Origin of the sequence: Paenibacillus marchantiae (assembly GCF_028771845.1) — a bacterium.
Lineage (GTDB): Bacteria > Bacillota > Bacilli > Paenibacillales > Paenibacillaceae > Paenibacillus > Paenibacillus marchantiae.
This window is the reverse complement of the sequence record NZ_CP118270.1, coordinates 3,517,960-3,575,630: the sequence shown is the minus strand read 5'-3', so window position 1 is coordinate 3,575,630 and position 57,671 is coordinate 3,517,960. Positions and strand designations below refer to the sequence as shown.

Genomic DNA, 57,671 nt, shown 5'->3' with positions numbered 1-57,671 from the left:
TCGATCATTAATCTGGAAGACTTCGAAGAAAACATGAAATATTTGCATGAAGAAGGCTACAACACAATTACACTGGAGCAGCTTGAACAATACGTGAACGGACAGATCTCCCTGCCCCAAAAATCTATTGTCATCACCTTTGATGATGGGTATCAGAACAATTATACTTTAGCCTACCCTGTGCTCAAAAAATATAATTTCCATGCTTCCCTGTTTGTAATCGGCAGCAAAATTCAGGATCAGCCTTCGGCTTTTGATCCAGCCAAAAAAACGTTTATCTCCAAACAGGAGATGCAGGCCGCTAAAGACGTCTTTGAGTTCAACAGCCATACCTATAATCTGCATCACAAGGGATATATGCGTTGCGGCGACAACGTGCCCGTCGGACTCGACACAAAACTGCTGAATAATGACGTCAAGCTAATGAAAGAAACTGGTATTGATACGCCGTATCTTGCCTACCCTTTCGGTTATACCAGCACGCAGATGATCTATCAACTGCAGCAAAACGGCTATCGTATGGCCTTTTCCGTACGTTCAGGCTTTGTTCGACCTGGGGATAATCCTATGAAGCTCCCACGATTAACGGTTACGACAGGAACCAATTTGGCTGCATTGCTCCATCCTGAATCAGACCAACAGGAAATCCTTCCTGTCGTAGAGATCAGTCATTAAGCTAGATTGAAACTTCCCCGCCTGGATAAAGAGTCGAGCTATACAGCCTTTTCGGCTGAAGCTGGGCTCTTTTTATGTCCAAAGAGGTTGGAGTGGTTACATCCCTCATTGAGCTGGAATAGATTACGGCTTCATGTGCATCATAGATGATGACCTGCTCCCTTCCGCTCTGACACAAGTCGGCATGTAAGGCATAGCCATCTTTTCCGAACGTTGCAACCGTTTGCATATTACCATTGATCAAAGATGGCAGGACACCCCCACCTCGGCGATAAGCCATGATATAGTCAAGCCCGCTGTCATCCCAGTTACGTACAGGCTCAATAATGGTTAACCATCCACGCGTTTTACGATCTTCTTTCCAAAGTTCCTTTCCGTCGCTATCCAGCATAAACATTCCATCCTTGCCATTCTCATCTCCACGAATAATCCGATCCAGGCCAGCAATCTGTAATCCTTGTCTTTCTCTATAAAATTTCCCCAGTGCAATATGCTGTGATTCAATCGAATCCTCATAACGCCATTTTTCATTACCGTACCGATCCATCATCACCGTGACACTGCCACCGATAACAATTTCAACCTCCCCGTCCTCGTCCACATCGCCAAACCATATACAGTCTGCGTGATCATCAAGATTCTGACAGGACCATAATAATGTTCCATCATGATCCAGCATGTCATACCCGGCCATCACTTCATCCTTGCCATCCCCATCGATATCGTAGACCCACGGAAAATGACCTATATTGCCTTCATGCTTCCATAGCAAATTGAAATCGTGATCTAATGCCCATAACGTCTTATACCGATCCTTCAGCAGGATATCCATCGTGTGTTGGTCACCAGTCAGGTTTGCAAGAATAAGACAGTCATGCGCTTGCTCTCCAGGCAAATCATGACGTTTCTTTATCTCTCCGGTTCTTCCGTCCAGAATAAGAAATTGTTTGTTCATTACACACAGCACTTCATTATTTCCGTCCCCATCCCAATCTACAATCTGAGCGGGATAGTCTGATCCTGGACCACCTGCATCCGGGTCCGGTGTTCCGACCTGCCACATTAATGTTCCATCCAGATCATATGCCGACAAACAGCATACCTGATGCGGAACGTAACGGTCGTCTATGCCCCCATCTGCCTGCACCAACAGCATCTCAAGCCTGCCATCTCCATTTAGATCTCCCAGAAGCATCTTGCAACGCTCTCCAGCTTCGCTAATATCCACTCTGCCAACTTCATAAGGCTGATGATTCATAATCTTCCTCCTCAGCATGTCGTCTTCATACGCTTCTAGCTCAGATCACCATAAAGAAATTTTTCAGTTTATACAACCCTATTTCGGAACATGCAAAAATGTTCAAAGCGGCAAAAGTGTTCAATACAGAAAAAGACCAACTTTCATATCACAAGGTTGGTCTTTCAAGATTTCAAATGAGATTATTTTACGAGCTCAAACGAGATAATATCAAATTACTCTGCATTCTTTTCACGATCGGAACGAAGCTTGTTTAACCAAACTCGTTCTTTGTCCGTCAAGTCCGCCGTCTCCAACATATCCGGTCTGCGTTCCAGCGTACGAAGCAAGGATTGCTCCCTGCGCCATGCCTCAATATTCAGATGATGTCCAGATAACAACATATCGGGCACCTTCATACCTCTAAATTCCGGAGGACGTGTGTAGTGCGGGTATTCGAGCAATCCGGTACTGAATGAATCCGTTACAGCACTTGTCTCATTACCCAGTACACCCGGAATAAGGCGCACAATACTGTCAATCGCCACCATCGCAGGCAGTTCGCCACCCGTCAGCACGTAATCACCAATCGACAATTCGTCCGTCACAAGAAATTCACGGATACGCTCATCGTAGCCTTCATAATGTCCACAAATAAAAATCAGATGATCTTCTTGTACAAGTTCTTCTGCTTTTTTCTGTGTGAACGTCTCACCTTGCGGGCACATTAGAATGATACGTGGCGGTTTCATCTTTGCTGCAGCTTCGCCCCGTTGTTCTAATACATCCTCAACAGCAGCAAAGATCGGATCTGGCTTCAATACCATACCTCCACCTCCGCCATAAGGTGCATCGTCAACTGTATTATGTTTATTGGTCGCAAAATTCCGAAAGTTTGTTGCTCCCAGAGATACAAGTCCTTTGGTTTGGGCTTTGCCCAGAATGCTGGTTCCGAACACGCCGTCAAACATTTCCGGGAATAGGGTTAATACATCCACTTTCATGTTACAGCAGCCCTTCCATCAGGTGAACCTTGACTTGCTTCTCTTTAACATCCACATCAAGAACAACATCATCAATAACCGGAAGCAGAATTTCTTTACCTGCAGGCGTTTTGACAACCCATACATCATTCGCTCCAGGAGTCAAAATCTCAGAGATGGTTCCAAGTGTTTCACCCTCTTCGGTGATGACAGAACACCCAACGATTTGATGGAAGTAGTATTCACCTTCCTCCAGCTCTGCCAGATTCTCTTTTAACACTTTGGCCATGCCGCCTTTAAACTTCTCTACTTCATTAATGTTGCCATACTCTTTCAGACGAAGAATATACATATTCTTATGCAAACGTGCAGATTCCACGTTAACCATAACTGGATGATTATCTGGTGTAAAGAAAAACAACTCTGCATTTTTCGCAAAACGCACTTCCGGAAAATCAGTTAAAGGCATGATTCTCACCTCGCCACGAATTCCATGCGTATTGACGATTTTACCTACATTCATAAACTCTGCCATACTTTCCTCCTACAATCCATTCATATTGGTACGTATATGTGATGATCTCCCGCAGCCGTTCTGGTTACGGATCGTTCTTCGCATCGCTGTTATCCTAACGCTTCTTGGGATCGATTCCGTACCCTTCACTACTTCCGCTGATAATCATACTTGACGAGCTTTTTCAATCCTATTATTTAAGTTTCAGCATGCACGAAAGGGGGCTAGGACATGCATCCTAACCCCCTTTCGTATATCTTTAAGATATGATATCAACGGTTACCCGTTTATCCATCTTAACTGCTGCTGATGTGACGACTGTACGAAGAGACTTTGCGATTCGCCCCTGTTTACCAATCACTTTCCCAACATCGTCAGGATGAACGGTTAACTCATAAACGACAAGCCGGTCTTTCTCAACCGTCCGAACCGCCACATCTTCCGGATGATCGACCAAAGCCTTAGCAATTATGCTTACTAATTCTTCCATAGAGGACCCTCCGAATCAGCACCTTATTTAGTCAATTTAGACTCGTGGAACTTCTTCATCACGCCCGCTTTGCTCAGCAAGTTGCGGACAGTGTCAGATGCTTGTGCACCGTTTTGAAGCCATTGCAATGCTTTATCTTCATCGATCTTAACAACAGCCGGTTGTTCAACCGGGTTGTAGTAACCGATCTCCTCGATAAAACGACCGTCACGTGGGGAACGGGAATCCGATACCACTACGCGGTAGAAAGGAGCTTTGTGAGCACCCATACGTTTCAGACGAATACGAACTGCCATTTGAAAATTCACCTCCTTCAATGAAATCTGTATATCGTTCAGCTGCTCCCAGAATCAACGGAAAGGAAACTTCATTCCTTTGCCCAAACCTTTGAGCTGCTTCATCGCTTTGTTCTTGCCGCCTTTAGGTCCCATCATATCCGAGAACTGTTTCATCATGCGGCGCATCTCATCAAACTGCTTGATCAGACGGTTTACTTCGGCCAGGGATGTTCCACTACCTGTAGCAATCCGCTTCCGGCGGCTATGGTTGATCATATCAGGGTTACGTTTCTCCTCGGTCGTCATGGAGTACACGATCGCTTCGATCCGGCCCATCTGTTTATCATCAACCTTCAGGTCCTTGGCTTGTTTCATCTTGCCCATACCAGGAATCATATCCATGATCTGATCAATTGGCCCCAGCTTTTTCACTTGATCCATTTGCTCCAGGAAATCTTCAAACGTGAATTCTGCATTACGCATCTTCCGTTCCATTTCCTTGGCTTTATCGGTATCAATGTTGGACTGTGCTTTCTCAATCAGAGAGAGCATATCACCCATACCAAGAATACGTGAAGCCATACGCTCCGGATGGAAAGGTTCCAGTGCATCAAGTTTCTCACCAAGGGAAGCAAACTTGATTGGGCAACCGGTGACTGCTTTAACGGAAAGCGCGGCACCACCACGAGTATCTCCGTCAAGCTTTGTCAGAACGACACCCGTCAGATTAAGCTGCTGGTTAAAGTGTTCTGCCACATTAACTGCATCCTGACCTGTCATGCTGTCTACGACAAGCAATACTTCATCGGGATTTACTACGCTGTGAATCTGACGAAGCTCTTCCATCAGTTCTTCATCGACATGCAGGCGTCCAGCTGTATCGATAATGACATAGTCATTGCCGTTGTCCTTGGCATGCTGCAGACCCTGACGTGCAATTTCTACAGGGCTTGTCTGATCTCCCAGTGTGAATACCGGCGCTTTGATCTGCTCGCCGAGCACTTGCAACTGCTTGATCGCTGCTGGACGATAAATATCTCCTGCAACAAGCAACGGTCTACTATTCTGCTTTTGCAGCATTTTAGCCAGTTTACCGGATGTAGTCGTTTTACCTGCACCCTGCAAACCAACCATCATCAGTACCGTAGGCGGTTTGTTCGCTTTAGCCAGCTTCGACTGGCTTCCACCCATCAAATCCGTCAGTTCCTTGTTTACGATGTCGATAATGACCATTCCTGGCGTGAAGCTCTCCATCACTTCTTTGCCAACAGCCTTCTCTTTCACCTTGGCGATGAATTCCTTGACCACTTTGAAGTTTACATCCGCTTCGAGCAATGCCAGACGTACCTCGCGCATAGCTTCGGCAACATCTTCATCTGACACCTTGCCTTTGCCGCGCAGCTTGCTGAACACATTCTGCAATCGGGTCGTTAATCCTTCAAATGCCATGATCCCACCTCCTTAAGCTGTAATACTGTTTTCAGGACCGATACGTTTCATTCAACTCTTACGAACTACTCTCTGAGTTGATGAATAATATCGTTTATTTGTTGGTTGTTATCAATGGAAACGCCTACGCGCTCCAATGCATTTTGCAAATCTTCAAGATTACGGTTGCGCCGTTCGTGCTTCTCCAGCAAGCCAAGCTTGCTTTCGTAATTTTCCAGCACTTGTTCGGCACGCTTGATATGCTCGTATACCGCCTGGCGGCTGATCTCGAACTCGGCTGCAATCTCGCCCAGCGAGAAATCATCATGAAAGTAATACTTTAGAAAAGTCTGCTGTTTCTCGGTAAGCAACCGTTCATAGAAAGCAAACAGCAAGTTAATCCGGTTTGTCTTCTCAAGCCGGTTTTCTTGACTCATAACGGGGCACTCCCTTCGTCAAGGAAAAACACTTTACACTCTTGCAACGTTCCTAATAATACCTAAAACAAATCAGGTTGTCAAGCAAAAATACTTGTCACAATAAAAACGTTCATTTTACACTCATTTTTCGTGCCTACAAGGTTGATCTTAGCCATTCATCTACAGTAGAATTCAGCCTGCTGTGTCATTTATATAGAACAAAAAAAACGAATGGGTCTCCACAGATGGAGCCGATTCGTTTTACGCTATCTACCGTGGCCTACCGAAGTGGTGTCAGGTACAGAAGTACCATAAAGAAATGAAGAATACTGCCTGCGAGCACAAAGAGATGCCAAATCGCATGGTGGTACGGAAATCCACGCCAAACATAAAAAAGCGTCCCCAGTGTATACATCAGACCTCCAGCAACCAGCAGCACAATTCCGCCTGTAGGGATGGCAGTCATAAGCGGTTGCCAGGCAATAACGATGAGCCAGCCCATCGCAATATAGAAAATCGTGGACATGAACAGAAACCTTTTCGTAAAAAACGCCTTAAAGATTACGCCGAATAATGCGACTCCCCAGATTATACCGAACAGGGTCCATCCAAGTGTGCCGCGAACAGCAATAAACAAAAGTGGAGTGTACGATCCCGCAATAAACAAATATATGGAAGAATGGTCGAAAATCTCAAATAAGTCTTTCACTTTTCCATCTTTCCATGCATGCACGAGTGTAGAGCTCGTATAGAGCAGCAGCATGGTGATCCCGTAGATCGTGAAACTGACCACATGCCAAGCCGTGCCTTTCATACTTGCAAATACAATCAATATCACCAGTGCAGCTACACTGAGTGCAGCGCCGATTCCATGTGTCACCGCATTGGCGACTTCTTCACGGCGAGAATAGGTATGAGTATTGGCCATTTTCAACCGTCCTTTCTAACCCTTTAGCATTGCCTGCTTTATTCCCATTATACACGTATTGCCAGTGACATTACACGTGACACTTATCACGTATATCACTGGCAATACGGTTAACGCTATCCTATTTATTAATGATTCTAGGAATTAGCTTCCTCTTCTTCAGCACTTTCAGCTGGCTGTTCTTGAATCAATCCGGCAAACAACGCATGTACGAATTGCTCCGAGTCGAATGGCTGCAGATCATCAATTTTCTCACCCAGTCCGACCAGCTTCACAGGCAGATCCAACTCCTGACGAATTGCAACAACAATACCACCTTTGGCGGTACCATCCAGCTTCGTCAGTACAAGTCCAGTTACCCCGCTCTTCTCTCCAAAGAGTTTGGCCTGATTCAGTGCATTCTGACCTGTAGTTGCATCCAGCACCATTAATACTTCATGAGGTGCTTCCGGAATTTCACGTTGAATGACACGATAGATTTTGTTGAGTTCGTCCATCAGATTGGATTTATTTTGCAGACGGCCTGCTGTATCACAGAGCAATACATCAGCACCCCGCTGCTTCGCAGCCTGTACAGCATCATACATTACAGCTGCAGGGTCAGAACCTGATTGTTGCTTGATGACTTCCACACCAGCACGTTGTCCCCATACTTCGAGTTGTTCGATCGCTCCGGCACGGAACGTATCACCTGCTGCCATGATGACCTTTTTACCCTGCTGTTTGAAGCGATGGGCCAGCTTACCAATCGTTGTTGTTTTACCAACACCATTAACACCAACAAACAAAATGACCGTAATGCCATCCGGATTCATTTTCAGTTCATTATTCTGCTCGCCACGAAGCAAACCCGTCAGTTTTTCGGACAATACAGGCTGTAGTTCAGCCGCATCCTCAATTTTACGTTTTTTGACCTCATCACGCAGATCTTCAATCAGTTTCATGACCGTATTGACACCTACGTCGGCTCCAATCAGAATCTCTTCCAACTCTTCATAGAATTCCTCGTCGATTTTTTTGCGACGGATAACGAGATCCGATACTTTCTCTACAAGGCCTTTACGCGTCTTTTCCAACCCGTCCTTGAACTGTTTGGTAACCGACTCCGTTTTGCTTGCAATGCTGTCTCTCAGCTTTTTAAAAAAACTCATAAAGCCCCTCCATCGTGTACATTTCTTAGTTTAAATGATATTAGATGAGTTCATGCGTGACAACCAACTCAAAGATTAGGCAATGACAGCTTCCTCATCTTCCAGTTTAACCGAAACGAGCTTGGATACTCCGCCCTCTTCCATCGTGACACCATACAGTACATCCGCTTCTTCCATTGTGCCTTTGCGGTGTGTAACAACGATGAATTGTGTTTGTTCCGAGAACTCACGCAAATACTGGGCAAAACGCACCACGTTAGCTTCATCCAGCGCCGCTTCTACTTCATCCAGTACGCAGAACGGTACCGGCTTAACATGCAGAATAGCGAATAAGAGTGCCATCGCGGTCAACGCTCGTTCCCCACCGGATAATAGCTGCAGGTTTTGCAGCTTTTTGCCTGGCGGCTGTGCGACGATATCAATGCCCGTATCGAGCAAACGCTCAGGGTCCATCAATACAAGATCCGCGCGCCCTCCGCCAAACAGCTTGGTGAAAACAGCCCCAAACTCCCGGCGAATCGCATCAAATGTTGCCTTGAATCGTTTGGCCATCTCGTCTTCCATCTCTCGAATAACCTGATACAACGTTGTTTTGGCTTCAACCAGGTCATTCTTCTGCGTGCTGAGGAACTCATACCGTTCGTTAACCCGCTGGAATTCCTCGATGGCTCCCAGATTGACGTCGCCAAGAGCTGCAATGCTGCGCTTCAGTTTCTGAACCTCAGCTTGTGTGCTCTCCACATCTTCTGGTACTGGATAACGCTCTTTGGCGAGTTCATAGCCGAGCTCATACTCATCCATCAGTTTGCGCAGAATATTTTCCAACTCAACATCAAGTCTGTTCACAGAAATTTCCGTTTGTCGCATCTGTTCCTCCACAGCTTTCAGCTGTGTGCGTTGTTCCTTCGTTTCACTCTCGGCAAGCTCAAGCTTCTTCGACAGCTCGCTTCGGGCAGCACGCTTGAAGTCCAGCTCCTGTGCAGATTCCGCTTTTTTCAGCTTGTATTGGTTAAGATCTTCAATCTGTTTAACACTCTCAGTCTCTGTTTTCTTCAGATCGGCTTCCATGGAGGCTAGCAACGTGCGATTTTGACGAAGATCCTTCACCAGTGAATCCACTTCGCGCTCCAGACGACGCAATTGCTCTTCGTTGGAGAATCGTTCCTGATCCAGTTTCCCCTCTCGGACTTTCAGATCAGTGAGTTGGGTCTGCAATTCCTCCTTCGCCGATTCATTCGCTTTACGCGCAAATTCTGCGGCATGAATGGCCCTATGAGTTGCCTTCTCTTCTTCCTCAAGCTGCTCCAGCTTCTTCACGGCGACATCGCGAGCTGTATCCATCTCTTTGATTTCTTCGGTAAAACCACTCTTCTCCTGCCCGGCTACAGCAACCTGTTCCAGCACGTGACGCAGTTCATGCTCAACCTGCTTCATTTCCATTGAAGCCTGCTGTTCTGCATTCCGGGTGTCGTCTCCAGACTGACGCAGCTCGTCCAGCTTGTCCTGGCACTGCTCCAGTTGAGTTTTTACATCATCCACACTGCGATGAAGTTTTACGATCTGATTTTCGGTATCCAAAATATCCTGGTCCAGCTGGTCCAGCTGCCGTTTGCGACTGAGCAGACTTACATTTTTCTTGTGCTGGCTACCACCAGTCATCGAACCACCCGCGTTAACCACATCGCCTTCCAGGGTTACGACCCGGAAACGATATTGGCAGCGAGCCGCGATCTTATTGGCATCCTCCAACTTCTCCGCAATAATGACATTTCCGAGTAAGCTTCCAATGATCGCAGCATAACGTTCTTCGTATTGTACGAGATCCGCACCAATTCCCACAAAACCATCCATGCCTTCGATCATCGAACGTTCACCCGCACCAATGGTACGTGCACGAATAACATCCAGCGGGAGGAACGTAGCTCTGCCCAATTGACGTTGTTTCAGAAAAGCGATCGCCTGTCTGGAAACCGATTCATTCTCCATGACGACATGCTGCAGGGAAGCGCCCATCGCTGTCTCTACCGCAAGTTCGATCTTCTCAGGCACTTTAACGAGCTCTGCAACGGCTCCATGAACCCCGTTCAGTGTACCTTTGCGTGATGCCTTAAGAACTTCTTTGACACCCAACATGAAACCGTCAAAATCATCCTGCATCTCTTTCATTGTATCGCGACGGGAGACCTGGGCTTCACGCTTCTGCTCCCATTTACGGACAGTTCCCCGGCTTTCTTCGAGCAGCTTCTGCAACGATTGGAGACGTTCACTTTCCGTAATATATCCACCGCGCAGATCACTGATTTCCTTGCCCAAACGAACAACTTTTTTCTCAATCTCCGTTTTGCGGGCTTCCAGCGTTTCCTTCTGGCCTTCCCACTTGCCGGATTCCTCTGTCGCGCGATTCATTCGCCGTTCCAGCGTTTCTTTCTGTTGGTCGGCGTAACGAATTTCATTTCGTGTCTGAGCCATCTGATTCATCAGTTCCAGCAAGTTGCCCTTAAGGCTTTCCTCCTGCTGTTGGCTAATGCCGCCAGTAACACCGATAAGTTTGGCCTCTTCTTCGGATAGGCGGTTTCTTACGTCACTCAATTCCAGTTCAAGCTTGGCAAACTTTTCGCGTAATGCAAGTAACTCGGCTTCACGCTCCCGATGTCTCTCTTCACTCGATGCAAGCGTCACTTTAAGCTGTTCCTGGTTCATCTGCAGATGACGCGAACGCTCCTTGAGCAGTTCTCCTAGCCCTTCGCTCTTCTCCGTTGCTTCACTGAATTGCAATAAGGCCGATTGCAGCTGTTCCGTCTCCGTCTCCAGCGTACGCAGTGCATTCCGGTCACTTTCCAGCTTGGCATCATGAGTGGAGACGATAGCCGCCAATCCTACTTCTTCCTGTTTCAACGATTCAAGCCGTTGGTTTGCTTTGCTCCAGGAAGCGTGAATTTGTTCAATCTGATACACATACATGGAGATTTCCTGTGATTTCAGCTGTCCACGCAATTCCTTATAATGGATTGCTTTCTCCGATTGTTCCTTTAACGGACCAATCTGGTCTTCTAGCTCGGTGACCAGGTCATGAATGCGCAATAAATTCTGTTCCGTCTCATCCAGTTTGCGAGTAGCATCCCGTTTGCGAGATTTATATTTAACAATACCTGATGCCTCTTCAAAGATCCCCCTGCGATCCTCTGAACGGGTACTCAGAATCTCTTCGATTCGCCCCTGTCCAATAATCGAATAAGCTTCCTTTCCGATCCCGGTATCCATAAACAATTCGGTAATATCCTTCAACCGACACGACTGCTTGTTGATAAAATATTCACTGTCTCCGCTGCGATGTACACGACGCGTTACCGTTACTTCGCCAAAATCCAGAGCAAGCGCATGATCTTCGTTATCCAGCGTCAACGAAACTTCACCATAGTTAACAGCCTTCCGTGCATCACTGCCGGCAAAAATGATATCTTCCATTTTGCCACCACGCAGTGATTTGGCGCTTTGTTCCCCAAGAACCCAGCGTATGCCGTCTGAAATGTTACTTTTGCCACTTCCGTTCGGGCCCACAACAGCGGTTATGCCACGAACGAATTCCATTTCCGTTTTGTCGGCGAATGACTTGAATCCACCCAGTTCAATCCGTTTCAAAAACATAGGGTTTCCCGTCACCTCCTCTTGCAAATTTCAAATGTTGCATTCAGCGCCTAGTTATCGAACAGGAAAAGAAAATCCTGATCCTCCTTACAAAAAAAAGAGCAAAAAGCAGTCCGGCCGATAAATTCCGCCAGGCGGACCCGCGGGCTGCTCTTTGCTCTTCGTTTGTCTATGCGCTTACGGTAAAGCTCAGGCTTCCGGAAGCTTCAGTCGATCCAGTGCTGCGGATGCAGCCTGTTGTTCGGCTTCCTTTTTGGAACGTCCTGTACCTCTGCCAAGCCGTTCTTGACCCATATGGACCTCGGAGACAAACTCCCGTTCATGGGCAGGGCCCCGTTCCTCAACAATACGGTATTCCAGAGCTCCCATATTGTGATGCTGAGTGAGTTCCTGCAATTCCGTTTTGTAATCGCTCATTTGCAATTTGCTGCCCAGAACGATCAACGGAAATACATGCTGATCCAGAAATGTCCGGACAGGCGCCAATCCCTGATCCAGATATAATGCACCGATGAAAGATTCAAACACATCCGCTAACAAAGCCGGTCTAGTTCGTCCTCCCGTCAGTTCCTCACCTTTACCAAGAAGTACATACTGCCCAAAACCCAACGCTTCAGCAAATTTGACGAGGGAAGGCTCGCAGACAATGGATGCCCGCAGCTTAGTTAATTCACCTTCCGGCCGGTTAGGAAACAAGTGATACAAGTATTCCGACACAGTCAGTTCCAGTACCGCATCGCCCAGAAACTCCAGACGCTCGTTATCCTGATGCTGACTGAACCGGTGTTCGTTTACATAAGAAGCATGGGTAAACGCTTGTTTTAAAAGCTGCCTGTTGTCAAATTTGATTTGAAGTTTGTGTTGTAACTGCTTCAGATCTTCACTCAAACGAACTAGCCCCTTATGCTTCAAATTTTTTGAGAATAATGGTGGCATTGTGACCGCCGAACCCAAATGAATTGGACATGGCAATGTTGACTTTAGTTTGACGTGGAACGTTTGGAACATAATCCAGATCACATTCCGGGTCCTGATTTTCCAGGTTGATTGTTGGAGCAAGCGTCTGATGTGTCAGCGACAATCCGCAGATTACAGCTTCCACGCCACCAGCAGCACCGAGCATATGACCTGTCATCGATTTGGTTGAACTCACAGCAAGCTTGTACGCATGATCGCCAAACGCTTTTTTGATCGCAAGCGTTTCGGATCTGTCACCTACAGGTGTTGATGTACCATGTGCATTGATATAGTCCACTTCTTCTGGTTCGATACCCGCATTACGCAGAGCCATCTTCATGCAACGAGCTGCTCCGTCCGGATCAGGCTCCGTCATGTGATGTGCATCGCCAGTGAGACCGTAACCAATTACTTCGCCATAAATACGAGCACCACGTTTTTGAGCATGTTCAAGGGATTCAAGGATCAGAACTCCCGCGCCCTCGCCCATAACAAACCCGTCACGTTCTGTATCAAAAGGACGGCTCGACTTAGCCGGATCATCATTACGTGTAGACATGGCACGCATTGCACAGAACCCAGCCAGACCAGTTGGTCTAATGGTTGCTTCCGCACCGCCACAAATCATTGCATCCGCATCACCGTTTGCAATCAGCTTGAAGGAATCTCCAATGGAGTGTGTTCCTGTAGCACATGCCGTTACCACGTTGATGTTAGGACCTTTCGCCCCGAGAGAAATCGACATCTGGCCAGAAGCCATGTTGGAGATCATCATCGGAATGAAAAATGGGCTTACGCGTTTAGGACCTTTTTGCAGCAATGCATTATGTTGGTCCTCCCAAGTACCCAATCCACCGATACCCGATCCGATCGACACACCAAAACGCTCTGCATCAATGTTCTCGTCAATTTTCAGACCACTGTCTTCAACGGCTTTGAAACCAGCTGCTACAGCGAACTGAACAAAACGGTCCATTTTACGTGCATCTTTGCGATCCATGTATTCTTCCGGGTTGAAATCCTTGATCTCGGCTGCAATTTGAGTGGTATATTCACTTACATCAAACGCCTCAATCTGAGAGATTCCGGACTTACCTGCCATTAAACTGCCCCAGAACGTTTCCAAATCTTTTCCGAGCGATGTCATTACGCCCATTCCGGTAATTACAACTCTTTGTTTCAAACCGACTCACCTCTATATCGACTGCATTACGCAATTATTTTGTGGGAATATCCGCAAGCAGACGTCTAGCCAAGCAGGACCCGGAGATCCGTTTGACCAGCGCCGCTTGCGGAATGAGAAAAACCAATGAATGATGAGAAGTCCCGCCTGTTCGAAAACAGGTGCGGGACTGAATTGACTTTAGGTATGAGATTGTATGTAGTTTACAACTTCACCTACGGTCGTGATTTTTTCTGCATCTTCATCAGAGATTTCCAAATCGAATTCATCTTCCAATTCCATGACCAATTCCACTACATCCAAAGAATCAGCACCCAAATCTTCTTTGAAAGATGCTTCAAGTGTAACTTCAGCTTCGTCTGCGCCCAAGCGGTCGACGACGATGCGTTTTACACGCTCCAATACATCGGACATCCGGTTCACCTCCTCCTTGGTATTATACGAGAATCGCAGGCAAAATGCCATAGAAGACATATGCGGCTCCCGGCCGGGGAACCCGGCCTTTTTCCGGCATTTCGGATCGTCCAGCGCCTGTTCCCCGACTATTGTTCAAGTCCGGGAAGAATTACATGTACATGCCACCATCAACATGCAGTGTCTGCCCTGTCATATAAGATGAAGCTTCTGAAGCCAGGAACGTGACAACACCGGCGATTTCATCCGGTTGGCCCAGACGGGACAACGGAATACCGTTCAACATGTTGTCCACGATCTCCTGGGACAATTCCTTCGTCATATCGGTCTCAATAAATCCTGGTGCAACGCAGTTAACTGTGATGCCGCGGGAGGCAAGCTCACGAGCAGATGCCTTCGTCAAACCGATGACCCCTGCCTTGGCAGCAACATAGTTTGCTTGTCCAGCATTTCCGAGCACACCCACAACAGAGGAGATATTGATAATTCTACCAGACCGTTGCTTCATCATTGGACGTGTAACCGCCTTAAGGCAGTTAAACACCCCTTTGAGGTTGGTTTCGATCACCTGATCAAATTCCTCTTCCTTCATACGCATGATCAGATTATCACGGGTAATTCCAGCATTGTTGACAAGAATATCAACGTTGCCCCATGCCTCAATGGTAGCTTTGACCATTTGTTCGGCTTCGTCCATCTGGCCCACATTCGCTTGAATCGTAATTGCCTGGACACCTTTGGCACGAATCGCTTCCGCTACTTCCTCAGCTGCCGCTTGACTGCCCGCATAATTCACGGCCACGTTGGCGCCAGCCTCGGCCAAAGCGAGTGCAATACTGCGCCCAATACCACGGGATGCACCGGTAACGAGCGCATTTTTGCCTTGTAATGGTTTAGACATAATCATTCCTCCTTTCCCCAAATCTAATCATGGTTAATCAAATTAGTGCAGCTGCCGTTGCTTCGAGCGTCTCAAGACTGTTTACATTGTACAGTTTAACGGTTTTATCTGTTTTTTTAATCAAACCTGTTAACACACTGCCAGAACCAATCTCGATAAAGGTATCTACACCTTGCTCAATAAGCCATGTCACACTGTCTTCCCATAAAACCGGAGAATAGACCTGAGCTGTCAATAAATCCTGAACCTTACCGTCCTCCACAGGTCTTGCAGTCACATTTGCAACTACAGGGACATCCCCAGGTGAGAACGAAACAGTTTTCAGTTTCTCAGCCAGCTTCTCTGCTGCATCCTTCATTAAGGAAGAATGGAACGGACCGCTTACTTCAAGTGTGATGGCACGTTTGCCGCCCGCTTCTTTGACCCGTTCAGCGACAGCAGATACCCCTTCCTTCACACCGGAAATCACGATTTGTCCCGGACAGTTGATGTTGGCAAGTTCAACCACATGACCACTTTCGGATACGTCCCGGCAAAGCACCCCCAGCGCTTCCCGATCCGCACCCAATACCGCAGCCATTGCACCCTGTCCACCAGGAACAGCCTGTTCCATATATTGACCGCGTGCCCGCACAATGCTTACCGCGTCCGCGAACGAAAGAACGCCCGCCGCGACCAGTGCACTGTATTCACCCAGACTGTGTCCGGCCGTATAATCAGGCTGAATTCCTTTTTCTTTAAAAGCCTCAAGCAATGCAATACTTGCTGTCAGCAGAGCCGGTTGTGTATTCGATGTCTGTTTCAACTCGGTCTCTGGTCCCTCAAAAACAAGATTGCTCAGCGCGAAACCTAGCGTTTCATCGGCTGTGCGAAAAATCTCTGTTGCCGCAGGCACAGACTCATACGCGTCCTTGGCCATGCCCACAGCCTGCGATCCCTGTCCGGGAAATACAAATGCTATTTTACCCATCCAATTCATCTCTCCCAGCTGTCTAGTTTACCAAACGAGTACTGATGCGCCCCACGTCAATCCGCCACCGAAACCAACCATGAGCACAGTATCTCCGGCTTTCATGCGGCCTTCTTCAGCAGCTTCTACCAGAGCAAGCGGAATGGAGGCTGCAGATGTGTTGGCGTATTTATCCACGTTGACTACAACTTTCTCTTCAGGAAGCTCAAGTCGCTGCATTGCAGATTGGATAATCCGGATATTGGCTTGGTGAGGAACAAACAGATCCACGTCCGTACGTTCCAGGCCAGCCTTGCGCAGAACTTCGATCGTCGCTGTACCCATCACCCGTACTGCAAATTTAAACACTTCACGGCCATTCATGTAAATATAATGTTTTTTGTTCTCAACCGTTTCTACGGATGCAGGCAGACGGGAACCTCCGCCCTCCATTTGAAGCAGGCTTCCGCCCGCACCTTCAGCTCCGAGATCGAATGATTTAAATCCACGGCCTTCCGGCACTTCACCAACGATAACCGCACCGGCGCCATCGCCAAACAGCACACAGGTATTACGGTCGGTATAGTCAGTAATGCGAGACAAGCAATCTGCACCAATAACAAGTGCATTGTTGTACATGCCGCTTTGGATAAAGCTCGTTGCTGTTGCCAGACCGTATACAAATCCGGAGCAGGCAGCAGACAAGTCAAATGCCGCAGCGCCCTTGGCACCAAGCTTATCTTGCAAAATACAAGCAGTAGAAGGGAATGAAGAATCCGGTGTAATAGTTGCCACAATAATCAGATCAAGATCGCTGCCAGTCATGCCAGCAGACTCAAGTGCTTTGATAGCTGCCTCGTATGCCAGATCTGAAGTCGCCTGATCCGGTGCAGCGATGTGACGCTCCTTGATTCCTGTACGACTGACGATCCACTCATCATTCGTATCTACCATTTTCTCCAAATCGCTGTTTGTCAAAATTTTCTCAGGTACATATTTACCAGTACCGATAACCCCTACCGGGCGCAAATTATTCATGTCTTCACTCACTTCCCGCTAATTTCCTTAGATATGCTCTCCACCAGCTGGTTCTGTACTGCAATCCGTGCTTGGCGCACAGCATTTTTGATGGCATTGCCATCAGCCGATCCATGACTTTTCACCACAAGTCTGCTCAAGCCGAGGAGTGGTGCACCACCATGCTCGGTATAATCCAGTTTCCGTTTCAAACCGCGCAGCTCAGGCATGAGCACAGCAGCAGCCAGTTTGCTTTTGAGCGATGATGAGAATTGTTCCTTAAGCAGAGCGAAAATGGCACCTGCTGTGCCTTCGAGCGATTTCAGCAATATATTTCCGGCAAATCCATCACATACAAGCACATCACACGCACCTGTAAGCACATCACGGGCCTCTACGTTACCAACAAAACGAATCGGAAGTTGCTCCAGCAAAGGATAGGCATGTTTGGTCAACTCATTCCCCTTACCGGGCTCCGTTCCCACATTGAGCAGGCCCACTCTTGGTGACGCGATTCCCTGCACTTTTTGCCGATACAAGCTCCCCATCAGACCATACTGTGCGAGGTGTTCCGGTTTGGCATCCATATTCGCACCAAGATCAAGTGCAAGTACACCCACATCATCGATCGTTGGAATCATGGGTGCAAGCGCCGGGCGCTCAATACCTTCCATACGACCTACCACAAGCAAGCCGGCTGTCATCAGCGCTCCGGTATTGCCCGCAGAGATCATGGCGTCTGCTTCGCCTTCCTTAAGCATACGACCTGCAACCACCATGGAGGCATCCTTCTTACGACGGACTGCCTTTACTGGTTCATCATCCGAACCGATCACTTCGGAAGCATGCCGAATCGTCAGATTAGCAGGTTTGGCACCTGACTGACTCAGAAGAGGTTCCAGCTTGGCTTCATCGCCGACCAGGACGATCTGTGTATCCGCCCATTCCGTAGCCGCGGCGATCGCACCTTCTACTGTTGACGCAGGTGCGTTATCGCCTCCCATGGCATCAATGACGATTTTCATCCCAAATGACCTCCTTCTACGCTGTCTTCTCCACCTGAATGGTAGATTACAAAGTTGCCTTGAAACACCATTTCTTCACCCACATAAGTGAACACTTCTACTTTGGCTTTGCCCTTTTGACCCGGAATCGATCTCACATAGGCCTTCGCAATACATTTCTCGGCCAAATGAACCGAACGAACAAAACGAATGTCTGCGGACGCCGTCAAAGCAATCTCGTCATTAATAACGGCTACAGCCAACGAGTTGGCCTGTGCAAAAACATAGTGTCCTCGAGCAATGCCCGTTCTCGAAAATACGTGTTCTTCCTTAATCTCAAACAAGGAAATCCCGCTCTTGTCCAGTTGCAAGTCCACAATATCACCGATAATCTCATGCAGGGGCAACGAGCGCACCTGATCATAGGAACGCTCCGCCATCAGTTTCATCCGCTCCCGAAGCTCGGGAATCCCAAGCTCCAGTCTGTCGAGACGAATCGTCTGAATACTCACCTTCAATTGGCGTGTAAGTTCCTGATCCGTCACAAACGGGTTGTCTTCGATCATTTTGGTTAACTGCTGCTGCCTCTGTCTCTTCGGTACACGTTCGATGCCTGACACCCCCCGCTGTATCGTTTAAGGAACCGCCCAATCCGGTCAGTTCAATACTCTTTCACGTTGCTTCTATAGTTGCATCCCTGTTCAGCAGGGTCGTTCTCACACGAATCATGGTTCATGTTTATGTAACGTCAAATCTTAGAACCTGGTACTAAACTATAGTATATCTCATCCCGTGTCAAAAAGAAAGGCTGGGTGAACAAAAACAATCCTGCCTTGCGGAGCCTGGCTTCACAGCCCCGAACACAACCAGTAACGAGCCTTACTAAAATATCAAAAACGTATATTGAACTATATTCACGAAGATAGAATACAGGTAAAGGTAGTTATTTTTGCGATGCTATAGTCTAAAAAAAGTAGCACCTCATCGAAATGAAGTGCTACTTGATGTCTAGCTATTATTGAGAGATGATCTCTCTTGCTTTGTACGTTCCGCACACTTTGCATACGTGGTGACTAAGCTTCAGCTCGCCACATTGTTCACATTTCACCATACCCGGTACTGCCAATTTAAAGTGAGTGCGACGTTTGTCGCGACGCGTCTTGGATGTTCTCCGTTGAGGTACTGCCATTATTCCCACCTCCTTATCAAAATAAACCTTTGCAGGTAGTTGTTACAATGTTCGATTTTCAATCATGCTCATTTAAAAAAATCCTTGAGCCCTGCAAGCCGCGGATCGATAACTTGGTTATCACAACCGCAGTCACCTTCGTTCAGCTCATGGCCACACTTGGGGCATAACCCTTTGCATGTATCGCTACACAGCGGTATAAACGGAAGATTCAGCAGAAAAGCTTCCTCAGCATAACCCTTCAGATCAACGCTATCTCCATCCACATAGAAAGTATCGTCGTCTTCGTGCAATTCCTCTGGCTGCTTTCCCTTCTTGAATTGCTCATGAAAATCAATATGAAAATGTTCATTAATCGGCTTAAGACACCGGGAGCACAACATGTCCACTCCTACTGTCAGCTTGCCATGAACATCCACAACGTCTCCCTCTCTGAACTCTGCAGATAAATCTGCAGTCAGCGGGGTAACGGCTGTGATATCTTGTCGGTTAGAAACCAGTTCCTTGATATCCCACTGTTCATTAAACTGCAGGGGACCATCACTGGTAGCCACTTTGCGAAATGGCATTAACATTTCCCATCACTCCAAACGAAACCAATCTCATAATTAAAGTTAAACGCCTAACGACAGTTATACAGGTCAAACCTGACTCTTGCAACACATCAAATTCCTGACTGTATGTAATCTGACGATTCATCGTTAAAAGTATTATGAAATTGACTTAACAAACAAAAATCATTATACCGATTTTCCAAGACGTTTGTCAACACTTTTAACTTTACACCCTTTTTGAAATTGACGATCCTAATCCGCATTCGATCTCTGATACATTATAGGCTTACTGTAAGTTAAACTACAAGTCATGCATTTTGAAGGCGGGTTCGGGCTATATCGATCTGAAGGATTCTTTTCTTTTTCGTTGTACACACTGCGATATGATTTGAACAAAGGTATATCCATGTCCTATTATGGAACAAGATGAGCTCACATATTATCGGGCTAGGAAGAGAAAGATTGATCCCCATTTGAATATTTACCGAAAGGAGCGCGTTCTCATATGAAAGCCGTTGGCGTCATTGTTGAATATAACCCTTTACATAACGGACATGTCTACCATCTGAGTGAAGCAAGGCGGCTCAGTGGAGCAGACGTTGTTGTGGCTGTGATGAGCGGCCCTTTCCTCCAGCGCGGCGAACCCGCCATCGTGGGCAAAAGGGCACGCACTGAGATGGCGCTGCATGCTGGCGCCGATCTGGTGCTTGAACTGCCGGTTGCCTATGCTGTACAACCGGCCGAGTGGTTCGCCTTTGGTGCGGTGTCACTTCTGCACCGCACAGGCGTGGTGGACTCGCTCTGCTTTGGCAGCGAGTCCGGCGACCTGGACAGCCTGCAGCGCATTGCGCGCGTGCTGGCTGTGGAGCCCGCAGGGCTGCGCGAGGATATCGCGCGCCGCCTGCGGGAAGGCGCCAGCTATCCCGCCGCATACGCAGGTGCGGCGGCGGCACTGGCGCCTGGCGGCGTCGATGCGGAAGACGCCGCTGCACTGCTGGGGCAGCCCAACAATTCGCTTGGGCTGCATTACCTGATCGCGCTGCAGCGGCTGGGCAGCGCGATCAAGCCCTTTACGGCGGCGCGTACCGGTGCCGCGTATCATGAGGCGACGCCCGGACCGGGGGCGATCGCCAGTGCAACCGCCGTCCGCCGCCTGCTGATGGCGGACGGGCCCGAAGCCGCCGCGCCATACGTGCCGGCGGCAACCCTTGCCATTCTGCGGCGCGAATGGCAGGAAGGCCGCGCTCCCGTGCACTGGGAGCGCTTTGCACAGCCGCTGCTGCACATCGCGGCCACACGTCGTGCCTCCGAGCTGGAGCAGATCGCCGAAGTCACGGAAGGACTCGAACACAGGCTGAGCCGTACACTTGCTCAGCTCCCGGAGCCTTCAGTCGAGGCGTTGCTGAACGCACTTAAAACGAAACGGTACACACGCACAAAGCTACAGCGCATGCTGACCCATATCCTGCTGAATCATACCAAGGCCGAATGTTCGCCCGAGAAGCTGGCTGAAGGGCCAGCGTATCTTCGAGTGCTCGGGTTTAATGCACAAGGACAGGGCCTTTTGAAACAGATGAAAAAGACGGCTTCTCTGCCCGTTCTGCTGAAACCATCAACCTTTGTCCATAACCAGTTGGAACTGGATGTACAAGCTCAGGCAGCATATGCACTCGCCTGTGAACACATCGATACACGCATGATGTACAGCGACTACTATGAACCACCTGTGAGACTTTAACTCTACGTTCAGTCATATCCATAGCTGGTTCAACATAAACGATTTCGAAGCCCCAAGTTCAATGGATCGACTCACAAGTTTTTGCGGGAGCCAACGCTTACGCATAGATTGATGCAATCCTGATCTACGGGTATAAGATTAATCAAACTCTGTTGATGATGCGTTGTTTAATATCGACTACTCAAACAAAATCCCCCTATCGCACACCGATTCGGCATCGTTGCAATAGGGGGATTTCACATCATTCTCATATTGGTTCAAGCATTATTCGTTGCGAATAATTGTTTTAGGATTTGACAGACAAGGTTTTCAGATAAGCCAGCGCATCATCCACTGTGCTAACAGGAATGAGTTTCATTTTGGTGCCAATTTGTTCAGCCTTAGTTTCAGCTTCTTTATAATTATCCTTCGGCACAAAGAAAAACTCCGCTTCTTTCCGGTCTGCCGCAACAATTTTGTGCACAACGCCACCAATTGCGCCAACCACACCTTCTTTGTTAATAGTTCCAGTGCCAGCAATCCGGTGACCTTTCGTCAAATCTCCAGGGGTCAACTGATTGTAAATCTCCAGGGTGAACATCAGTCCGGCAGATGGACCACCTACCTGAGTATCCGTGAAGGAAATCTGTTTATCCGGATCTTCTGCTTTCACTTTCTGAACCGCACCGATCATGACACCCAATGCCGGGCGAACTTCACCGGTTTTGCTGTCTTTCACTTCAATCAGTTGAACGTCGCGGCTGATGGTCTCTCCACCTCGCTCTAATTGCATCTCAACCGTTTCTCCGACCTTTTTGTTTTTTAACTGCTCAGACAGCACTGTATTGTCCGGAGTTGCCGTTCCGTTTACACCCAAAATAATATCTCCGGGCTCAATATCTCCCTTAGGTTTTGGATCTTCGGACAGCCCAAATACAAAAATATGCTCAGGAACAATGGAGTATTTCACTCCTGCCTGCTCATAAGCCGCCTCCATTGCCGAGGATTGTGAATCACTCATGAACCAGACCTGTTCGGCAGAATATTCCGCTTCGCTTTTGCCACGCAGCCGATCTTCTTTTTTATCCACTTGAGCATTTCGATTAAACAAGGAGGTTCCTAGCAAAAACACATTGGCGTATGTTGCCGACACTGTCGTCATCATAAACACACCGCGTTCTTCCTTATCCCCCTCTTTCACGGTAACCATGGGTTTTACTTCGTCGGCACTGCCAGGCATATAAATGATATATGGCGTTGGCATATATACCGCAACATAGACGACCAGAGCCACCACGATCACAAAGATCGAAGCTCTGAATCCGCCAGATTTCCGAATCCGATTCATTGCATGAGCCCCCGTTCTTTGCGTATCTTTCAATAATTATAAGTCTAACACTCTCATGCTTTTGCATACAATGGTACAGGCCGGATAGGCCGCTGTTTACAGTAGCTTATCCGGTCAAGGCCGAAGCGTCCACGGACGTCATTCGGCCGTCCACAACTAATCCTGGCCGAGTGTATGCGGCACGATCCATATGAGGTGAAACAATGACAATGCAGAGCGAAGTTACGGGCTCTGGACCGTTACGAACGGTACTTATGAGTACAGGCGCTTTATTGCTGGTAATTGCAGTAGTTGTATCTCCGAAAGATGCATTCGATGCCTCTATTCAAGGTTTAGACATTTGGTGGAAAATCATCTTTCCTGCCATGCTTCCATTTCTGATGTTATCCCAAATGCTGACTGCATTCGGCTTTACCCACGCACTTGGCGTCTTATTAGGGCCATTAATGCAGCGCTGGTTCCGTCTGCCGGGCAAAGCCGGACTGGCCATTGTTGTCGGCATGTGTGGCGGCTTTCCGGCAGGAGCAGATACCGCCTCCCGCCTAGTGCAGGATCAACAAATTACCGCCAAACAGGCGGGTATTGTCGCATCAGCATCTCATTTTGCCAATCCATTGATGATTATACTTGTCATCGGTGCAGCTTTTCTTCATCAGCCTGCTGCTGGATATTTCCTTCTGATCGTTCACTGGGTTAGTGGATGGATTGCAGCCATGATCGGAGTACGACTCCTACCCAAGGAATCAAAAGAGGAAGAATTCCCAACTGCAAACCCTTCTTCGTATAAACGACGGAGCCTATGGTCACAAATGATGTTTGCAGCCCGCGAAGCCCAGAAACGTGACGGACGCGGGTTCGGCAAATTGCTTGGAGACACGGTCTCCCAAGCTGTACAAACTTTAATGATGACCGGAGGATATATGATTGTGTTTGCCGTGTTTGTTCGGCTGCTCACTCTCTATATCACCCCCGGTACTTCAGTTGCTTTTTGGCCCTCACTGCTGGAACTGCATCTCGGAACTTATCATCTGAGTCAGAGCCCACTGACACCCGTTCTGCTAATGTCTTTGCTTGCAGCTGTTCTCGGCTGGGGTGGTCTGTGCTCTCATCTGCAAGTCTCCGCCGTGCTGAAAGCTGCGGGACTTGCCACAACGTCCATGTTGTATTTTGCCGGAATCCGCCTGCTTCATGCATTGGTTGCATTTTTCATCAGCTTGCTGCTGTGGCTGCCATTCAGCCGTTACAGTTCCGAAGTCTGGGCTACGTTTCAGAACAATCCGGGCAATGGTTTGGCACCTTTCCTAACCAAGCAGTCCCTGGTAGGCATGAACACCTCCGACATCATCGATGCCGTCTGGAATGGTTTCCCTGCTGCCTGTATCGGTCTGGCATTGCTGCTCACCGTCATGATCTGCCTATCCGGGCTGACCTTCTGGTTTAACCGCCGGTTTTCTCGCTAATTTTCTGACGCAGCGCAGCTTCCACTTCAGGTGAGACCAGATCGGTGACATCTCCGTGGTAGTGGGCAATTTCCTTGACGATGCTGGAGCTCAGATAAGAATATTTCGGATTGGTCATCATAAAAATGGTTTCCGCATCCGGATTTAACTTGCTGTTCGTCGAAGCCAGCTGAAGCTCATATTCAAAATCCGTCACCGAGCGGATACCACGGACAATGACCTGAGCATCTTTTTGCCGTACATAATTTGCCGTCAGATCACGGAAGCTGTCCACCTCCACATTAGGCAGATGACTCGTGACTTCCGTAATAAGACTCTTGCGTTCTTCCACCGTAAATAATGGATTTTTGCTCATATTATTCAACACAGCCACGATGACGCGATCGAACTGCTTCGACGCCCGGGCAATAATGTCCAGATGGCCCATAGTTACGGGATCAAAACTGCCTGGATATACGGCAATTCGTTCCTGACGATGTATCATTTCACTCATGAGGAGCCTCCCCTTCCGCTGCGCTAGGTTCTCCATCTTCTGTTGTTGCAGCAGGTGCATAATAATAGATGGATACAGCTGTCTCCCCATACAATGCCTTGCGCGTTTGTTCAAACGGGCCGAATTGCTCAGGGTAACTATATTTGGATTCATATTCAAGCACAATGGTCGCTTCCGGTTCAAGCAGATCCAGTTCGTGCATCGTAAGCATTAACTCGTCCCCATTTTTCATACGGTAGGGTGGATCAAGAAATACGAGATCAAATTGTGTGTTTCGCTTGGCGAGCGCCTTCAATGCACGACTGGCATCATTCCGGTATATGGCCGCCTGATCTTCCAGCTTGGTTGCTTTCAGATTTGCACGGATCACTTCAATACTTTTCGATTCCAAGTCAACAAAAACAGCCTTGTCCATGCCGCGGCTCAGCGCCTCAATACCGAGACCTCCACTGCCTGCAAACAGATCCAATGCTGTACCGCCCTCAAAATAAGGGCCAATCATACTAAACAACGCTTCCTTCACCTTGTCGGTGGTCGGCCGCGTCCCTGTGCCAGGAACAGCCTTCAGCGGTCTGCCTTTCGCACTCCCAGATACCACTCTCACTGATGAGTCACCTTTTCTCTCTATGTAAGTTTATTGATAAAGCTATCGTACCACAATCGGGTTCAGTTTGAAAAATAGTGCGTCTGCTTTCTCTCTAGAAAATTGTTGACGCAATTGTTGACGGATATGTATAAAAAGGAAACTTTCCGGCCATCCTGTAATTATCGACATCACAAGTGTCGTAGACAACCGCGGAGAAGACTTACGTTTCCCCATAAGCTCTTCGTCCGGTTTCTCCTCTCCCATGAAAAAGAAGCTCTCGAAAGAGAGCTTCTTTTTGTTATCTTTATTATGTACCATAACCCCATTGACTAATTATAAAACCACCATCAGAAAACCTTATTCCCGATATTCATCCATACTGGTCTCTAATTCGGATTGTAACCATCCAATTTCTTTAAGCCATTCTTCCATGTCATTGATAAATTCCGTATGGTCCAAGTGTTTGATCTTATATTTCTTTAGTTTGTCGTTCAGAAAAGCATAGAAATAATGACTCAGCTCATATCGCTGTCTGCTTTTGCTAAACGTTTTATACTGATCCTCACTGACTGTCATATCAAAGTAAATCGTATTGTCTCTCTTTGCATATCTGACCGTCGATTTTCTTTCATATTCTTCAGGCAGACATCTGAAAACAAAGAACAGCTCAATGCCACACGCTTGATATTTACTTTCTGCTTTATCAAACACAGGCTGCAATTCATCCGAAAGTGCGGCAACCTGTGTTAACCCTGAGGTGTCTGTCGACTTATCCAGTATCATATTAAAGTCCCTCTTTGTTCATCTCTTTGCTCATCTCTCTGTATTTCCGATTTGAACGGTGCAGGTTAATCATTGAAACCATAAGGAGAACTACAGGCAGCAACATATTCCATGACTGATTCTTAATCATCACAATAGCAAAAAACACCATTGCTGCCCATACCAATATTTCAATTGTTTCATACTTGGTTAACGTACGCTTGAATGCTTTTCTGGAAATAAGACGAATTAGGAAATAAGCGATTAAGCAATAGAATGCGACCATTCCGAGTATGGCAATCAGGGCCAACAACATCTCCATGAACATGCCTCTCATCACCTCTCCACTTCATTTCCTTAATTTTACCATATGAGCGAAAGAGTGTCATCGGAATGCTCCTGCCTGAACTCTTGCACCGCCCCTCATTTACTTCTCTTCACTAATCACTGTCGCGTTATAGATCACAATCCGTTTGCCATCCAGATCAAAAAGTACCTTATTTCCATACTCCGTATCTTGCAAATCAATCTTACCCTCATACGTATGAATCAATTCTCCCGAATTACTGTATACGTTAACCACACGTTCCAGACCCCCGGAGTTGTTGGATCGCATCGTTTTCAGCGCACGTTCACCTGAAGCCGTATTGAAATACCAGATGAAGCATCCCACAATGATGCCTAGTATAACGAGTACCGTTACCCATACACCCGTCTTTGCTTTTCTGCTCAAAATAAACCCCTCCTTTATCCATGTCCAGTACAGTACGAGACAGGTACGGTAGCGGTTTCATAGCTCATCATCTGATAACAGCAAACAGAGGCCCCCAGTTTTGGAGACCTCTGTCCTTTAGCTACATCTTATATAGCGCTATTACAGCGCACGAATGACAAATTCAAATTGCAGTTCGCCGTCCGAGATGATGCGGTATTCCGGATGAACCGGTGCTCCCCAGCTATCGTCACCACCTACGCCCATTTGTTTGCCGGTTACCGTTACAACCGTATAATGCACCGGAGGCAGCTCATACGCATGTTGGGCATTCTCCAGCTCAAATGCCGTATAAGGAGATACATTCAGCTCAACTGGAGCTGCAGCAGATTCAATTTTAAAGCCACGTCCCGCGTTGTCGGTCAATTTAGCCCAACGTACACCCGTACGGTTGCCCGACTCCTGCGGTACAAGATATGGAGCAACGGTATCCGTTACTTTGCTGTCATGGATACCCAGACGAGCGCCAAATGCACGGTCCGCATAGTTTTCTTCAGGTCCCATCGCCAGCCATTCCACATTTTCAAAGTCCGGCGAAGTTTTGAAGGAGAGCGCATGAATCGGAAGATCTGGCAGACCTGCCGTTCCTTTATACGTATTATGCACATGCACACTACCATCTGCACGGACGGTATAAGCCACTTTCACTTGTACATCTGCCGAAATATTAAGTTTGTACGTGAATTCGATCCGATATTGATCCGTGTTTTGTTCCGCTTTCCAGTTCACACATCTAGGCAGCAGACTTGCAGCATACCAAGCCCCAAGCTCGAAGCCCATAGCAGTACCCTTATCATTATCGGTGGTCGCACGCCAGAACAATGGCATTGGAGGCTGTGCAATCGTCTCTTGACCTGACAGCTTCAGGGATACCAATGTTCCGAAAGCCTTGGAGAACAGGACATGGGTCTGACCTACCCTTACCCCGATATTAACGTCCCCTTCAACGACCTGAATTTCATTTGTCAGGTTCAGATCGGACTCCACAATTTCCGACTTTTCCTGAGCAAATACAAACTGTCCAAAGGCAACTTCCTCGCCTTTTTCTGCCCACAATGTTGCTGCTTTTAATACAAACGCGGTATTCACTGCGTATTCCCCGCCAGCAAGAGATTCCACATCAAGTGGAAGTTTCACAACGGTCTCGCTTTGTGGACCCACGTTTACCTCAAACGTTCCATGCAGCACTTCGTGACCTTCCCGATCCAGACTGTATACCAGTTCGAATTCAGATGTGTCTGCAAACAAATTATCGTTAACGATTTTCACGCCTTCCCGATCCGGGAACAGCTTGATGTTCTGGTACAGGAATTTGACTTCCTGCATCTTGGCAGACACTCTGCGGTCTGCGTACACAATGCCGTCTCCACAGAACGAATAGTCCGAAGGACGATCACCGAAATCTCCGCCATAAGCAAGGAACTCTTTGCCGTAACGATCTTTTTTGTATATGGCTTGATCAATGTAATCCCAAATGAATCCGCCCTGATACATCGGATACTTGTCTTCGAGTTCCGTATACTTATGCATACCGCCAATGGAGTTACCCATGGCATGCATATACTCACAGCTGATATATGGCTTTTCCGGATTCGCGTTCAAGAATTCCTCAATGTCGGCCGGTTTGGCATACATACGTGATTCCATATCGCTCGTGTCGTTGAAGCGACGATCGTGGAACACACCTTCATAATGAACAAGACGTGTAGGATCAGCCGATTTGAAATATTGCGAAACTTTATAAATCACTTCACCACCATGAGACTCGTTACCACAAGACCAGATCAGAATGGACGGATGATTTTTATCCCGCTCTACCATCGACACCGCACGATCCATAACGATATCATGCCACTCTGGACGGTCGCCAGGAATAACCCACGAAGGCTCAACTGCACCCAGTTTTTGCCATGATCCGTGTGTCTCCAGGTTCATTTCATCAATCACATACAATCCATATTCATCACACAGTTCATACCATAGGCTTTGGTTTGGATAGTGAGATGTACGAACAGCGTTCATATTGTTTTGTTTGATCGTCTGAACATCCCACAGCATATCTTCCTTGGTTACAGCGCGTCCGCGACGCGGATTGAATTCGTGACGGTTTACCCCTTTGAAGACAATACGTTTACCATTGATGTGCATCACTTTATCGATCATTTCAAATGTACGGAAGCCAACGGCCTGAGGTAGAACTTCCACCAGTTCGCCCGCTGCATCATATACTTGAATGTACAGACGATACAGGTAAGGAATCTCCGCGCTCCACAGGTTTACTTGGCCAATCTCCTCACGAAGACTCACCAGACCATTGGTAACTTCAATCCCGCCAAATGTTTTCACCGTGTTGCCTTCAGCATCCCTTAGTTCAGCGTTCACTTTGGCTCCAGCAGCAGCTTTTCCTTCAAGCTTCAGATCCACGTTTAACGTACCATGGGTATAAGACTTGTCCAAATCCGTTACAACCCGCACATCGCGAATATGCGCAGCCGGCACAGTATACAGATACACATCTCTGAAAATGCCTGAGAACCGCCAGAAATCCTGATCCTCCAACCAACTGCCTGTGCTGCGTTGATACACTTCCACAGCCAGTTTATTCTCTCCGTCCTGGAGGAATGGTGTCAGATCAAAATCGGATGGTGTAAAGCTGTCTTCCCCATACCCGACAAACTGTCCGTTAAGCCATACATAGAATGCAGATTCTACACCCTGAAACGAAATATATACCGGACTGTTCTGCCAGCCTGTTGGCAAATGGAATGTGCGAATATAACTGCCTACCGGGTTTTGGTCCTGCGGCAATGCAGGTGGACGCAGATCGTTTAAGCCATCCCAAGGGTATTGAGTATTTACGTATTGGATCTGACCGTAGCCTTGGAGCTGAATATGCCCCGGTACTTCAATATCATCCCAACCAGCATTGGAGAACTCCTGCTTATAAAAAGCTTCGGGGCGGCAATCCGGACGGATTGCATAATTAAATTTCCACGTTCCGTTAAGGTTGTAGCGCATAGCCATTTCACCGGATGCTTTCGCTTCTTCCATAGTACGGTAATAGCGATGATCCGAGTAAGCGTTAAGGCGGTTTACTTCAAAAACGCTTACATCGCCCAGCCAGTTAATATCTGCATGTGTTGCTTTCATTCGGCTCTCTCTCCCTCTTGAAACAAATATATTTATTACTTATTCAGTACAGATTCTTATTTTCCTTTTACGAAACAAACATAAACAAACAGAAAGACAGAGGCACGCCATGTCTGGCGTCCTCTTCTCTCCTCTTCTACATTGACGTCCATTCAGACGGTTTAATGATGATGCATTACTTAACGGAACCAACCATACCTGCGACAAAGTGTTTTTGCATAATGAAGAATACAATGGCTGTCGGTAATGTCGCGATGACGATGGCGGTCATGATGACACCATAATCCGGTGAATAGCTGGAACCGAGGTTCGAGATTAACAACGGAATCGTCTGTTGGTCTGGCGTTTGTAGCACCACGAGAGGCCAGAGGTAGTTATTCCAGCTGCTCATGAATGTGATGATCGCAGCGGCTGCATATGTTGTTTTCATCGTTGGCATGTAGATCTTCAGGAAGATCCCAATTTCGCTCAAACCATCAATCCGGCCAGCTTCAAGCATCTCTTTCGGGAACATTTTGGTGTTCTGACGGAAGAAGAAGATTAGGAACGCCGTTGTGATGGTCGGCAGAATAACTGCGGCCATGGTGTTGATACCGATGAACGGTGCAAAACCAGAGATCGTAGCAAACATCCGGTATAAAGGAACCATCAGCGCTGCGAACGGAATCATCATCGACAGCAACAGAATGTTAAATACGATATCACGTGATTTCGTCCGATATACTTCGAATCCATAACCGGCCAAGGAACCAATCAGCAAAGCAAGAATCGTGGAAATAACGGAAACAATCGCCGAATTTCCAAGAGCCTGTACCAGATTGGTTGAATCCAGCAATTTGTTGAAGTTATCAAGGAAAACCGATCCAGGAAGCAGTCTGCCTTTGGTGACATCTACAGAAGCATTGGTCGAACTGACAAGCATCCAGAAGAACGGGAAGATGGACACAAATGCAACGATGGACAGAAAGACATATGTGAATATACGTTTTGCTTTTGCTTTAGCCATTTCTCTCACCTGCCACTTTGAACTGGATAATGGACAATACGATAATCATCAGCACGATGGAATACGAAACGGTTGCCGCATATCCGAAGTCCGGTGAATATTTGAACGAAAGGTTATAGATGTACTGGGAAATGGACATCGTCGCATTACCCGGACCACCTTTGGTAATGTTCATAATCTCATCGAAAATTTGCAATGTACCAATCGTCGATGTAATGGAGGTGAACAGGATAATCGGTTTGAGCAATGGAACGGTAATTTTGAAAAATTGCGTGAAAGCATTCGCGCCATCAATCCGTGCAGCTTCATAGATCGACTGATCAATGTTCTGAAGAGATGACAGATAGAAAATCATGTTATATCCGGTCCAACGCCAAGTAACGGCGATTATAATCGTAATTTTAGCCCAGAACGGGTCAGTGATCCATTGAATCGGTTCAGCAATCACGTGCAGATTCATCAGGAATTGGTTAACCATACCGTCAGAAGAGAACAGATATTTGAATACGACAGAGTAGGCAACCAATGAGGTTACGCAAGGCAGGAAGATAGCAGTACGGAAGAAGCTACGGAAGCGTAACGTACTGTCATTCAATAAAACGGAAATAAACAAACCGAGAATAATCATGACAGGCACTTGAATGATCAAGTACAGAAATGTATTGGATACAGCAGTTCGGAACGTTGTATCAATGAATAATCTTTTATAGTTATCCAGGCCCGTAAATTCAAGATTGGCTCCTACACCCGACTTGAACGATAAGAGCAGCGCTTGCAGCATCGGATAGAAGTAAAATGCAACGATCCCGATAACAGCGAGCGATATAAAAGCCCATCCAGTCAAATTATTTTTCTTTTGCAGACTGTCTCCTGTATTCATGGCTTTGGCTTTCACAGTATGGCTCCTCTCTCTCCGTGTAACATGGATAGAACCCAGGGAGCCTCCACCATGTCCGGGTCGGCTATTGCTTGTGCCAGACAGTGGAACGGCTCCGATGCTTCCTTGGGTTCTATAAGTTACCGTGGATCATCTTAGTTTAATTGTGCTTCAGCTTGTTTCTGTGCATCAGCCAGAACGTCATCAATCGCTTTGCCGTTCAGGAAGTTTTGCATTTCAACAACCAAAATGTCCTCGATGGCATATGTGTTGATACCGTAGTTTACGCTAGGGATTTCTTGTGTCCATTTTGCAAAATCAGCAAACACTTTTTGTCCACCGAAGAACTCGTCGGCTTTATCAAATGCTTCGCCTTCTGCCGCCGGTTTGTACGTGCCGATTGCACCAATGTTGTTCAGCAAATCTTGATACAATTGTTTATCAGAACCGAATGTTTTACCCATGAAGTCAGCCGCTTGGTCTGCACCAGCAACATTATTCATAACGTACCAAGAGCTGCCACCCAAGTTCGATGCGTGTACAGAATTCGATTGTCCAGCCATTTTAGGAAGTGGTGCTACCGCCCATTTGCCAGATTGCGATGCTTCTTGACGCACGGATGGTGTAATCCAGTTTCCTGTAGGAATGGTAGCAACATCACCATTGTTGAATGCTGCCACGAATTGGCTCCAGTCGGAGTTCAACTTAACGATATTTGCATCCATCATTGCTTTGTACGTTACAAATGCTTCTTTCAGTGCTGCATTGCCAGCCAGATCAGGTGTTTTACCATCTTCTTTGGAATACCATGAACCTGCGGATTGAATCATCATACGGATCAGACCCAAATCGTTAGGATCAAGTGTGATCAGATCTTTGCCAGTTTTGGCTTTCACATCTTTACCGATTTTGATGTAATCATCCCATGTGATGTCCTGAAGGTCAGCTGCTTTGTAGCCTGCTTGCTCCAGCAAATCTGTTCTGTAGTAGAGACCTGTTACACCAGAGTCAAACGGAACACCAAACTGTTTGCCATCAAAAGCGGTTGGTCCCAGTTTGTACTCTGCGAAATCGGAAGCTTTGATTGTAGAGGACATATCTTTAAATGCATCAGGGTAAGCGTTCAGGAAACTTTGTGCACGGTAATCTTCAATCAGAACAATGTTCGGAAGGCCGCTGCTTGTTCCCGAGTTCAAACCTGTATTCAGCTTTTGGATAATATCAGCTTGAGCATATTCAATGATGTTGATTTTCAGATCAGGATTTTGTTTTTGATAGGCTTCTTTTGCTGTTTCTAATGCAGCGACGTTAAACGCTTTATCCCAAGCCCAGATCGTAATTTCATTAGCGGTTTTTTCACCCTCACTTGCCTTGTTCCCTCCACCACCGGAAGAACATGCAGACAACAGCAGGACAGTAACGAGCATCAGTACCCACATTTTTTTCAAACGATTCAACTCCCCTTCGACCTCTTTGTGTGTAATTTGTTTGCGTTTTCTGAAAGCGTTTGCTCTCGATGAATTCATCTTATCATTCCCAAATCTTCATTCGTTAGTAATAATTTTGTGTTGATTTGTCATCTTATTGCCACAATGAAAACCTTTACAGAAACCGCTTGCATTAATTTTGTTTTTTTGTAATTTTTTTTGATTTTGTACTTTTTTAATCTGAATATTTTACAAGTCTGGCTGAATTCTTACGCTCTGAGCACCAAAAAGGCCCTCCCGTGTTGTCAACGACAACCCAGGAAGACCTTCTATAAAGCCACCTTTTCATAAAAATAACGACCTTGTATTCACTCAAAAGCTATTATTAGCTCGTAATCAACGGAAGTGTAACAGTAACCCTTGTACCCTCTCCCGGTTTGCTCATTATGGTTACACCATAAGGTGCCCCGTACAATAGCTCTATGCGATCATGTACATTCCGGATACCAATACCACTAAACAATTGCCGATTATTCTTCGGATTGGGCAGCGACTCACCCATGGAGAATCCTTCTATCCCGTCCCCGTTATCCATAATCTCGCAAATCAATGACTCTCCGGCTCTGGAGACCATCACATGAATAGTGCCTGTTTCCTTGGAAATGAATCCATGGAAGAAGGCATTCTCGATAAAGGGCTGAATCACCAGTTTGGGTACATGATAATGTGTACAATCCGGAGCTACGTAGAAGGCTGCTTTAATGCGCCCTCCGTATCGGACATGATTAATGAATACATAGTTTTTCAGGTTTTCGACCTCTTGCTCCACCGTTATCGTCTCACTCACGTTACTAATCGTATTCTGCAATAAGGAGATTAACGCATTGATGGTTTCGGCAGCCCTATCCTTGTTGCCTTGCTGAACCAGGACTTTCACGGAAGCCAGGGTATTGTACAGGAAATGAGGATTAATCTGGCTTTGCAGCGCCGCCAGCTCGGCATTTCGTTGCTCCCGCTGTGTAAGTACCAGCTGATCCACATAGTCATGAAGTTCGTCCAGCATGTAGTTATAGGCGTGACCTAACTGTCGACTCTCATAACTCCCACTGACTGGAATATAGTTGTCCAGATCACTTTTGGTTATATTGGACATCTGCTTCACAAGTCTGCGCAGCGACTTCGTGATCTGATTCGTAATAAGGAACACGAGTATGAGAGCTCCGGCTACAATGGCTGCACAGATCAGAGCAATTGTCTTCATGTCAATCAGCTGCCCCATCGCGAGATCCTTATCGACGACGTTTACAATATAAAACCGATAAAATGGTAAGTACTCGGACAATACCACACTGTCCTGATCCATGACCCGTGCATTTACACCTTTTACACTTTCGTTATTCATTTCTCTGGCATAGGTCAGCAATTCGAGTTGAGTGGTGCCGATCCACTCTTCACGATTGGACGATACAATCTCACCCGTATCATTCAGAATAACCACATCATTGCCCCTGCTCGTGAAACTGCTATAGAACTGACGAAATGCGTTCTCTCTCATGGTGACATACAACGTACCATAGAGTCGGTTTTCAGCACGATCCGTCAATGCCTTGGTCGCTGAGATCATCTGCTGGGCAGTCTCATCATTCGTCTGATAGTCGTCAAAAATGATCCGGTTCGGACTGGCCGCTGCTTCCAGCGTAATCGGCTGCTCTTTCAATTCATCTGCTGATAAACGAAGATGAGATCGATCGGTGGAATACGTACGCCCATTAATACCGCTAATCGTTATACCAACTTCATAGGACTCCGTAATTGATTGAATCCGGTCCATCGTTTCTCTCATATTATAATAGGATTTTGCCATCGTGAGGGAGTCACCCTCCCCCTCAGACAGATAACCACGAATTGCCCCGCTTTGGCTAACATTATTGGATACAGCAGCAATCGCATCGTTGAAGGATTCAAAGTTCGTTTTGATCTGGCTAAGTACCTTGGAGTTCGTAATACTGAACGTCTCGGTAAACAGCTTGGTCGACATATGAATCGATGTCCATAGAATGAGCACGGAGACAAGAATGATGCTAACGAACATAACGAGGAACAGTTTTGGGAAAAGTCCAAGCCTTGAGAATGCATTCATCCATTTCTTCATTTATTTCTTCCTTCTGACGTTATGCCCAGAATTTTCGCCGGTATCGGCTCGGTGACAGTCCGGTAAATTTTTTGAACACCTTGCAAAAGTAACTGTGGTCGGAATACCCTACCATGCTGCTAATTTCGGAAATGGTAACATCGTCTGAGCGGAGGAGTTCCTCTGCCTTTTCAATCCGAATTTTATTCAAATATTCGTTAAAGCCTTCTTTTTTGTGTGAAGAGAAATAACTGGACAAGTACGATGGATTAAAATGAAAATGCTTGGCTACTTCGGCAAGTCCGAGTGGCTGATCAAAGTGCTGATGCATATATTCCAGCAGCATTTTCATATTCGGATCACTTCGTCTTGCGCCCTCTCCAGTGGTGCACTCCTGTACCTCAGCCATGAACTGATCCAGCACATTCATCGCTTCTGTTAGACTAGAGGCGCCATCCACATGTTTGAAATAGGCATACTTGCTCTCTTCCAGTGCAGCGGACTGCACATCCATATCTGCCAACGTAATGGTCACGTTAAAGATCAGATTGCCCAGAAAGGACTTAATTTCAAACACATCCGCAATATAATCCCGCCCCAACGTAAGGGCATGCTCCTGCAAATATTCTCTTGCGGCTTCTGTTCTATTTCGCTTCACATGCTGCAAAAACATGTTCACATTGAACTGATATCCTGCAGGGTGAAGAGGCGGAAGTTCGCCATACACCAGAATAGATCGGTCCTCATAATAAAAGCGATACTCCATTAGCTTGATCAGACGTGTTCGATATACGTCCCCCATCTCTTCAAATGAAGAGAAGCTGTCGCTCAGCACCCAGCAAGGTCCGTCCTGCCCGTCCTTATTCTCGCTCGCCAACTCCTTAATTCGCTGCACCATCCATTCATCCTTCGCAGGCTCAACATTAAGGAGCACCACTGGCGAGGTACCTTCGGCCGGAACGATTGCGCACTCCACGTCGGGGAGCAGATCCCGTAACCTGGACTCCAATTGCTCGTTATCCAGCTTGTGCACACGTACTTGTGTATCCTGCGGCTTATATACGAGTAAGCGGAAGCATCGGTGAGGAAACGTCTCCCTAATCATAAGCAACTCATTATCCTCATCCAACGTAAAACCGGACAGCATTTTCTCCATCAGTTGTCCGAGCCTCCACCCATCATGAGAAGGCTCAAACTGCAATTCGGGAATTTTGCCAGCCGTACGCTGAAGTACTTGTAATAATTCATTGGTATCCAGTTTGGGTTTCAATATATAGTCTGCTGCTCCATTTTGGAGCGTTGAACGTACATATTCAAATTCACTGAAGCTGCTAAGTACGATAACCTCAATCTGCGGATGACTGGCTTTTAACGTCCTGACAAATGTTTCCCCATCCATCACAGGCATTACGATGTCCGTAATGACAATATCCGGCTGTAATGAGTGTACCTGTTCAAGCCCTTCTTCCCCGTTGGAAGCTTCACCTACAATCTGAAAACCTTCAGCTTCCCAGTTCATATGGTGCTTAATGCCTTGCCTTACAAGAAACTCATCGTCAACAATCAGCACCTTACACAACCGGTTCATGACCCTTGACCCCCTTGTCTAATCTTTCTTCTATGTCTGTTCAAGATATACCATCATATATCGGATAGAATGGCTTCCCCGTGTTAGCGGTTACATTAATTTAAAAGTTTTGTACTTCTTTTTATATCTCAAAACGAACGTTTAAGCAATGGTAGGCATTTTGCATAAATCCATAGAGCGACTTTCAATCAGCAAGATTTTTATCTTGTACCCGGGAGTGAGTTGATTCGAATAATGCAAAATGCTAACGGAAACTCACTTTAGTGTACACTATATTTCGACAAAATAAGAAGCCCCGGCCCGCCATGAATCATTTTCGGCGAGCCAGGACTTCTTATCGATATACGTTTAAATTAAGTCATACTTTCATTTCAAGTTCAGGTCTAAGGTTCGATACCCCATTGAAGACTTCCGGCAATATATCCCGTTACTTTGTTCCAGTCAGTATAGGCTGTTTGACTTGGAGCAAACGAATAATCATCCGTCTGAGTGTAGTTGGTCCAGTCTGTTTTGGAGAACCGTGCCTGAATTTCAGTACTTTGCCCCGCTGCCAATGAACCCGCAGAAGTTTTGAAGCCAATCTCCAGCACGGAATCTGCTCCGGTCACTGGGGTCGACAGCGCGCTAAACGCCCCTGTAACATTGTCGTTTCCAGCTGTTGCCCAGTCACAGAAAAAGTTTTGGGCTTGAGCGCCATTGATCGTATAATAGTAACGAATTTTGACGTCGGAAAGATTAATGGCCGAAGTACCTGTATTCGTTAATTTGATCTTAGGATTAATGGAGTTCCACGTTGCTGAATTCGTTCCATTAAACATCTCAATTCGAATGGCTCCTGCGGGTACAGCCGTCGTGTCTTTGATCGTCAGATTTAGGATCGCATCATTGCCTGCACTGAAATGAAAGGTTAACGCCGCGCTTCCCTTGGACAAAGAAGCCAGATAGGTTTTACTCAACACGACCTGATTGCCCGATAATGTGTAATCCGTACCTGAAACCAGCGTTGTATTGCCATTACGTATTGCACTAAAAGTGTTTCCGTTCAGTGTCAACGTTACAGGAATATCTACCTGATTGCCTGTATTTTTATCAAATTCCGCATTCACTGGTGTGATGGCCGAACTGTTCACCGGAGTCTCGCCTCCACCTTCTCCACCGCCATTGTTCCCACCAATACGGTCAGCATATAAAATGCCTCGTCCATTCGTACCCAGATACACTCTTCCATACAAACGTGGATCACCTGTAATCGTGGTCACACGTGCATATTGATGCTGATTATCGTTAATCCGTACCCAATTCGCCCCGCCGTCATCGGAACGGAAAAATCCACGTGTTCCATCAATCTTAGCAATCGTGTACAGCGCGACCACGTTCTGCCCAGGTGCCGCTTTACCAAAACCGATGCTGTCCGCTTCCTCCACATTTGCAAGCTTGGTAAAGGTCGCTCCTGAATCGGTGGAATGCCACAGACCATATGGCCCTTCCTCTTCACTGCCGCCTGCAAACCAAAGTTCGCCTTCCGTTCCTGGAACAGCGTCCAGATCCGCGTTACCTTCTACCGGAAGCCCAGTTGCCGCAGATGCAGTGAAGGAGGCACCACCATTGGTGCTCACATAGACTTTACCGGCAGCAAATCCATAGAATTTGTTCGAATTTACCCGGTCGGAGATCACTTTTGCCTGTGCGGGTATACCTGAACTCGCTGTCCATGAGTTGCCGCCAGTGGAATAATGCACACCCTTGTCCGACGTGCTCCATACAAGTCGATTACCATTTGCCGAGATAGCTACGGTTCCTCCTCCGGTTGTACCGGCAGGCTCTGCGTTTGCCTTATACCACGTGGTCCCACCATCGCTGGATAAACCAATGGATTTTGCATTCGGATCAGCAGTATAGTCTGCTTTACCAACGCGAACCATGGTATTCGGACTTAACTCTGCAAAATCCAGACTTTCCGTAGAAGAGTAGTTGGGGCTGGTAAACATCGTAGCTGGTGACTGATCCAGATTGTTATGACGGAATCCCGAGACATCCCCTACCCCACTTAACAAATGTGCACCGCTTGGCGGGCTGATCAGATCCAGAACCGCGATCTCCTCGACCCCTTTGGCCATCACTGAAATATTGATTTTGTTGCCGTCATCCCAGTCTGTCAGATTTTTCGTGCCGTAGATGGTCGCACCTGTTCCATACATCATGCGGTCAGAGTCAAACGGGTCAATCTCCAGATCGCCAATCATCCAGCCCAGCTTTGGAGAAACTTCAGGCGGTGCAGGATTCGTCCCAAAGGTCAACCAAGGAGCGGCCGAAATATCCTGTGTATAGCGCATTTTACGGTTTGGATATCCTTCAAATTCCCAAATGCGGGTCCAAGTAGCTCCACTGTCCGTACTGCGGAACAGATTCGCGTCAGGCCACCAAGAGTTGAGGGTTGCCACCATCAGTGTACCAGGATGCTGAGCATCTACAGCCAGTCCGCCGTATCCAAAATAATTGTCCGAGCTGCTGCTCGGCACTGGACTAATGTTGGTCCATACCCCTGTAGTCGTATTTAGTTTCCAGAGGTCTCCCTTTTCCCCATCATAAGGGCCTGCACCATCGCTGTATGAAATATAGAGATTTCCATTGGCATCCAGTTCACCGTGATGAGGTAAATACCCTGTAGGCTGTCCAGCAACAGCAGTCCACGTTGCGCCTCCATTTGTACTGCGGTATATGCTTTGATTTTTGTCGGCTACCCCGACATAGATGGTCTGTGTTGCCTGTCCAGCAGAACCTGTTGATTTGTCAAACGTGATCCAAGAAAGACCCACGATGTCACTGGTATATTCATAAGACGGGTCTTCTACATACGTACCGGGATTCGGGAAGCTCGTTACTTTGTTCCAGGTTACGCCGTAATCCGTACTTTTCCAGAGTCCGTTGCCACTACGTGCACCAAAATACAAAATGCTATTTTTATTCGGATCAACGGTCAGGCGTTCCCCCATGGAACGTCCCGGCATGTTACCGCCGACTTTGAACGGAAGAGTGGTGGTCTGCCAAGTATCACCGCGGTCCGTAGAGCGCAAGATGGAGCCGTTGTTTTTGTCCCATGAATTCGTGTACGTGCCGACAGCCATATACACTCGATTCGGATCAACCGGGTCTGTTGCCAGCGCATCGACACCGTTTTTGTTCCAATCATCCCAGCCGACAAAATCAGTAAGTGGAATCCAACTCTCATTCGCAGGATTCCAGCGATAGGCTCCCCCGATATCCGTCCGGGCATAGATCAAATCTTTCTCTGACTCATTGAAAATAATCCCCGGCACAAAACCCCCACCAGCCCCGGTCACGACATTTTTCCACTGGTATGAATCACTAGGTGCCGCATCTGTTGTTCCAGCGAGTACTCCCAACGAAACTGCTGCAACAGCAACCGTCAAACTCATCACCCGCAGCTTTCCCAAAAACGTTTTCATAATTACTTAGCCTCCTCTTCAAATATATTCATCGCATCCGGTAAACCCCGCTGTGTCATCATGTTGATGAGTGCAGTGTCAGACATTTAATGCATTGGAACAGGCAACCAGCCCCACCTCCTTTCCATTTTTATAAAACGCTTTCATAAATCAATTTTGATTACCATTCATTGGATTAACCTTGCAATAAATAACATTCGATGGCAATTAAAAAACCCCTTCTGCCCAAATTCTATTTTTTGTATTTTTTTCTGCATATCGCTTTTGAAAACATAAAAAAAGGATGCTGTTTAAACAGCACCCTTCTCCATTGATAAATATTTTATAGACGAAGAACAAAATTCTAGTAACACTGTCCTTCATTTATTTCGTATCCGACTGTGCTCCCCCGCCAAAAGCGTAGGTTTTCTGCCCTTTCACACCCGGTTTAATTACAAATAGAGATCCAGCATTCGGCGTCTCCGTCAGCCGCTCTTCTCGAATACCGATTCGGGCAGTCGTAATATATAAGTCCTCCAACTCCGGCCCTCCGAAACAGCAGGATGTCACCTGATCTGCAGGTACCTCAATCTGTTGCATCAGCTCTGCTGTATGCGGATTCCAGCGAGTAACTCTTCCTCCGCCCCAGTGGGCAACCCACAGCATTCCCTCACTGTCTACAGTCATTCCATCCGGATAGCCAAATTCCTCCGGTATAGCAATTACACTTGTCCGGTTCGTTATCTCTCCAGCAGCCAGATCAAAATCAAAACGGTCAATGGATCGTGTCGGCGTATCAATGTAATACATCTTCTGTTGATCCGGGCTCCAGCCCAAACCATTGGATGTGGATACATCCCTGAACAACGTTCGAACAGGCTGTCCTTCCTCCAGGCAATAAAATGCCCCTGCCTTGCTTTCATTGTTCATGCTCATCGTCCCTGCCCAGAAGCGTCCAAGAGCGTCACACTTCCCGTCATTGAAACGGTTGTTGTCTTTGCCTTTCTCCGGATCTTCAATCGGCTGTAACTCTCCCGTGAGCAAGTTATAGCTGTGGAAGCCACTGCGCAAAGCAACGACAACCTCATCATCATGGTATGGCACAACCGCACCTACATGCTCGCCAACATCATAAGTCCGATCTTCTCCTGTAGCTGGAACGTATACATGGATCTTGTAGCTTTCAATATCCACCCATAATAATCGATTGTGTTCAGCATCCCAGCTAGGACCTTCGCCCAACAGTGCCGGGGTATGTACTGCAATGTTCAAATCGCTCATGCCATCACGTCCTTTTTAAGATTTGACGCCGCCTGACCATTCGAAACCAATGGCATCCAAGAACGCTTTGGAAAGCACCATATGGCCTGTTGCATCGGGATGAACCCGATCGTAAGTCAGCACAGACGTATAGAAATGATCCCAGAATGGAGTAAATGCAGCCTGTGTATCCACGAAAATGGCGTCATATTCAGCGGCTACTCTACGAACAGCCTCACCGTATATATCCATCGTAGCCCGCATCGGATCTTCCGGATTGGCTTCCAAATAATAAGGAGACATCAGAACAAGTCCTTTCAACCCAGGACGAACAGAAGCAACCAGATCTCGTAGTGTGGATTCATACTCTTCCAGAAAAACTTGCGATTCTGTGGATAACGGATTGTCAAATTGACGCCATACATCATTGATCCCGATCATAATCGTTAGCCAATCCGGTTTGAGATCAAGCACATCACGGTCCCAGCGCTGCTTCAAATCCCGGATTGTATTCCCACTATTACCCACATTCTGAATCCGCAGCATCAATTCCGGATAGATGGAACGCAGCAAGGCATACACTTGCGCCACATAGCCGTGCCCCAGTCCAGAACTCCCTTCACCAATAGGATGTTCACGGCCACAATCTGTGATTGAATCTCCGATAAAAAGCAGCTTATCATTCTTTTGCAATTTCATTGTCGTTTTCTCCTTCGCTCTCATAAGCGTTAAAATATGTGAGATCACTCGTATTCACATTTCATATTCAGGAAAGACATAGATCAGCCAAGTGCCGGGTTACCACCCTTGATTCTTAAGCCAGGTCAGGCACAGATCAGACCAAGCCCGAACGGCATGGTCATCCTCTGCCAATCCCAAACCATGTGAACCTTTTTCAAATACATGCAAGTCATATGGTATACCGTGTGCACCCAGGGCAAGCGCGTAACGCAAACTGTTTTCTACAGGGACCGCTTGATCATCACTCGTATGCCAGATGAATGCTTCAGGAGCGTCGGCTTTCACCTGCTGCTCCGCACTGAAAGCCTTGATCTGTTCAGCAGACACATCTGGCCCAAGCAGATTTTCACGAGAACCGGCATGTCCATAGGAGTCCATCGTAATTACCGGGTAACAAAGAATAACCCGATCCGGGCGTGAACTCTCCCTTTCAATAGGGTCTTCATGATTTGGTTGACCCTCGTCATACAAGGTTCCCAACGTGGCTGTAAGATGACCGCCCGCCGAGAAACCAAGCACGGCAATTTTGGAAGGTTGAATGCCATATTGCTCGGCATGAGCCCGTACATATCGGATCGCACGCTGACCATCTGTCATGGGTGCCGGATGCTGGTGAGGCGCCACACGGTACTTCAGCACAAATGCGCTAATTCCCGCACGGTTCAGCAATTCAGCGATTGGCGCTCCTTCATGATCGGCCAAAAATCCATAGCCCCCACCCGGACATATAATGACAGCGCTCTCGGAACCCGGCTGAATAAATGGAATCAGATGGGGCATTTCATCCTCATGACCCTTGGCCGCATAAGGTGCTGCATGATCCCACAATGGTATAGTTGTTGTCACTTCTATCATCCTCTCTAGGTTGAACGGATACGTTGATCCGTATAGTCATTTTCCAATCTAAGGAATCGATATCATCATAACGGGAAGCACCCTTGCGCATCAATACCTTCCTGGCATCACTTTTTGTTCAATTTGTAACAGGTTACACGGAATCCTCATACTTGAACAGTGTTTTATAGCACATTTAAACCTCAGAATGATTAATATAACGTTCGATACTGCTCAGGAGTTACGCCCTCAATCCGCCGAAACGTAGCCACAAAATGACTCGCATCCCGAAAACCAACCTTCGCTGCCGTTTCCTTGACGGTTAGTTTGCTGTCCCCTGTCATCCATTCTTTCGATTTGCGAATACGAAGGAGAATGAAATAACTGTAGGCGGTCATGCCAAAGGATTGTTTGAAAAGGGTATTCAGATGCCTAGGCGTAATGCCTGGTATGGCGGCCATCTGTTCAAGACCGATTTCGGGATCGGCATAGTGTTCATTCATAAATGAAATTAACGGAGCCAGCCGTTCCACGGCATGGGAGATCGAAGAACGACTGCCCGTCATGCCATGTTTTTTGAGCAAAATCAGAAATCGGTACATGTCCGCTGACGCTTCCAAACCGGACAAATCCTGGTCACTGCTGATGGAACCCAGCACTTCCCTGCCATAATATTCAAGCGGGCTCTCTGAGTCCCACTGGTGAAGGGCTGCCTCCCCCAAACCAAGCGACTCTGTAATGGCCGGGCACTGGGAGCCTCCAAATGTAATGTAGAGCGTCTCCCATTCTCCTTGCGAGCGCACATACTCGTGAGGCTCATTCGGCGGCAGCAAAATGCCGGATGTCTCCCCTAGCTGTACAGTTGAACCTGCAAATCTGAACTCTCCAGCTCCCTTTACCGTCTGGAGCCAGTGATAACAAGGATATCCAGCAGGTCTGTACACATTCTCCTGATTGCCGTTATATCCTATACTCTCGATGTAGAGCGGAAGCGGCTGATCCCGTGGGGTCATAAAATAGCGCCGATGATCGGGTGTGATGAGCATAGGGATTCTCTCCTTTGAACAAAAAGCAAAATTTCAGTTCCGTATTCTTATATGTCTCATTACTTTTCTTATATTTTAAAAGTCATATCCATCATATAGTATAGATTTATTCTTATACAAGAGGTGAACACATTTGATTAGCAGCAAGTTACCCAAAATGTTCTACGGCGGCGACTATAACCCTGAACAATGGGATCATGAGACTCATCTTGAAGATCTGCGCATGTTCCAATTGGCAGGTATTGATATTGCGACCATCAACGTATTTTCATGGGCACTGATTCAGCCTGATGAAGTCACTTATAATTTTGAAGGACTCGACCAGTTAATTAACAGTCTCTATGAAAGCGGCGTTTACATTTGCCTAGCGACAAGCACTGCTGCTCATCCAGCATGGATGGCGAAGAAATACCCGGATGTACTGCGTGTGGATGCAGATGGACGTAAACGCAAATTCGGTGGACGGCATAACTCCTGTCCGAATAGCCCAACCTACCGCAAATACTCCGAGAAAATTGCAGACAAGCTGGCGGAACGTTATAAGGATCACCCTGGTGTGCTTGTATGGCATATCTCCAACGAATATGGCGGCGACTGTTATTGTGATAACTGCGAGAAAGCGTTCCGCGTGTATCTCAAAGAACGTTATCAGACCCTGGAGCAGCTCAACAAAGCATGGAACTCCAATTTCTGGGGGCATACATTCTACGATTGGGATGAGATTGTACTGCCAAGTAACCTGAGCGAGCACTGGGGAAACAACAATTCCACCTTCCAGGGCATCTCACTTGATTACTCCCGCTTCAACTCCGACAGTATGCTCGATTGTTACCGTCTGGAATATGATGCGATCAAAAAACATATCCCGGATTCGGTCGTTACGACCAATCTGATGGGATTCTTCAAACAGCTGGACTATTTCAAATGGGCCAAATATATGGATATCGTCTCCTGGGACAGCTATCCGGGTCTTGCGACTCCGGTAAGTTTCACAGCTATGGCTCATGATCTGATGCGTGGATTGAAGGACGGACAGCCGTTCATGCTCATGGAGCAGACACCAAGCCAGCAGAACTGGCAGCCTTATAACTCATTGAAACGCCCCGGCGTCATGCGTCTGTGGAGCTACCAGTCCGTTGCCCATGGTGCGGATACGATCATGTTCTTCCAGCTCCGCCGCTCTGTGGGCGCCTGCGAGAAATATCACGGTGCAGTCATTGAACATGTAGGACATGAGCATACCCGTGTATTCCGTGAAGTCGCGGAGCTGGGCAAGGAGTTACAGTTGCTGGGAGACAAAACGCTGGATGCTACTGTGGATGCCAAAGTCGCGATTGTGTTTGACTGGGATAACTGGTGGGCAATCGAGAAATCCAGCGGACCTACGGTTGCACTGAACTATGTAGATCAAATTCACAAATACTACGCTGCCTTCTTCCGCCGCAACATTCAGGTGGACATCGTTAGTGTGGATACCGATATCAGCAAATACGACATCGTGCTCGCTCCGGTGCTCTATATGGTTAAACCAGGCTTTGCGTCCAAACTGGAGAAGTTCGTTGAAGCAGGTGGTACATTCCTGACAACCTTCTTCAGTGGTATCGTCAATGAGAGTGATATCGTAACAACCGGGGGTTATCCGGGTGAACTTCGCAAACTGCTCGGTATCTGGGTTGAAGAAATTGATGCACTGCTGCCTGAGCAAAGAAACCGTATGGTCATGAAAGAGGCTTATGGCGATCTTCAAGGAGACTATGGTTGCGGCATGTTGTGTGACTTGCTGCACAGTGAAGGTGCAGAGATCATTGCCGAGTATGGAGACAACTTCTACAAAGGCATGCCTGTGGTAACCCGTAACACATTTGGTCAAGGTGAAGCCTGGTACGTAGCTTCCGACCCGGAAGATCGATTCCTGGACGGCTTGCTGGGACAACTGGCTGCAACCAAAAATATTGCTTCTCTTCTGGATACTCCGGAAGGTGTCGAAGTGACTGCTCGTACCAAGGATGGACAACAGTACCTGTTTGTCATGAATCACAATGCTACCGCTCAATCCTATGATTTGGGTAAAGCAGAGGCTCATGATTTGCTCACAGATCGGTCCCTTTCAGGTACGATCGAGATTGAAGGACGCGGTGTACAACTGCTTGAAATGAAATAATATTCGAAAATTGATGATACAACATGTTACATGGAGATCGCACTGATCGTTATTTGTGGCTTAAAAGCGTGTCAATTGTTAAAATTTAAAGTATTATATGATTGAACTTGTTTCAATCTGCTACTTCCCGTATCCGTTTAGACCGGATACGGTTTTTTGTCATTATTTGTGAGGCTATCGGTTAGAAGGAAATACCGAGAAGCGAAGCGAATTGGACGAGACACACAATTTAACGACGCCCCGCCGGGAAAAGGAAGCGGCCCTCCGAAAGTAGGCGCTGCACTGTATAGAATAAATAATATAATGCTGCGAAATATTGGTGACAATCATGATGTCACTTATACACTGCTACAATGGGAGGAACACTCCAGCATCCTTTCCGGCGGCGCAACCCTCGAAACGGAGTGGCTGACATGAATAGAACAAATCGGCTTGCCGCCATCGTTATGGCATTGCAGCACGGTCACGAAACGGCACATTCACTTGCAGAAAAGTTTGAAGTTTCCCGCCGTACCATCCTGCGGGATATCCAATCTCTCTCAGAGATGAATGTCCCGATCATTGCTATCTCCGGTCCCGGAGGCGGCTTCAGACTTATGGAGGGGTATGTACTGCCCCCACTGCAATTAGACCCGGTTGAAGCAGCTACTCTCATCTTTGCTCTCGAAGGCCTAAGCCATTATGCAGATACCCCTTTTCAAGAGAAACGCTGGACATTAATGGACAAAATCAAAAGCATTATTCCGGATGATGTCAAAGCAAGGATGGATCCCATGCTCAAACAACTGAAGCATGATGTTCCCGAACGAAACTACATCCTTCATCATCTGGAACCGCTTATGGCTTGTATCCCGGAACAAGGGTGGCTGCGTATGTTGTACCGCTCTGCTTCCCGTCAACGCTGGCTAACGATCTGCCCCATTCGAGTGTATGCTTCAGCCGGTTTCTGGTATTGTGAAGCGTATTCAGAGGAGCACGGTGAACAGCGCCTGTTCAGGGCAGACCGCATTCTGGACATTACACCGGTTGAGATGCTTGAATCACAACAGCTGGCAGAACAGGCAAAGCGACAGCGCAGCAAACCGAAATCTCCCGAACCTTCTCCGACACGTGTTACCGCACGTCTGAGTTACAGCGGAATGATCGAGGCAGAACAGGACAAGCATATTGGCGAACGGATGACCGAGATTGCTCCGGATGTATGGGAACTGTCCTTTCTCTGCCCTCCCGGTGAGTGGGCTTGGGCCGTACGATTCTTTTATCGACTTGGAAGTGAAGCAGAAGTACTTGAACCCGAGAACCTTCGCTGCGAGATTCGCAAACATGCCGAGGAAGTATACCAGATGTATCTTACCTCCAACAATAATCGTTGTAGCACACGCTAAAAAGGAGCTTGCCAAAATCATGATGAATGAGCATGAATCGATCGTAACTTACGAAGAAGCTGTGCAGCGAATAGAGGCTGTGGGACTGCTCCCACTCGCCCCTTTATTTCCTGAATACCCTTCACTGTCCTCCATAACGCCTCAAGAAAACTGGCACAAAGATAACGCGCTTGATCCCTGGTTGTGGCGTTCACGTCTGGCGGAGGAAGGGATCGCTGCTTATGGCAAATTTCTCAAAAAGAAAGCCATTCTTGTCTCACGCGAATATTTCCCATGGGTACACCGTCTGCTAGCGGACTCCAGAGTCATGGAGGAACAATATGACGCGGGTTTGCTCTCTCGAGAAGCATTCAAACTATATGAGATAATCGAGAAGCATGAGGGGATTGATGGACGGACGCTGCGTTCACAAGCAGGTTTTGGAGCCAAAGAGGACAAAAAAGCATTTGACCAGGGGCTGCTGGACCTTCAAGGCATTAGCGCCATTGTCATCTGCGGCACCAAAGAAAAAGAAGGCCTCGCTGAAGGTAAGGTCGCTTGGAACAGCTCTGCTTATGAGACCTCAGGCTGCTGGATGAAGCGTCAAGGTATTGAACCGTTTGAGGGCAGCGTTGCAGATGCGAGCGAACTCCTGGTACAGGAATTGGAGAAACACACTTCTGCTGCCGCACTGACCAAAATCAAAAAATCTTTTGCGATACATTGATTGAAATACTTATAAACGACAAATCCCGGAAGCCGAAGAGGGCCACCGGGATTTGCTGTATATACCTTTGCCATACATGCAACAGATATAAAGCAACGAACGAGTACAATTACAGGATAACTCCATCCTTGAATATCGCAATTTCCCGAAATCCATGCTGCTCGCTGAGCGTATGCGCCCGTCCTGAAGCAATATCGATTAGTTGACTGAACAGCTGCACTTTCACGTCTTCCATCGTCTTACCTTCCAGCAGTTGACCTGCGTTAAAATCGATCCAGTGCTTTTTCCGATTTGCGAGGTCAGATTGGGTTGCAATCTTGACAGTAGGTACCGGGCCTCCAAACGGCGTTCCGCGACCTGTCGTGAAAAGAACAATGTGCGCACCCGCAGCTGACAGTGCTGTAACAGACACGAGATCATTCCCCGGAGCCTCCACGATGTTCAGGCCGGTTTGAGTGACACGTTTGCCGTAACGAAGTACATCAACTACGGAAGAACGTCCTCCCTTTTGCGTACATCCCAAAGACTTTTCTTCCAGCGTGGTAATCCCGCCTGCTTTATTCCCTGGTGAAGGATTTTCATATATATTCTGACCGTGGTTCACAAAGTATTGCTTGAAGCCGTTCACCAAGTCTACCAAATTATCAAACACCTGCTCATTGGCCGCCCGATTCATCAGAATGGTCTCTGCACCAAACATCTCGGGAACTTCGGTCAAAATAGCCGTACCTCCGGCAGCAACCAGCATATCCGCAACGGAGCCAACGAGCGGGTTCGCCGTAATCCCGGACAGACCGTCCGAACCGCCGCACTTCAATCCAATTTTGAGCTTGCTCAAAGGTAGCGGCTGACGCTGTTCATGTTCGACGAGCTCCACGAGTTCTTCCATCAGACGCAGTCCTTCCTCAAGTTCGTCATCTGTTTCCTGCGCTTTGAGAAAACGGACTTTCCCCTGATATTCCGGTGCGATACATTCGCGGAACTGGTCTACCTGATTATTTTCGCAACCCAGACCAATGACCAGCACGCCGCCAGCATTCGGGTGTTCCACCAGGGAAGCCAATACCTGCTGCGTATATTTCAGGTCATCTCCAAGCTGCGAGCATCCGAATGGGTGTGGGAAATGATATACACCATCCACCCTGCTGCCGAACTGCGACAGGCCCATACGAGCCAATGCCTCACATACTTTATTAATGCAGCCGACCGTATTTACAATCCAGATTTCATTACGGATACCTGCTTCACCGTTAGGACGCAGATACCCATCAAATGAACGTAGATGTTCCGGAGGCATGTCCGTCTGGACAGATGGTCCCGGCTGATACTGGTATTCAAGTAAACCGTGAAGTCCTGTTTTCAGATTGTGACTGTGAATCCAGCTCCCTTGTTCGATCTGTTCCTTGGCTATCCCAATGGAAAAACCATATTTCATCACATCCTCGCCCGGTGCGAGGGTATGCACAGCAATTTTATGACCTTTGGGCACATCTTCCCTTAATGTAAAAGTAGTGCTGTCTGGCAGTATAATACTTTCCCCTTTTACATAATCCCGAAGAGCTATAATGACATCATCCTGCGGTTGAATCGCAATCCAGTCATTGACTGTACGTGTTGTGTTCATTAACTCTCACCTTCCAGCAAACCAATTTCGTGAACGAGTGCTTCGCGAAGCCCCTGTCGATCATCCAGATTCTCTCCCCAGATCGATACATCAGATAATACAGCAGCGACACTCTGGTCTAATTGCTGCGTATCCCTCTTCAGAGGATCATAACGATCCCAATGTATGGCGAGTGCAGCCAGTACATCCGCATCATCCCGAAGCAGGACAGACTCACCGTTCAATCGTTGTGCCATATAACCGTCCGGCGTGTTCACTGGACGATACAGACACAATAATCCCGCAAATCCTTTCACGAGCCGAGCCGGCCAGGTTCCCTGATTTTGCTCATAGGCCAAAAGTGTAGGCAGCACACGGACCTTGAACTTTCCTACTGTATTTAATGCAATATCCTGCAGCTTGTGATTAATATACGGATTGAGGAAACGTTCAAACACTTCCCCTGCGTACTGATCCAGATGATGATCCGGCATATCCAGTGCAGGCACGATCTCCTGATGTACCGCTTCTCTGACCCAAGAGCCAAACTCTGGGTCTTCCATCGTTTCTCTCACATGTTCCTTGCCTTGCAGAATGCCGAGCGAAGACATGAGGGTATGAGCACCATTCAAAATACGAACCTTGCGCAGCTGAAAAGGTTTCAAATCCTTCACCCAATGTACGTTGAGTCCCGCCTGTTTCAGGGGGAGTTTCTTATCCAGTGCTTCATCTGCCTGAATGGCCCAGAAATGATATGGCTCTGCCGTATTGACCAGTTGATCCTCGTATCCCCAGCGATTGGTCAGGGAATCGGCTTCTTCCGAAGTCGGTGCACCCGTGACAATCCGGTCAACCAGATTGTTCAGGAACAAGTTATGGTTCTCAATCCATGAACGGAAGCCTTCAGAATAACCGAAATCTTCACTATGCTGCAGCACACAACTGCGCAGTACATCCCCGTTGCCCTCAAGCAACTCACACGGCAGGTGAATCAACCCTCGGGATGGGTCCCCATCAAACCGCAGATAACGTTGATGCAAGAAGACCGTCAGCTTACCCGGAAATGATAGTATCGGTTCACCCTGCGTGTACTCTGAATGCGTATATTTCAATCCCGATTCGGTTGTATTGGAGATGACAAACTCCAGGGAGGGCAATTCCGCTAGTTTCAGAAAATCCTGCCATTCTTCGTATGGATTAATACACTGTGAAAAAATCGAGATCATTTCCGTCCGTTCCACTGCTTCTCCCTGAGACAGCCCCCGGGTAATCATCGTATACAATCCGTCCTGATCACGAATTTGTTCCAGCTTTGCCTTTCCCCCAGGCCGAGGCTGGGTCACCGCAACACTACCATGGAATTTGCCTTGTCTGGCACTCTCATGAAGCATCCAATCTGCAAACCCACGCAGAAAGTTGCCTTCCCCAATCTGTAGTACCTTTACGGGACGTTCCATCACTTCTTTGCACTTGCGCTGGCTATCACTTCCAAGCAGATTCAGCTTTAGCCTTGGTCTTTTCGTGCTCGCCGACATGAACACTCACCTCATCGTTTTATTTGTCAACATCAGATGTCCCGCTGCACGGTACCCAGCCGCTTAGCTTCCATTGAAAACGCTTTAAATTCATTGTATCATCAATAAAAGGAAATTTAATTGCTTATATTGCGGTAAATGTACTCTTTCATGATCAGAAATAACCACTTTTTTTTGTAAGCACTGTTTTGAAAGGAGATCGAATGGAACGTTCGCCCGTTCGTACAACCATTCAGGCGGAATCGGGGATTCCCTTTCGTCTGGTGTATGCAGATACCAAGTCCCCCCAGAACGAGTTGCCGGATCATCTTCATGACTGGCATGAAATTATTTATGTATATAGGGGTCAAGGCACCATTTTCATTGATAACGGTCTTGAAGACATGCAGGAGGGTGATTTGTTCATCATTCCTGGCAGCACGGTACATCGCGCATTGCCTGATGCCGGGAATCTGGTGACTTCGTCGGCCTTATTCTTCAGTCCAGGATTACTGGCTTCCACAGCGGGAGGCAATGCGTCAGCCATGCTCTCTCTATTTGAACGCTGCCGCAAACGCAGGGTGTACAAGAGACATCTGGATGCCAAGGAGCAAGCCCAGGTTGCTGCATTAATTGACGACATTCATGCAGAATTCCAGTTAGAACATCACCTGAGTGCCCACGCCGCTCTGCTGCGGTTGCAACTCTTACTTATTTATCTGGAGCGATTGGAGGCAGTTGGTCCTGCAAGTCCTGCCAGAAGTGTTCCTGGACCAAGCTGGCTCTCCTCTACGCTGACTCATATGGATGAAGAGCTGCGCAGTGGCCTTTCTTTGCCGGAACTGGCACGGCAGGCAGCCGTATCCCCGGCGCACTTCAGCCGTGCGTTCAAAAGGTATACTGGTATGACACTAACTGACTATGCGTTGGCCCGCCGGGTCATTATGGCGAAAGAGCACCTGCTTCGAAGTGATGAGACAATGACCGTTGTTGCCGATGCCTGCGGCTTTGAGAGCCTGCCCCATTTTTATCGACAATTCAAGAAACTGACGGGTACCACACCCGCTGCCTACCGTAAAACCATGAAGAATCAGCATCAAACGTGATTGTCACAACATCCTGAAATGTAGAGATTTGTCTGTGTGTAACATATTCTTCCATACTATTCGTGTGGTATGTTATAATACTGAATTACAATGTCGGAAACGATGCGTTTCTGCTGCCAGAGGAGCCTTACATCCCATGTTAAACGAATTGAATCGCAGAAATATCGGCATCTTCGCACACGTCGATGCAGGGAAAACAACAACGACAGAACATATGTTATTTCAAAGCGGTGTCGTACGTAGTCCAGGTCGCGTAGATGATGGAACAACAGCCACAGACTCTCTGGATATTGAAAAGGAACGAGGCATTTCCGTACAGGCGGCTATGACCTCTTTGATCTGGAAAGATACGATTATTGATCTGATTGATACGCCGGGTCATATCGATTTCAGCTCTGAGGTAGAGCGATCCCTGCGCGTTATGGACGGAGCCGTACTGATTGTGTCCGCCGTGGAAGGGGTCCAATCCCAAAGCGAGACCATCTGGCATGCTCTCCGCTCGCTTGGAATTCCTACCCTGATTTATATTAACAAAATGGATCGGGTTGGCGCTTCTGCTGAGACGGTTATCGATCAGATCCGCTCCAGTCTCTCTCCCTTCGTATGCGAAATCCAAACCTTTCGGATGAATGAAGAGGTGTTCGAGGGCATTGACTCTTTATGGAATGAGAGCCAAGCGCAAGTGCAGGGTTCTTCTTCTATCCCCGGCCTTTTTGAATTATTGGCCGAACTCGACGAAGATCTGATGGAAGCCTACATTAATGGTGAAACGCTGCCAGCTGACCAGCTAGATGAAGCATTTTGCAAAAAGGTGCATCAGGGCGAAGTGTTCCCCATTTGTTATGGTGCTTCGGGCAAAGGAATCGGCATAACGGAGCTGCTGGATGCCATCATCGAATTTCTTCCTGCACCTGCGCAGCCTCAAGAACCTTCAGTATCCGGGGTTGTATTCAAAATTGAACGGGATAAAACGATGGGCCGTACAGCCTATGTTCGCATGTATGGTGGCAGTGTGTATAATCGGGATACGATCTATAACTCCACTCGGGAGCTGGAAGAGAAAGTGACACAGATTCGCCGAATGGATGGTCGGAAATGGGCGGATACGGGTGCTGTTCATGCTGGACAGATCGCCGCACTGTACGGACTAAGCGAAACCCATGTTGGTGATATTATTGGCAGCCCCGAAGGTGTGCCTCCTGTACCCCAGCTGGCTGTTCCCTTGTTGACCGTGCAGGTACATGGTAAAGACACGGCTCGTTATCCTGACCTTGTAGCGGCACTGCAAGAGCTGACGGATGAAGATCCCCTGCTCGATTTGCAATGGTTGCCTGAAGAACGGGAACTGCATCTTAAAGTCATGGGAACCATCCAGCTTGAAATTCTGTCCAGCCTGCTGATGAGTCGTTTCGGACTGGATGTCGTATTTGACCCGCCGTCCGTCATCTATAAGGAGACTCCTCGTTCTTCAGGGGAAGGATTCATTGCGTATACGATGCCCAAGCCTTGCTGGGCCATTCTTCGATTCAGCATTGAGCCTTTGCCACGTGGTAGCGGTCTGATCTACTCATCCACCGTCCGGACGGATCATCTTCTGCTTCGTTATCAGAATGAAGTGGAGCGCCGCATTCCCGAAGCGCTATCTCAGGGGTTATTGGGGTGGGAGGTTACCGACCTGCGCATTACGCTAATCGAAGGTGAGCATCATGTCTGGCATACCCATCCACTGGATTTTGTGGTAGCCACGCCGATGGGGATTATGGACGGGTTGGCAAGCATAGGCACGACCCTGCTGGAACCCATTCTTAATTTCCGGTTAACGGTCCCCGAGGAGTACGGCGGTAAAGCGCTCAGTGATCTGGTACATATGCGAGCAACCTTTGAAGCGCCGATCATCGGAGGCGGTCGATGCATCGTTGAAGGACGTATGCCTCTGGCAAGCTCCATGGATTATCCGGTGAAGCTCCGCTCAGAGACGAGCGGACGCGGGGTGCTCACGACTTCTTTTGCCGGGTACCAGGATTGTCCTTCGGATCAGACCCATACGCGGAAACGCAGAGGAGTTAACCCGCTGGACCAATCCAAATATATTTTAAGTGTTCGAAATGCGATTACATCATAATTGGAGTTGACTTTGTCGTGCTGATTAAATTTCTAATCTTTGGCCTGCTGTGGCGGATTGTAGGCAATCCGTTCTTGGCGGTTATTATTTTCCTCATCATTCTGTATTTCCTGGATCGTCGCTATGTTGGGGTGATGCCAAGCTTCATGAAGCCACTTAAACGTATGCGTAACATCTCACGGCTCCGGCAGCAGCTTGCCATGAGTCCGAATGAAGTCTCTTCCAAGCTGGATTTGGCGCGTCTGTTGATTGAACGCAAACGTTATAGCGAAGCTCATGCCTTGCTGCTGGAACTGGAACATCCTTACGAGCAATCAGCCGAATATTGGGAGGCGCTGGGCACAACTGAACTTCATCTGGGCCAAACGGAAGAAGGCGAACGTCATATTTTGCAGGCACTGGATATTAATCCAAGAGTGAAATATGGACGTCCTTATCTAACACTTGCAGGTGCTTTCAAGGATACTCACCGGGACAAAGCGCTGGCATACGTTCAGCAATTCCAGGAGATTCATTCTTCATCCAGTGAAGCATATTATCTGCTCGGCTCGGTGTACCGCTCCCTTGGACGTACTGCTGATGCAAAACAAGCCTACGAGCAATCACTGAACGTGTATCGCTCCCTGCCAAAATATAAGAAGCGCCAGGAACGTCGCTGGGCTGTTCGCAGCTGGTTCCGCAAGCGTGGACTGTAAAGCTGTTTGATTACGTCAGATTGAGCAATGGATTCGACGTCGTGAATTTGAAATGTACGCATCCATTCCATTCATTCGTGATAAAAAATTTCACCAAATAAAAAGTGCACTGATAATTGCCTCAAGGCAGAAATCAGTGCACTTTTGTCATACATCCCATGTTGCAGAGCTAGGTCAGCAGCTCACGCAGTCGTTCCTCATTACCTTTCATCCAGTCTATCCGTTCTCTCAGCTTCCTGATTTGCTGCACAGCCACATCAGGCTCATCTGTACCTTCGAACAATCGACTGATAAAATGCATCACGACATCCAGACTTCGAAGCAAAATAAGCGCTGGAATCACGCTCAGCTCCTCTGGTTCCAGGCTGACCTGTTGCCTGAATCCCTGAATCAATCCCTCCAAAGCCTCCCACATCCATGCCTGCTCCTTGTCCATCGTCAGAAGGTCAGACATGGGCACAGCAAGCTCCATTACCCGCAGATCCCATGTGACGAATTCAAAATCCAAAATGGCACATATGATATCCTGAGAGTCTGCCAATACATTGGATGCATTCAAATCCCCATGTACCAGTTGATGTGGTAAAAGCTCCATGCCTCGCAGCGTATTGAATAAGTCTGGCAATACAACCTTCAGCTTCTGCAAGTCATCTGCACATGCCATCAGCGTATCTGGGGGTGAGGTGCATAGTTGTAATAGTTTCTCCGGTGAACAGAGCGGGTAAGCCTCCTGAATCTGATAATAGGGCGGATAAACGGGAGCCAGGGTTATGGGAAGGCGCGCCATAACGGAAGACAGCATGCCACCCGCCCTGCCCAGCCCACTGAGCTGATCGGGTGTATTCCACACGGGATTATGACCCTCACGATAATGGAACAACGTCACGATTTTGCTCCGGCCCGAGGAATGATCCTGCACAGCAAGAAATGTTGCATGCTTCTCATCAGGAAGGCTAACGGGCGCAGGCACATCAAGCTCAAACTCTGAACGTGACAAGGCAGACAGCACCTCGTGTTCAAAAGCAATTTTCATTTGATCATTATGCGTTTCATACTGCCTCAGCACGTAACATTCTTGGCCCATCTCTACCATGAAGGTAGAGTTGTTCATGCCTCCCTTTCCACGCTGAGCTTTCCAGTTGGACGTGAAGCCATATGAGGATAAAACGGTGGATATGAGCTGCTGTTCTGAATCGTTTAGGGAACCTGAATCGATGATGTGCACCAAAAATAACTCCTTTATCTCACGTAATACAACCTCTATATGTCCTCATCTTAACGGAAGTATTTCTTTCGGTCTAGTCAGCTTCGAGGTAATAGTCATTCTAAGCTTCACTGCCAGCTGATTAGGCAAATGGATAGTATCCTGTACGATTCAACTGTTCTGCAATCACGCGATATCCTTTTGCATTTGGATGAACCCTGTCCCAAAATAACAGTTCACGTTCACGCCCTTCAAACCGGTCATAGACCTGAGCACAGGCATAGTTCCCCGATCCTGCACTATTCAGAAAGGAATTATATTGCCGCACCCAATATGCAGCTTCCGCCGCTTGCGGATATGGGTTGTACAACCCAATCGTACGGACCATATATACACTGTTTCCTTTCAACTGCCGGATATGCCTCATAATCTGGGACACGTTACTGCGAGTATCCCCAAGCACCTGTGTCATCTTACTTGCATTCGGGATCCCGCCACTCGCTTTGAATGTACGAATCAGATCGTTCCCACCAATCGACAACGTAATAATATCCGCCTCACGCAGCGATTGCCGCACTCTTGGATTGTTGGATATCATCTGCAGCATTTCCCCTG

At 47.5% G+C, this 57,671-nt stretch carries 51 protein-coding genes (2 of these 51 only partly in view); 9 read left to right on the top strand and 42 right to left on the bottom strand.

The annotated features are described in order from the left end of the window. Positions 1 to 675: the 3' portion of a polysaccharide deacetylase family protein gene (locus PTQ21_RS16360; RefSeq protein WP_274566377.1), read on the top strand. 291 nt of this gene lie to the left of the window's left edge; 675 of the gene's 966 nt are visible here — the last part of the coding sequence; its start codon lies off the left edge, out of view; it ends in the stop codon at positions 673 to 675. 1 nt (position 676) lies between these two features. Here PTQ21_RS16360 and PTQ21_RS16355 read toward each other — a convergent pair whose 3' ends face one another. The 20 genes from PTQ21_RS16355 to PTQ21_RS16260 all read right to left on the bottom strand — a co-directional run bounded on the left by PTQ21_RS16355 (position 677) and on the right by PTQ21_RS16260 (position 19,937). After that, positions 677 to 1,933, bottom strand: coding sequence for a hypothetical protein (locus PTQ21_RS16355; protein WP_063564658.1), 1,257 nt, complete (start codon positions 1,931 to 1,933; stop codon positions 677 to 679). 215 nt (positions 1,934 to 2,148) lie between these two features. Continuing rightward, positions 2,149 to 2,916, bottom strand: coding sequence for a tRNA (guanosine(37)-N1)-methyltransferase TrmD (gene trmD, locus PTQ21_RS16350; protein WP_274566376.1), 768 nt, complete (start codon positions 2,914 to 2,916; stop codon positions 2,149 to 2,151). A 1-nt stretch (position 2,917) separates the two neighbouring features. Next, complete coding sequence (gene rimM / locus PTQ21_RS16345; RefSeq protein WP_274566375.1) at positions 2,918 to 3,430, bottom strand: ribosome maturation factor RimM; 513 nt, start codon at positions 3,428 to 3,430, stop codon at positions 2,918 to 2,920. A gap of 238 nt (positions 3,431 to 3,668) precedes the next feature. Then, positions 3,669 to 3,899, bottom strand: coding sequence for a KH domain-containing protein (locus PTQ21_RS16340; RefSeq protein WP_024630185.1), 231 nt, complete (start codon positions 3,897 to 3,899; stop codon positions 3,669 to 3,671). Positions 3,900 to 3,922: 23 nt separating this feature from the next. After that, entirely contained in the window at positions 3,923 to 4,195 is a 273-nt protein-coding gene (rpsP, locus tag PTQ21_RS16335; protein WP_024630184.1) for a 30S ribosomal protein S16, read from the bottom strand. A gap of 54 nt (positions 4,196 to 4,249) precedes the next feature. Further along, positions 4,250 to 5,626 (bottom strand): signal recognition particle protein, encoded by a 1,377-nt coding sequence (gene ffh / locus PTQ21_RS16330; protein ID WP_063564662.1) that lies wholly within the window; start codon positions 5,624 to 5,626, stop codon positions 4,250 to 4,252. Positions 5,627 to 5,691: 65 nt separating this feature from the next. Then, positions 5,692 to 6,042 carry a YlxM family DNA-binding protein gene (gene ylxM, locus PTQ21_RS16325; RefSeq protein WP_274566374.1) on the bottom strand — a complete coding sequence of 117 codons (351 nt, stop codon included), beginning with the start codon at positions 6,040 to 6,042 and terminating at the stop codon, positions 5,692 to 5,694. A 262-nt stretch (positions 6,043 to 6,304) separates the two neighbouring features. Continuing rightward, complete coding sequence (gene trhA, locus PTQ21_RS16320; RefSeq protein ID WP_063564664.1) at positions 6,305 to 6,952, bottom strand: PAQR family membrane homeostasis protein TrhA; 648 nt, start codon at positions 6,950 to 6,952, stop codon at positions 6,305 to 6,307. A 137-nt stretch (positions 6,953 to 7,089) separates the two neighbouring features. Beyond that, positions 7,090 to 8,103 carry a signal recognition particle-docking protein FtsY gene (gene ftsY, locus PTQ21_RS16315; RefSeq protein ID WP_063564665.1) on the bottom strand — a complete coding sequence of 338 codons (1,014 nt, stop codon included), beginning with the start codon at positions 8,101 to 8,103 and terminating at the stop codon, positions 7,090 to 7,092. Positions 8,104 to 8,178: 75 nt separating this feature from the next. Continuing rightward, positions 8,179 to 11,748: a chromosome segregation protein SMC gene (gene smc / locus PTQ21_RS16310; protein WP_274566373.1), complete on the bottom strand. Its 3,570-nt coding sequence runs from the start codon at positions 11,746 to 11,748 to the stop codon at positions 8,179 to 8,181. A 189-nt stretch (positions 11,749 to 11,937) separates the two neighbouring features. Next, positions 11,938 to 12,636 carry a ribonuclease III gene (gene rnc, locus PTQ21_RS16305; RefSeq protein WP_024630178.1) on the bottom strand — a complete coding sequence of 233 codons (699 nt, stop codon included), beginning with the start codon at positions 12,634 to 12,636 and terminating at the stop codon, positions 11,938 to 11,940. Between the two features lie 13 nt (positions 12,637 to 12,649). Then, on the bottom strand, positions 12,650 to 13,888 hold the full coding sequence (fabF, locus tag PTQ21_RS16300) for a beta-ketoacyl-ACP synthase II (RefSeq protein WP_024630177.1): 1,239 nt from the start codon (positions 13,886 to 13,888) through the stop codon (positions 12,650 to 12,652). Between the two features lie 180 nt (positions 13,889 to 14,068). Continuing rightward, positions 14,069 to 14,302, bottom strand: a complete 234-nt coding sequence (acpP, locus tag PTQ21_RS16295) for an acyl carrier protein (RefSeq protein WP_024630176.1) — start codon at positions 14,300 to 14,302, stop codon at positions 14,069 to 14,071. A 151-nt stretch (positions 14,303 to 14,453) separates the two neighbouring features. Further along, positions 14,454 to 15,203, bottom strand: a complete 750-nt coding sequence (gene fabG / locus PTQ21_RS16290; RefSeq protein ID WP_063564667.1) for a 3-oxoacyl-[acyl-carrier-protein] reductase — start codon at positions 15,201 to 15,203, stop codon at positions 14,454 to 14,456. 37 nt (positions 15,204 to 15,240) lie between these two features. Next, positions 15,241 to 16,173, bottom strand: coding sequence for an ACP S-malonyltransferase (fabD, locus tag PTQ21_RS16285; protein ID WP_063564668.1), 933 nt, complete (start codon positions 16,171 to 16,173; stop codon positions 15,241 to 15,243). Positions 16,174 to 16,200: 27 nt separating this feature from the next. After that, positions 16,201 to 17,190, bottom strand: a complete 990-nt coding sequence (locus PTQ21_RS16280) for a beta-ketoacyl-ACP synthase III (RefSeq protein ID WP_063564927.1) — start codon at positions 17,188 to 17,190, stop codon at positions 16,201 to 16,203. 8 nt (positions 17,191 to 17,198) lie between these two features. Further along, positions 17,199 to 18,194 carry a phosphate acyltransferase PlsX gene (gene plsX, locus PTQ21_RS16275; protein WP_063564669.1) on the bottom strand — a complete coding sequence of 332 codons (996 nt, stop codon included), beginning with the start codon at positions 18,192 to 18,194 and terminating at the stop codon, positions 17,199 to 17,201. Further along, entirely contained in the window at positions 18,191 to 18,739 is a 549-nt protein-coding gene (gene fapR / locus PTQ21_RS16270; RefSeq protein ID WP_063564670.1) for a transcription factor FapR, read from the bottom strand. The genes plsX and fapR overlap by 4 nt, the downstream gene beginning before the upstream one ends. A 449-nt stretch (positions 18,740 to 19,188) precedes the next feature. Beyond that, positions 19,189 to 19,362 (bottom strand): 50S ribosomal protein L32, encoded by a 174-nt coding sequence (rpmF, locus tag PTQ21_RS16265; RefSeq protein ID WP_017689233.1) that lies wholly within the window; start codon positions 19,360 to 19,362, stop codon positions 19,189 to 19,191. Between the two features lie 68 nt (positions 19,363 to 19,430). Next, complete coding sequence (locus PTQ21_RS16260) at positions 19,431 to 19,937, bottom strand: YceD family protein (RefSeq protein ID WP_063564671.1); 507 nt, start codon at positions 19,935 to 19,937, stop codon at positions 19,431 to 19,433. 484 nt (positions 19,938 to 20,421) lie between these two features. Between PTQ21_RS16260 and PTQ21_RS16255 the strand changes: the two genes are divergently transcribed. Then, on the top strand, positions 20,422 to 21,654 hold the full coding sequence (locus PTQ21_RS16255; protein WP_274566363.1) for a nucleotidyltransferase: 1,233 nt from the start codon (positions 20,422 to 20,424) through the stop codon (positions 21,652 to 21,654). A 286-nt stretch (positions 21,655 to 21,940) separates the two neighbouring features. Here PTQ21_RS16255 and PTQ21_RS16250 read toward each other — a convergent pair whose 3' ends face one another. After that, positions 21,941 to 22,981, bottom strand: coding sequence for a SepM family pheromone-processing serine protease (locus PTQ21_RS16250; RefSeq protein WP_064639097.1), 1,041 nt, complete (start codon positions 22,979 to 22,981; stop codon positions 21,941 to 21,943). A 203-nt stretch (positions 22,982 to 23,184) separates the two neighbouring features. Between PTQ21_RS16250 and PTQ21_RS16245 the strand changes: the two genes are divergently transcribed. Next, positions 23,185 to 24,441, top strand: a complete 1,257-nt coding sequence (locus PTQ21_RS16245) for a nucleoside recognition domain-containing protein (RefSeq protein ID WP_090949089.1) — start codon at positions 23,185 to 23,187, stop codon at positions 24,439 to 24,441. Here PTQ21_RS16245 and coaD read toward each other — a convergent pair. The 17 genes from coaD to PTQ21_RS16160 form a co-directional block, all read right to left on the bottom strand. Next, entirely contained in the window at positions 24,419 to 24,925 is a 507-nt protein-coding gene (gene coaD, locus PTQ21_RS16240) for a pantetheine-phosphate adenylyltransferase (RefSeq protein WP_090807427.1), read from the bottom strand. The two genes, PTQ21_RS16245 and coaD, sit on opposite strands and share 23 nt — an antisense overlap. Position 24,926: 1 nt before the next feature. Further along, entirely contained in the window at positions 24,927 to 25,538 is a 612-nt protein-coding gene (rsmD, locus tag PTQ21_RS16235; RefSeq protein ID WP_063564674.1) for a 16S rRNA (guanine(966)-N(2))-methyltransferase RsmD, read from the bottom strand. Between the two features lie 42 nt (positions 25,539 to 25,580). After that, entirely contained in the window at positions 25,581 to 25,784 is a 204-nt protein-coding gene (locus PTQ21_RS16230) for a hypothetical protein (RefSeq protein WP_072733440.1), read from the bottom strand. A 93-nt stretch (positions 25,785 to 25,877) separates the two neighbouring features. Beyond that, positions 25,878 to 26,303 carry an Imm44 family immunity protein gene (locus PTQ21_RS16225; protein ID WP_274566361.1) on the bottom strand — a complete coding sequence of 142 codons (426 nt, stop codon included), beginning with the start codon at positions 26,301 to 26,303 and terminating at the stop codon, positions 25,878 to 25,880. 1 nt (position 26,304) lies between these two features. Beyond that, the gene (locus PTQ21_RS16220; RefSeq protein ID WP_139209279.1) at positions 26,305 to 26,604 is read right to left on the bottom strand and encodes a hypothetical protein; all 300 of its coding nucleotides are present in this window, start codon (positions 26,602 to 26,604) and stop codon (positions 26,305 to 26,307) included. Positions 26,605 to 26,709: 105 nt separating this feature from the next. Beyond that, the gene (locus PTQ21_RS16215; RefSeq protein ID WP_063564677.1) at positions 26,710 to 27,015 is read right to left on the bottom strand and encodes a hypothetical protein; all 306 of its coding nucleotides are present in this window, start codon (positions 27,013 to 27,015) and stop codon (positions 26,710 to 26,712) included. Positions 27,016 to 27,156: 141 nt separating this feature from the next. Next, on the bottom strand, positions 27,157 to 30,204 hold the full coding sequence (lacZ, locus tag PTQ21_RS16210; RefSeq protein ID WP_274566359.1) for a beta-galactosidase, LacZ type: 3,048 nt from the start codon (positions 30,202 to 30,204) through the stop codon (positions 27,157 to 27,159). Between the two features lie 175 nt (positions 30,205 to 30,379). Further along, on the bottom strand, positions 30,380 to 31,210 hold the full coding sequence (locus tag PTQ21_RS16205) for a carbohydrate ABC transporter permease (RefSeq protein WP_274566358.1): 831 nt from the start codon (positions 31,208 to 31,210) through the stop codon (positions 30,380 to 30,382). Further along, entirely contained in the window at positions 31,203 to 32,090 is an 888-nt protein-coding gene (locus tag PTQ21_RS16200; RefSeq protein ID WP_053783937.1) for a carbohydrate ABC transporter permease, read from the bottom strand. Before PTQ21_RS16200 ends, PTQ21_RS16205 begins: the two co-directional genes overlap by 8 nt. A gap of 152 nt (positions 32,091 to 32,242) precedes the next feature. Further along, entirely contained in the window at positions 32,243 to 33,526 is a 1,284-nt protein-coding gene (locus PTQ21_RS16195; RefSeq protein ID WP_371121407.1) for an ABC transporter substrate-binding protein, read from the bottom strand. A gap of 373 nt (positions 33,527 to 33,899) precedes the next feature. Then, positions 33,900 to 35,666: a cache domain-containing sensor histidine kinase gene (locus tag PTQ21_RS16190; protein ID WP_063564680.1), complete on the bottom strand. Its 1,767-nt coding sequence runs from the start codon at positions 35,664 to 35,666 to the stop codon at positions 33,900 to 33,902. A 19-nt stretch (positions 35,667 to 35,685) separates the two neighbouring features. Continuing rightward, positions 35,686 to 37,233, bottom strand: a complete 1,548-nt coding sequence (locus PTQ21_RS16185) for a response regulator transcription factor (RefSeq protein WP_064639103.1) — start codon at positions 37,231 to 37,233, stop codon at positions 35,686 to 35,688. 383 nt (positions 37,234 to 37,616) lie between these two features. Continuing rightward, the gene (locus tag PTQ21_RS16180) at positions 37,617 to 40,700 is read right to left on the bottom strand and encodes a cellulose binding domain-containing protein (protein ID WP_420800332.1); all 3,084 of its coding nucleotides are present in this window, start codon (positions 40,698 to 40,700) and stop codon (positions 37,617 to 37,619) included. 363 nt (positions 40,701 to 41,063) lie between these two features. Next, positions 41,064 to 41,960 (bottom strand): SMP-30/gluconolactonase/LRE family protein, encoded by an 897-nt coding sequence (locus PTQ21_RS16175; RefSeq protein ID WP_274566357.1) that lies wholly within the window; start codon positions 41,958 to 41,960, stop codon positions 41,064 to 41,066. 15 nt (positions 41,961 to 41,975) lie between these two features. Further along, positions 41,976 to 42,638, bottom strand: coding sequence for an SGNH/GDSL hydrolase family protein (locus PTQ21_RS16170; protein WP_274566356.1), 663 nt, complete (start codon positions 42,636 to 42,638; stop codon positions 41,976 to 41,978). Positions 42,639 to 42,737: 99 nt separating this feature from the next. After that, positions 42,738 to 43,535 (bottom strand): alpha/beta hydrolase, encoded by a 798-nt coding sequence (locus tag PTQ21_RS16165; protein ID WP_420800331.1) that lies wholly within the window; start codon positions 43,533 to 43,535, stop codon positions 42,738 to 42,740. A 191-nt stretch (positions 43,536 to 43,726) separates the two neighbouring features. Beyond that, the gene (locus PTQ21_RS16160) at positions 43,727 to 44,560 is read right to left on the bottom strand and encodes an AraC family transcriptional regulator (RefSeq protein WP_063564685.1); all 834 of its coding nucleotides are present in this window, start codon (positions 44,558 to 44,560) and stop codon (positions 43,727 to 43,729) included. Positions 44,561 to 44,693: 133 nt separating this feature from the next. On the opposite strand from PTQ21_RS16160, the gene PTQ21_RS16155 reads away from it, so the two are divergent. From PTQ21_RS16155 to PTQ21_RS16145, 3 genes are all read left to right on the top strand, one after another. Then, positions 44,694 to 46,721 (top strand): beta-galactosidase, encoded by a 2,028-nt coding sequence (locus PTQ21_RS16155; protein WP_274566354.1) that lies wholly within the window; start codon positions 44,694 to 44,696, stop codon positions 46,719 to 46,721. A 413-nt stretch (positions 46,722 to 47,134) separates the two neighbouring features. Continuing rightward, complete coding sequence (locus tag PTQ21_RS16150) at positions 47,135 to 48,106, top strand: helix-turn-helix transcriptional regulator (RefSeq protein ID WP_072732366.1); 972 nt, start codon at positions 47,135 to 47,137, stop codon at positions 48,104 to 48,106. A 19-nt stretch (positions 48,107 to 48,125) separates the two neighbouring features. Beyond that, positions 48,126 to 48,812, top strand: a complete 687-nt coding sequence (locus PTQ21_RS16145) for an AlkZ-related protein (RefSeq protein WP_274566352.1) — start codon at positions 48,126 to 48,128, stop codon at positions 48,810 to 48,812. Between the two features lie 109 nt (positions 48,813 to 48,921). On the opposite strand, the gene PTQ21_RS16140 is transcribed toward PTQ21_RS16145, so the two are convergent. Continuing rightward, on the bottom strand, positions 48,922 to 50,436 hold the full coding sequence (locus PTQ21_RS16140; RefSeq protein ID WP_072732364.1) for a UxaA family hydrolase: 1,515 nt from the start codon (positions 50,434 to 50,436) through the stop codon (positions 48,922 to 48,924). Next, the gene (locus tag PTQ21_RS16135; protein WP_090805327.1) at positions 50,436 to 51,950 is read right to left on the bottom strand and encodes a tagaturonate reductase; all 1,515 of its coding nucleotides are present in this window, start codon (positions 51,948 to 51,950) and stop codon (positions 50,436 to 50,438) included. Before PTQ21_RS16135 ends, PTQ21_RS16140 begins: the two co-directional genes overlap by 1 nt. 203 nt (positions 51,951 to 52,153) lie before the next feature. On the opposite strand from PTQ21_RS16135, the gene PTQ21_RS16130 reads away from it, so the two are divergent. The 3 genes from PTQ21_RS16130 to PTQ21_RS16120 all read left to right on the top strand — a co-directional run bounded on the left by PTQ21_RS16130 (position 52,154) and on the right by PTQ21_RS16120 (position 55,852). Beyond that, entirely contained in the window at positions 52,154 to 53,035 is an 882-nt protein-coding gene (locus PTQ21_RS16130) for an AraC family transcriptional regulator (protein ID WP_090805324.1), read from the top strand. 136 nt (positions 53,036 to 53,171) lie between these two features. Continuing rightward, entirely contained in the window at positions 53,172 to 55,157 is a 1,986-nt protein-coding gene (locus tag PTQ21_RS16125) for an elongation factor G (protein WP_090805321.1), read from the top strand. A 17-nt stretch (positions 55,158 to 55,174) separates the two neighbouring features. Beyond that, positions 55,175 to 55,852 (top strand): tetratricopeptide repeat protein, encoded by a 678-nt coding sequence (locus PTQ21_RS16120; RefSeq protein WP_274566350.1) that lies wholly within the window; start codon positions 55,175 to 55,177, stop codon positions 55,850 to 55,852. Positions 55,853 to 56,021: 169 nt separating this feature from the next. On the opposite strand, the gene PTQ21_RS16115 is transcribed toward PTQ21_RS16120, so the two are convergent. Further along, positions 56,022 to 57,077 carry a phosphotransferase gene (locus PTQ21_RS16115; protein ID WP_090949070.1) on the bottom strand — a complete coding sequence of 352 codons (1,056 nt, stop codon included), beginning with the start codon at positions 57,075 to 57,077 and terminating at the stop codon, positions 56,022 to 56,024. A gap of 121 nt (positions 57,078 to 57,198) precedes the next feature. After that, positions 57,199 to 57,671, bottom strand: the 3' portion of a protein-coding gene (locus tag PTQ21_RS16110) for a GDSL-type esterase/lipase family protein (protein WP_063564694.1). The gene runs 154 nt beyond the window's last position; only the last 473 of its 627 coding nucleotides appear in the window; its start codon lies off the right edge, out of view; the stop codon is at positions 57,199 to 57,201.

Bases quoted from the DNA above. Each gene is read 5' to 3' on its own strand.
- PTQ21_RS16165 (WP_420800331.1), bottom strand. From the start codon at position 43,535: ATGATAGAAGTGACAACAACTATACCATTGTGGGATCATGCAGCACCT.
- PTQ21_RS16245 (WP_090949089.1), top strand. From the start codon at position 23,185: ATGACAATGCAGAGCGAAGTTACGGGCTCTGGACCGTTACGAACGGTA.
- smc (WP_274566373.1), bottom strand. From the start codon at position 11,748: ATGTTTTTGAAACGGATTGAACTGGGTGGATTCAAGTCATTCGCCGAC.
- PTQ21_RS16160 (WP_063564685.1), bottom strand. From the start codon at position 44,560: ATGCTCATCACACCCGATCATCGGCGCTATTTTATGACCCCACGGGAT.
- lacZ (WP_274566359.1), bottom strand. From the start codon at position 30,204: ATGAAAGCAACACATGCAGATATTAACTGGCTGGGCGATGTAAGCGTT.
- PTQ21_RS16230 (WP_072733440.1), bottom strand. From the start codon at position 25,784: ATGGGAGAGGAGAAACCGGACGAAGAGCTTATGGGGAAACGTAAGTCT.
- PTQ21_RS16280 (WP_063564927.1), bottom strand. From the start codon at position 17,190: ATGAATAATTTGCGCCCGGTAGGGGTTATCGGTACTGGTAAATATGTA.
- PTQ21_RS16250 (WP_064639097.1), bottom strand. From the start codon at position 22,981: ATGAATCGGATTCGGAAATCTGGCGGATTCAGAGCTTCGATCTTTGTG.
- PTQ21_RS16150 (WP_072732366.1), top strand. From the start codon at position 47,135: ATGAATAGAACAAATCGGCTTGCCGCCATCGTTATGGCATTGCAGCAC.
- PTQ21_RS16340 (WP_024630185.1), bottom strand. From the start codon at position 3,899: ATGGAAGAATTAGTAAGCATAATTGCTAAGGCTTTGGTCGATCATCCG.
- PTQ21_RS16185 (WP_064639103.1), bottom strand. From the start codon at position 37,233: ATGAACCGGTTGTGTAAGGTGCTGATTGTTGACGATGAGTTTCTTGTA.
- PTQ21_RS16195 (WP_371121407.1), bottom strand. From the start codon at position 33,526: ATGTGGGTACTGATGCTCGTTACTGTCCTGCTGTTGTCTGCATGTTCT.
- PTQ21_RS16175 (WP_274566357.1), bottom strand. From the start codon at position 41,960: ATGAGCGATTTGAACATTGCAGTACATACCCCGGCACTGTTGGGCGAA.
- ylxM (WP_274566374.1), bottom strand. From the start codon at position 6,042: ATGAGTCAAGAAAACCGGCTTGAGAAGACAAACCGGATTAACTTGCTG.
- PTQ21_RS16145 (WP_274566352.1), top strand. From the start codon at position 48,126: ATGATGAATGAGCATGAATCGATCGTAACTTACGAAGAAGCTGTGCAG.
- PTQ21_RS16125 (WP_090805321.1), top strand. From the start codon at position 53,172: ATGTTAAACGAATTGAATCGCAGAAATATCGGCATCTTCGCACACGTC.
- ftsY (WP_063564665.1), bottom strand. From the start codon at position 8,103: ATGAGTTTTTTTAAAAAGCTGAGAGACAGCATTGCAAGCAAAACGGAG.
- fabG (WP_063564667.1), bottom strand. From the start codon at position 15,203: ATGTCTAAACCATTACAAGGCAAAAATGCGCTCGTTACCGGTGCATCC.
- PTQ21_RS16200 (WP_053783937.1), bottom strand. From the start codon at position 32,090: ATGAATACAGGAGACAGTCTGCAAAAGAAAAATAATTTGACTGGATGG.
- ffh (WP_063564662.1), bottom strand. From the start codon at position 5,626: ATGGCATTTGAAGGATTAACGACCCGATTGCAGAATGTGTTCAGCAAG.
- PTQ21_RS16225 (WP_274566361.1), bottom strand. From the start codon at position 26,303: ATGATACTGGATAAGTCGACAGACACCTCAGGGTTAACACAGGTTGCC.
- PTQ21_RS16355 (WP_063564658.1), bottom strand. From the start codon at position 1,933: ATGAATCATCAGCCTTATGAAGTTGGCAGAGTGGATATTAGCGAAGCT.
- coaD (WP_090807427.1), bottom strand. From the start codon at position 24,925: ATGATACATCGTCAGGAACGAATTGCCGTATATCCAGGCAGTTTTGAT.
- PTQ21_RS16190 (WP_063564680.1), bottom strand. From the start codon at position 35,666: ATGAAGAAATGGATGAATGCATTCTCAAGGCTTGGACTTTTCCCAAAA.
- PTQ21_RS16220 (WP_139209279.1), bottom strand. From the start codon at position 26,604: ATGGAGATGTTGTTGGCCCTGATTGCCATACTCGGAATGGTCGCATTC.
- rpmF (WP_017689233.1), bottom strand. From the start codon at position 19,362: ATGGCAGTACCTCAACGGAGAACATCCAAGACGCGTCGCGACAAACGT.
- fapR (WP_063564670.1), bottom strand. From the start codon at position 18,739: ATGATCGAAGACAACCCGTTTGTGACGGATCAGGAACTTACACGCCAA.
- PTQ21_RS16255 (WP_274566363.1), top strand. From the start codon at position 20,422: ATGAAAGCCGTTGGCGTCATTGTTGAATATAACCCTTTACATAACGGA.
- PTQ21_RS16260 (WP_063564671.1), bottom strand. From the start codon at position 19,937: ATGTTAATGCCATTTCGCAAAGTGGCTACCAGTGATGGTCCCCTGCAG.
- PTQ21_RS16205 (WP_274566358.1), bottom strand. From the start codon at position 31,210: ATGGCTAAAGCAAAAGCAAAACGTATATTCACATATGTCTTTCTGTCC.
- rpsP (WP_024630184.1), bottom strand. From the start codon at position 4,195: ATGGCAGTTCGTATTCGTCTGAAACGTATGGGTGCTCACAAAGCTCCT.
- plsX (WP_063564669.1), bottom strand. From the start codon at position 18,194: ATGAAAATCGTCATTGATGCCATGGGAGGCGATAACGCACCTGCGTCA.
- fabD (WP_063564668.1), bottom strand. From the start codon at position 16,173: ATGGGTAAAATAGCATTTGTATTTCCCGGACAGGGATCGCAGGCTGTG.
- PTQ21_RS16170 (WP_274566356.1), bottom strand. From the start codon at position 42,638: ATGAAATTGCAAAAGAATGATAAGCTGCTTTTTATCGGAGATTCAATC.
- PTQ21_RS16130 (WP_090805324.1), top strand. From the start codon at position 52,154: ATGGAACGTTCGCCCGTTCGTACAACCATTCAGGCGGAATCGGGGATT.
- PTQ21_RS16140 (WP_072732364.1), bottom strand. From the start codon at position 50,436: ATGAACACAACACGTACAGTCAATGACTGGATTGCGATTCAACCGCAG.
- trhA (WP_063564664.1), bottom strand. From the start codon at position 6,952: ATGGCCAATACTCATACCTATTCTCGCCGTGAAGAAGTCGCCAATGCG.
- PTQ21_RS16180 (WP_420800332.1), bottom strand. From the start codon at position 40,700: ATGAAAACGTTTTTGGGAAAGCTGCGGGTGATGAGTTTGACGGTTGCT.
- acpP (WP_024630176.1), bottom strand. From the start codon at position 14,302: ATGTCCGATGTATTGGAGCGTGTAAAACGCATCGTCGTCGACCGCTTG.
- trmD (WP_274566376.1), bottom strand. From the start codon at position 2,916: ATGAAAGTGGATGTATTAACCCTATTCCCGGAAATGTTTGACGGCGTG.
- PTQ21_RS16135 (WP_090805327.1), bottom strand. From the start codon at position 51,950: ATGTCGGCGAGCACGAAAAGACCAAGGCTAAAGCTGAATCTGCTTGGA.
- rimM (WP_274566375.1), bottom strand. From the start codon at position 3,430: ATGGCAGAGTTTATGAATGTAGGTAAAATCGTCAATACGCATGGAATT.